This is a genomic window from Pseudoalteromonas sp. NZS100 (genome assembly GCF_015864815.1).
In the GTDB taxonomy this organism is placed as follows: domain Bacteria; phylum Pseudomonadota; class Gammaproteobacteria; order Enterobacterales; family Alteromonadaceae; genus Pseudoalteromonas; species Pseudoalteromonas distincta.
Window position 1 is genome coordinate 1 of sequence record NZ_JADYWM010000027.1, and the last position, 44,979, is coordinate 44,979.

General features: G+C 39.2%; 40 protein-coding genes and 5 tRNA genes. 28 read left to right on the top strand and 17 right to left on the bottom strand.

The window, feature by feature from the left end; all coding sequences use genetic code 11:
* The 8 genes from I6E69_RS18965 to I6E69_RS19000 all read left to right on the top strand — a co-directional run bounded on the left by I6E69_RS18965 (position 1) and on the right by I6E69_RS19000 (position 8,934).
* A tRNA-Arg gene (locus tag I6E69_RS18965) sits at positions 1–77 on the top strand.
* 50 nt (positions 78–127) lie between these two features.
* Positions 128–204, top strand: a tRNA-Arg gene (locus I6E69_RS18970).
* A 115-nt stretch (positions 205–319) separates the two neighbouring features.
* A tRNA-Arg gene (locus I6E69_RS18975) sits at positions 320–396 on the top strand.
* Between the two features lie 516 nt (positions 397–912).
* On the top strand, positions 913–2,088 hold the full coding sequence (locus tag I6E69_RS18980; protein WP_197121937.1) for an exo-beta-N-acetylmuramidase NamZ domain-containing protein: 1,176 nt from the start codon (positions 913–915) through the stop codon (positions 2,086–2,088).
* A gap of 9 nt (positions 2,089–2,097) precedes the next feature.
* On the top strand, positions 2,098–3,756 hold the full coding sequence (gene pbp4b / locus I6E69_RS18985) for a penicillin binding protein PBP4B (RefSeq protein WP_197121939.1): 1,659 nt from the start codon (positions 2,098–2,100) through the stop codon (positions 3,754–3,756).
* A gap of 191 nt (positions 3,757–3,947) precedes the next feature.
* Positions 3,948–5,324 carry a Na+/H+ antiporter NhaC family protein gene (locus tag I6E69_RS18990; RefSeq protein ID WP_002961918.1) on the top strand — a complete coding sequence of 459 codons (1,377 nt, stop codon included), beginning with the start codon at positions 3,948–3,950 and terminating at the stop codon, positions 5,322–5,324.
* A 237-nt stretch (positions 5,325–5,561) separates the two neighbouring features.
* Entirely contained in the window at positions 5,562–7,304 is a 1,743-nt protein-coding gene (locus I6E69_RS18995) for a potassium/proton antiporter (RefSeq protein WP_197121941.1), read from the top strand.
* Between the two features lie 484 nt (positions 7,305–7,788).
* Complete coding sequence (locus I6E69_RS19000) at positions 7,789–8,934, top strand: RelA/SpoT domain-containing protein (RefSeq protein ID WP_149603198.1); 1,146 nt, start codon at positions 7,789–7,791, stop codon at positions 8,932–8,934.
* 80 nt (positions 8,935–9,014) lie between these two features.
* Here I6E69_RS19000 and I6E69_RS19005 read toward each other — a convergent pair whose 3' ends face one another.
* The 3 genes from I6E69_RS19005 to I6E69_RS19015 are packed head-to-tail and all read right to left on the bottom strand — an operon-like array spanning position 9,015 to position 10,876.
* The gene (locus tag I6E69_RS19005) at positions 9,015–9,638 is read right to left on the bottom strand and encodes a hypothetical protein (protein ID WP_197121943.1); all 624 of its coding nucleotides are present in this window, start codon (positions 9,636–9,638) and stop codon (positions 9,015–9,017) included.
* The gene (locus I6E69_RS19010) at positions 9,625–10,233 is read right to left on the bottom strand and encodes a sigma-70 family RNA polymerase sigma factor (protein WP_231619826.1); all 609 of its coding nucleotides are present in this window, start codon (positions 10,231–10,233) and stop codon (positions 9,625–9,627) included. Before I6E69_RS19010 ends, I6E69_RS19005 begins: the two co-directional genes overlap by 14 nt.
* Before the next feature lie 13 nt (positions 10,234–10,246).
* Positions 10,247–10,876: an energy transducer TonB gene (locus tag I6E69_RS19015; protein WP_197121945.1), complete on the bottom strand. Its 630-nt coding sequence runs from the start codon at positions 10,874–10,876 to the stop codon at positions 10,247–10,249.
* Positions 10,877–11,032: 156 nt separating this feature from the next.
* Here I6E69_RS19015 and I6E69_RS19020 point away from each other — a divergent pair, with 156 nt between their 5' ends.
* The 3 genes from I6E69_RS19020 (at position 11,033) to I6E69_RS19030 (ending at position 12,632) form a co-directional block, all read left to right on the top strand.
* Positions 11,033–11,539, top strand: a complete 507-nt coding sequence (locus I6E69_RS19020; protein WP_024606258.1) for a DUF3087 domain-containing protein — start codon at positions 11,033–11,035, stop codon at positions 11,537–11,539.
* Positions 11,540–11,573: 34 nt separating this feature from the next.
* A complete protein-coding gene (locus tag I6E69_RS19025) occupies positions 11,574–12,023 on the top strand; it encodes a low molecular weight protein-tyrosine-phosphatase (RefSeq protein WP_002961928.1) in 450 nt (149 codons plus the stop codon).
* A gap of 99 nt (positions 12,024–12,122) precedes the next feature.
* Complete coding sequence (locus tag I6E69_RS19030) at positions 12,123–12,632, top strand: hypothetical protein (protein ID WP_149603193.1); 510 nt, start codon at positions 12,123–12,125, stop codon at positions 12,630–12,632.
* 67 nt (positions 12,633–12,699) lie between these two features.
* Here the strand turns inward: I6E69_RS19030 and I6E69_RS19035 are convergent, their stop codons facing one another.
* Positions 12,700–13,815 (bottom strand): energy transducer TonB, encoded by a 1,116-nt coding sequence (locus tag I6E69_RS19035; protein WP_197121947.1) that lies wholly within the window; start codon positions 13,813–13,815, stop codon positions 12,700–12,702.
* A 248-nt stretch (positions 13,816–14,063) separates the two neighbouring features.
* On the opposite strand from I6E69_RS19035, the gene ribA reads away from it, so the two are divergent.
* The 6 genes from ribA (at position 14,064) to csrA (ending at position 20,136) form a co-directional block, all read left to right on the top strand.
* On the top strand, positions 14,064–14,687 hold the full coding sequence (ribA, locus tag I6E69_RS19040; protein ID WP_002961931.1) for a GTP cyclohydrolase II: 624 nt from the start codon (positions 14,064–14,066) through the stop codon (positions 14,685–14,687).
* 81 nt (positions 14,688–14,768) lie between these two features.
* Positions 14,769–15,557, top strand: coding sequence for a BPSS1780 family membrane protein (locus I6E69_RS19045; protein ID WP_007378958.1), 789 nt, complete (start codon positions 14,769–14,771; stop codon positions 15,555–15,557).
* On the top strand, positions 15,557–16,009 hold the full coding sequence (locus I6E69_RS19050; protein ID WP_002961933.1) for a regulatory protein RecX: 453 nt from the start codon (positions 15,557–15,559) through the stop codon (positions 16,007–16,009). The genes I6E69_RS19045 and I6E69_RS19050 overlap by 1 nt, the downstream gene beginning before the upstream one ends.
* Before the next feature lie 19 nt (positions 16,010–16,028).
* On the top strand, positions 16,029–18,629 hold the full coding sequence (gene alaS / locus I6E69_RS19055) for an alanine--tRNA ligase (RefSeq protein WP_008138921.1): 2,601 nt from the start codon (positions 16,029–16,031) through the stop codon (positions 18,627–18,629).
* A gap of 6 nt (positions 18,630–18,635) precedes the next feature.
* Positions 18,636–19,853 carry an aspartate kinase gene (locus I6E69_RS19060; RefSeq protein ID WP_039486415.1) on the top strand — a complete coding sequence of 406 codons (1,218 nt, stop codon included), beginning with the start codon at positions 18,636–18,638 and terminating at the stop codon, positions 19,851–19,853.
* A gap of 91 nt (positions 19,854–19,944) precedes the next feature.
* A complete protein-coding gene (csrA, locus tag I6E69_RS19065) occupies positions 19,945–20,136 on the top strand; it encodes a carbon storage regulator CsrA (RefSeq protein WP_004587515.1) in 192 nt (63 codons plus the stop codon).
* Between the two features lie 50 nt (positions 20,137–20,186).
* On the opposite strand, the gene I6E69_RS19070 is transcribed toward csrA, so the two are convergent.
* From I6E69_RS19070 to I6E69_RS19080, 3 genes are all read right to left on the bottom strand, one after another.
* Positions 20,187–20,654 (bottom strand): YcxB family protein, encoded by a 468-nt coding sequence (locus I6E69_RS19070; RefSeq protein ID WP_197121949.1) that lies wholly within the window; start codon positions 20,652–20,654, stop codon positions 20,187–20,189.
* Positions 20,655–20,787: 133 nt separating this feature from the next.
* Positions 20,788–20,979, bottom strand: a complete 192-nt coding sequence (locus I6E69_RS19075; RefSeq protein ID WP_002961938.1) for a hypothetical protein — start codon at positions 20,977–20,979, stop codon at positions 20,788–20,790.
* Between the two features lie 58 nt (positions 20,980–21,037).
* On the bottom strand, positions 21,038–21,211 hold the full coding sequence (locus I6E69_RS19080; RefSeq protein WP_002961939.1) for a DUF1328 domain-containing protein: 174 nt from the start codon (positions 21,209–21,211) through the stop codon (positions 21,038–21,040).
* A 519-nt stretch (positions 21,212–21,730) separates the two neighbouring features.
* Between I6E69_RS19080 and I6E69_RS19085 the strand changes: the two genes are divergently transcribed.
* The 5 genes from I6E69_RS19085 to I6E69_RS19105 all read left to right on the top strand — a co-directional run bounded on the left by I6E69_RS19085 (position 21,731) and on the right by I6E69_RS19105 (position 26,217).
* Positions 21,731–21,976, top strand: coding sequence for an OadG family protein (locus I6E69_RS19085; protein ID WP_197121951.1), 246 nt, complete (start codon positions 21,731–21,733; stop codon positions 21,974–21,976).
* Positions 21,977–21,987: 11 nt separating this feature from the next.
* Positions 21,988–23,769, top strand: a complete 1,782-nt coding sequence (oadA, locus tag I6E69_RS19090; RefSeq protein ID WP_002961941.1) for a sodium-extruding oxaloacetate decarboxylase subunit alpha — start codon at positions 21,988–21,990, stop codon at positions 23,767–23,769.
* Between the two features lie 13 nt (positions 23,770–23,782).
* Positions 23,783–24,913: a sodium ion-translocating decarboxylase subunit beta gene (locus I6E69_RS19095; protein WP_002961942.1), complete on the top strand. Its 1,131-nt coding sequence runs from the start codon at positions 23,783–23,785 to the stop codon at positions 24,911–24,913.
* Positions 24,914–25,055: 142 nt separating this feature from the next.
* Positions 25,056–26,027, top strand: coding sequence for an aldo/keto reductase family oxidoreductase (locus tag I6E69_RS19100; RefSeq protein ID WP_024604017.1), 972 nt, complete (start codon positions 25,056–25,058; stop codon positions 26,025–26,027).
* A 13-nt stretch (positions 26,028–26,040) separates the two neighbouring features.
* Complete coding sequence (locus I6E69_RS19105) at positions 26,041–26,217, top strand: hypothetical protein (protein WP_007583822.1); 177 nt, start codon at positions 26,041–26,043, stop codon at positions 26,215–26,217.
* Between the two features lie 74 nt (positions 26,218–26,291).
* Here I6E69_RS19105 and I6E69_RS19110 read toward each other — a convergent pair whose 3' ends face one another.
* Entirely contained in the window at positions 26,292–27,605 is a 1,314-nt protein-coding gene (locus I6E69_RS19110; protein ID WP_024597684.1) for a peptidoglycan DD-metalloendopeptidase family protein, read from the bottom strand.
* 323 nt (positions 27,606–27,928) lie between these two features.
* Here I6E69_RS19110 and tyrS point away from each other — a divergent pair, with 323 nt between their 5' ends.
* Positions 27,929–29,128: a tyrosine--tRNA ligase gene (tyrS, locus tag I6E69_RS19115; RefSeq protein ID WP_007585427.1), complete on the top strand. Its 1,200-nt coding sequence runs from the start codon at positions 27,929–27,931 to the stop codon at positions 29,126–29,128.
* Positions 29,129–29,191: 63 nt separating this feature from the next.
* Here tyrS and I6E69_RS19120 read toward each other — a convergent pair whose 3' ends face one another.
* The 4 genes from I6E69_RS19120 to folE2 all read right to left on the bottom strand — a co-directional run bounded on the left by I6E69_RS19120 (position 29,192) and on the right by folE2 (position 32,599).
* Positions 29,192–30,136, bottom strand: coding sequence for a regulatory signaling modulator protein AmpE (locus I6E69_RS19120; RefSeq protein WP_182720553.1), 945 nt, complete (start codon positions 30,134–30,136; stop codon positions 29,192–29,194).
* Positions 30,137–30,844, bottom strand: coding sequence for a 5'-methylthioadenosine/S-adenosylhomocysteine nucleosidase (gene mtnN, locus I6E69_RS19125; protein WP_024597687.1), 708 nt, complete (start codon positions 30,842–30,844; stop codon positions 30,137–30,139).
* 122 nt (positions 30,845–30,966) lie between these two features.
* Positions 30,967–31,563: a DUF2726 domain-containing protein gene (locus tag I6E69_RS19130; RefSeq protein WP_002962552.1), complete on the bottom strand. Its 597-nt coding sequence runs from the start codon at positions 31,561–31,563 to the stop codon at positions 30,967–30,969.
* Between the two features lie 115 nt (positions 31,564–31,678).
* Positions 31,679–32,599 (bottom strand): GTP cyclohydrolase FolE2, encoded by a 921-nt coding sequence (folE2, locus tag I6E69_RS19135; RefSeq protein WP_002962551.1) that lies wholly within the window; start codon positions 32,597–32,599, stop codon positions 31,679–31,681.
* A 231-nt stretch (positions 32,600–32,830) separates the two neighbouring features.
* Between folE2 and arcB the strand changes: the two genes are divergently transcribed.
* Positions 32,831–35,149, top strand: coding sequence for an aerobic respiration two-component sensor histidine kinase ArcB (gene arcB / locus I6E69_RS19140; protein ID WP_039486381.1), 2,319 nt, complete (start codon positions 32,831–32,833; stop codon positions 35,147–35,149).
* 16 nt (positions 35,150–35,165) lie between these two features.
* Here the strand turns inward: arcB and arcA are convergent, their stop codons facing one another.
* The 4 genes from arcA to trmB form a co-directional block, all read right to left on the bottom strand.
* On the bottom strand, positions 35,166–35,882 hold the full coding sequence (gene arcA, locus I6E69_RS19145) for a two-component system response regulator ArcA (RefSeq protein ID WP_002962549.1): 717 nt from the start codon (positions 35,880–35,882) through the stop codon (positions 35,166–35,168).
* Between the two features lie 506 nt (positions 35,883–36,388).
* Positions 36,389–37,993: a sensor histidine kinase gene (locus I6E69_RS19150; protein ID WP_039486377.1), complete on the bottom strand. Its 1,605-nt coding sequence runs from the start codon at positions 37,991–37,993 to the stop codon at positions 36,389–36,391.
* A gap of 151 nt (positions 37,994–38,144) precedes the next feature.
* Positions 38,145–39,170 (bottom strand): 16S rRNA (guanine(1207)-N(2))-methyltransferase RsmC, encoded by a 1,026-nt coding sequence (rsmC, locus tag I6E69_RS19155; RefSeq protein WP_024605357.1) that lies wholly within the window; start codon positions 39,168–39,170, stop codon positions 38,145–38,147.
* Positions 39,171–39,232: 62 nt separating this feature from the next.
* Entirely contained in the window at positions 39,233–39,958 is a 726-nt protein-coding gene (trmB, locus tag I6E69_RS19160) for a tRNA (guanosine(46)-N7)-methyltransferase TrmB (RefSeq protein WP_007582957.1), read from the bottom strand.
* A 161-nt stretch (positions 39,959–40,119) separates the two neighbouring features.
* Between trmB and mutY the strand changes: the two genes are divergently transcribed.
* Positions 40,120–41,181: an A/G-specific adenine glycosylase gene (gene mutY, locus I6E69_RS19165; protein WP_197121953.1), complete on the top strand. Its 1,062-nt coding sequence runs from the start codon at positions 40,120–40,122 to the stop codon at positions 41,179–41,181.
* A 35-nt stretch (positions 41,182–41,216) separates the two neighbouring features.
* Positions 41,217–41,489, top strand: a complete 273-nt coding sequence (locus I6E69_RS19170) for an oxidative damage protection protein (protein ID WP_002962543.1) — start codon at positions 41,217–41,219, stop codon at positions 41,487–41,489.
* A 49-nt stretch (positions 41,490–41,538) separates the two neighbouring features.
* On the opposite strand, the gene I6E69_RS19175 is transcribed toward I6E69_RS19170, so the two are convergent.
* Positions 41,539–44,316, bottom strand: coding sequence for a hybrid sensor histidine kinase/response regulator (locus I6E69_RS19175; RefSeq protein ID WP_197121955.1), 2,778 nt, complete (start codon positions 44,314–44,316; stop codon positions 41,539–41,541).
* Positions 44,317–44,647: 331 nt separating this feature from the next.
* Here I6E69_RS19175 and I6E69_RS19180 point away from each other — a divergent pair.
* Together I6E69_RS19180 and I6E69_RS19185 are read left to right on the top strand one after the other, a co-directional pair.
* Positions 44,648–44,723, top strand: a tRNA-Phe gene (locus tag I6E69_RS19180).
* A 71-nt stretch (positions 44,724–44,794) separates the two neighbouring features.
* Positions 44,795–44,870, top strand: a tRNA-Thr gene (locus I6E69_RS19185).
* Positions 44,871–44,979 lie beyond the last annotated feature (109 nt).

Here is a 44,979-nt window from a genome sequence, read left to right on the forward strand (position 1 = left end):
GGGTGCATAGCTCAGCTGGATAGAGTACTCGGCTACGAACCGAGCGGTCGGAGGTTCGAATCCTCCTGCGCCCACCACTTTATAAACTCTACTTAGAGTAAAAACAAGTAATAGTAAAAATGAAAGCGGGTGCATAGCTCAGCTGGATAGAGTACTCGGCTACGAACCGAGCGGTCGGAGGTTCGAATCCTCCTGCGCCCACCACTTTCATGTTTTCATACACTTTTAAGTGTAAGAAAAATAAACCGATGGAAATCGGTTTTTTTATGCCTGAATTAATACGCTCTGCTTAGAGTTTAAATAAGCAATCTATGAAAGTGGGTGCATAGCTCAGCTGGATAGAGTACTCGGCTACGAACCGAGCGGTCGGAGGTTCGAATCCTCCTGCGCCCACCACTTTCATAAACAAGCCGACATTAAGTCGGTTTTTTTGTGCCTAAAATAAAGTGAAATAAAGTGAAGTGTAGGTTTAGGCGAATTGAGAACCAAGCAGTCGGAGGTTCACTCTTACAAGATACGTCCTACGCCCACCACTTTCATAAACAAGCCGACATTAAGTCGGTTTTTTTGTGCCTGAAATAAAGTGAAATTGGTAGATGGCTAACTTGTAGACGCAGAGCTTGCTCGCGTGAGAAGCGCAGCTTCTAATCTATAAAACTCACAGCACATTTACGAGCTTCGCTCGTCGCGTCAGCAAGCTGCACGCCTACAAGTAAAACCAGCCCTAATCTTTAAATCTAAACTCCGAGCTTATTTATCCGTTGTAGACGCTGAGCTTGCTCGCGTGAGAAGCGCCAGCTTCTAATGGCTATATCTAATCACTATATCTAAGTCCACTTAGCCCCTTTCTAAAGCTGCTCTTTAATATTACCTATGTTATTTTAAACGCCTTGTTTAAAAGGATATTGCAGTATGTTTAAAACCCTATTTATTACGTTATTTTTTATTTTTAGCGCTATTTTTATTGCAAGCGTGCAAGCCAACGAAGCTAATAACTCACTTATGGTAGGTGCGCAGCAATATGCTAAATATTTACCACAGTTAAAAAATAAACGCGTAGGGCTCGTGGTTAATCAAACATCAATGGTAGGGCAAACTCACTTAGTAGATGCGCTGCTGACTAAAAATATTAATATAGCTAAAATTTTTGCACCTGAGCATGGCTTTAGGGGCGATCACGATGCGGGCGCCCATGTAAAAAATGCCGTTGATAGTAAAACAGGTATTCCGCTTATTTCTATTTACGGTAAAAATAAAAAACCAAGCCAAGCTGCTTTAGCCGATGTTGATGTGATTATTTTTGATATTCAAGATGTGGGAGTGCGTTTTTATACCTACATAAGTTCAATGCACTACATGATGGAAGCCGCTGCAGAGCAGGGGATAGAATTTTTGGTGCTCGACAGGCCTAATCCAAATATTGCCTACGTTGATGGGCCAATATTAGAGCCAGAATTTAAATCGTTTGTAGGCATGCACCCAATTCCTGTTTTACACGGCATGACCGTTGGCGAACTTGCTAAAATGATCAAGGGCGAGGGCTGGATCAATAAAGCGCCCGATTTAAAATTAACGGTGATCCCTGTTGATCATTACACTCGCAAAAGTACTTACAGCTTGCCTGTAAAACCCAGCCCTAATTTACCTAACGATCAGGCGATTGCACTTTACCCATCACTTTGCTTTTTTGAAGCAACGCCTATTAGCATTGGTAGAGGCACCGACTTTGCATTTCAAGTAATTGGCTATTCGCCAGTAGCATTAGGTGATTTTAATTTTACACCGCGCGCAATTAAAGGCGCTGCTTTAAACCCTAAATTTAAAAACCAAACCGTGCAAGGGCTCGATTTAAGACAAGTAAACACCACAGGCCTAAATTTAACTTACTTAATAAATGCGTACACGGAGCTTAGTAAAAACAACATCTCGTTTTTTGAGCGCGCTGACTTTATGGATAAGCTAGCGGGTACTAATAAATTGCGCTTAGCTATAGAAGCAGGACAATCAGAAGCGCAAATAAAACAAAGCTGGCAGGCGGGGCTTGCGCAATTTAAAGCGCAAAGAGCGCCTTACTTGTTATATAAATAAGGGCTAAGCATGTTTATTGCTGTAAAAAATCACAGGTGTGGTTATATCAAACAAGCTTTTATAGTGGCATTGAGCTTTATTATTGTGGGTTGTAGTACACCGCCTGAGCCTATTAGCTCGATGCTACCACTTACAAAGAGCCAACTTGTAGAGCTGCCTAATGCACAAGTGGTTGTAACGTTTCCTGAGGTAAATCCAAGTAGCCGGTTTTATGTAAATAACCGAGGAACGTTTAAAGCTTACAAAGGGCGCGGGCAATTATTAATACAAAACCATAACGCACAAAGCGCCGATATTTACATTAATAATCAAAAGCTCGACGTTAACCAACTAAGCGCCAACACCTTATACAATTACAGTTTGGAAAAAAATACTCACAACGGTGTTAATACCTTTAAAGTTGAAAATATTCTCCCTGCTGGCGCAAGTTTAACGCTGCGTTTTGCATTTCCTACTTTAAGCGATGAACCAAAAAAGCATATAGATTTTACTGAAGTAGACATATTAATTGAACGCGATGTAAAAGCAGGTTTTCCTGGGGCTGTGTTGGCCGTTGTTAAAAATGGCGAGCTAATAAAATTAACCGCCTATGGCGATGCAAAGCAATACCAGCAAAGTGATTTAATGCTACTACGCCCAGAGCCCATGCAAACTAATACTTTGTTTGATCTTGCCTCAAACACCAAAATATTTGCCACAAATTTTGCACTTATGAAATTAGTAAGCGAAGGGTTATTAAATATTAATAAACCCGTGCAAAGCTACCTAAGCGAATATAAAGGTGAAGGGCGAGCAAAGCGCACAGTAAAAGACTTACTCACACACAGCGCCGGATACCCGCCAGTATTTGACTTTCATCGTAAAGATGGCAGCTACGGTGACGCGTTTTATTCGCAAAACAGTAAAACCACCAAACAGCTATTACTTACCAGCGTGCCTTTTAGTAGTAAATCATCTGGGCAGCATGTTTACTCAGATATTGATTACATGATTTTAGGCGTGCTAATTGAGCGCATAACTGGGCAGCCCCTTGACGAATACCTAGAGCAGCAAGTGTATGCGCCACTAAAATTAACTAACACGTTATTTAATCCACTTAAAAAAGGCTTTAAGCCGCAGCAATTTGCAGCCACTGAGCTTAGCGGCAACACACGAGACGGGCGCATTAAGTTTGATAATGTTCGCACCGGAGTTTTACAAGGCCAAGTGCATGACGAGCGCGCTTACTACTCTCTTGATGGCGTAGCAGGGCATGCAGGATTATTTAGTAATGCTCACGACTTAGCGGTGCTTTGCCAGCTATTACTAAATAATGGTGGCTACGGCGACCAACAATTATTTAGTGCAAGCGCCTTAGCGCAATTTTTAACGCCGCAAAGCAGCGATGAGACCTACGGGCTTGGCTTTAGGCTTGCTGGTAACAACCAAGCAAGGCGCTGGCACTTTGGCCCTTATGCAAGCGCGCAGGCTTATGGGCACACAGGTTGGACGGGGACAGTGACCGTAGTTGACCCCGCTTACGATTTAGCTATTGTTTTACTTACCAATGCTCGCCATAGCGCAATTAAAGGCTCGCAAAAACGTTACGAATTTACAGGTAAACAATTTGAAACCGCGCAGTACGGATCGGTGGTGTCGCTTATTTATGAAGCGCTACTAAATCAATAAGCTATCGTATAGGTTAAAACGTACTAACAGCATTACTCTAAGTGATTTATTTACAGGTGACTTGAGTAAGGCAATCCATTAAGCTAAGCGGTTTACAAATCTAAGCCAGTTTATGCTGCTAGGCTTAACAAATAAGCGATAAAACGCGTACAAAGCGAGAGTGGCTCGCTAATAATTAAGGTTAACTTTTTATGCATTGGTATTCTATTTTACCGCCGCTAATTGCGATTGCTATCGTGTTTTGGCGAAAAGAAGTGATTATGGCGCTACTTGTTGCTGTTGCTTCTTCTGAGTTTTTACTTGCCCTTCAGGGCGAAGGTAATAGCTTGTTTGACACTTTTTTAAATACCATAGAACGTATTATTTCGGTTGCCAGCTCGCCAGGTAATACACGCATATTAATATTTAGTATTTTAATTGGTGCACTGCTTGCCTACATTCGCGAATCTGGCGGCGTTGCAGCAACTGTTAATATGTTAATGAACAAAGGTATTGCAAAAAGTAAGCGCCAAGTGGGCTTTTTAACCATGTTTACCGGCATTGCGGTGTTTATAGAATCTAACTTGAGCGTACTTACCTCAGGGATTTTATCGCGTGGCTTATTCGACAAATTTAAAATGAGCCGAGCGCGTCTAGCGTACATTATTGATAGCACCAGTGCGCCAGTGTGTATTTTAATACTCCTTAATGGCTGGGGTGCGTTTGTACTTGGTTTGTTAGGTAACTACGAGCTAGGTGAGTCGGCTGTATCAGTGTTATGGGGCAGCGTTGGGTATAACTTTTACGCCATAATTACCCTTGCCATTGTTTTTTATACCATCGCGTTTGATAAAGTGCATGGCCCAATGAAAGAAGCCGAAGAAAAACTAGAGCTTCAAACAACTGACTTAAAAGAAGAAGTAAAAGGCTCTAAAGCGCGTTACATGTTAATCCCGCTTATTACGCTTATTACCAGCATGGTTGGCTTTATGTACTACACCGGTAATGGTGTATTAGCAGAGGGCAGCGGCTCTAAATCAGTATTATATGCAACGGTTTTAGCCATTGTTGTCGCTTACTTTTTAATGATTGGCTCACGTAAATTTACGCATCATCAATTAGTTGATACCGGCTTTAAAGGCATGGGCGAATTAATGCCACTGGTCGCCATTGTACTGCTTTCGCTTACACTTGGCGCAAGCTTAAAAGAGTTGGGTACTGGTGTATTTGTAGCATCACTTGTTGGCGACTACTTACCTATTTACTTAATTGTACCAGTGCTGTTTTTAACCGGCGCAGTTATGTCGTTTACTACAGGTACATCGTGGGGTACGTTTGCTATATTAATCCCAATTGGTGTGCCACTTATTCAAGCGCTAGGTTTACCGCCGTCGCTTGTTGTTGGTGCTATTTTGGGCGGTGGTATATTTGGCGATCACTGCTCGCCTATATCCGACACTAGCGCTGTATCGGCTATTGCATCGGGGTGTGACTTACTCACCCACGTTAAAACGCAGCTACCATATGCCTTATTTGGTGGCGGCCTTACGTTTTTAGCGTACTTAATAACAAGCATTATTGTTTTATAAAATACAATCGCTTAAATAGTCAAAAGCCTGCTTATTGCAGGCTTTTTTGTTTTTAAATTAAGACCGAGGCTAGTAATACCAAGCTTAACGACGCTCTAGCTATTAAATAAACAATTTAAATATAGACTTAAGTACCCGTATTTATATTTTTTAGGTTATTGTATAGCATGAGCTTTAAGCTTTTTGGTAGCTATAAATTCTTACTTTTTAACTCATATAAGGCTGTAAACCCACACTATGTTTGTAATTGATAATATCATTCTCGTTAGTGCCATTTTAATTTTACTTGGAGTGATCTCGAGCAAGTTATCTGCACGCGTTGGCTTACCGGTGCTGGTGCTATTTTTACTTGTAGGCATGCTCGCAGGTGAAGACGGTATTGCAGGTATATCATTCGACAACGCAGAGGCCGCGCATGCTCTGGGTACTCTCGCGCTTGCTATTATTCTATTTGATGGTGGCTTACAAACGCCCACCAGTTCAATTAAACAAGTGTGGAAACCCGCATCTGCTTTAGCAACCATCGGGGTGTTATTTACCGCTATAATTACAGGCCTTGTGGCCACTTATATTTTAGACCTGCCCATATTACAAGGTGTATTACTGGGCGCCATTGTTGGCTCTACAGATGCTGCAGCCGTGTTTGCACTTTTACGAAGTGCGGGTATTCACTTAAATAAAAAGCTTAAATCGACCCTTGAAATAGAAAGCGCCTCGAACGATCCAATGGCTATTTTTCTAACGGTTGGGTTGCTCGAAATGCTCGTTAATGACATGCCAGTAGGGCTGGGTTTACTACAGTTATTTGCTCAACAAATGGGTGTTGGCGCTATTTGTGGTCTTTTAATTGGTAAAATATCGGTTTGGTTTATTAATCGAATTAAACTAAATGCATCGGGTTTGTATTTAGTGATGGTAACCGCATTTGGACTGCTTTCATTTGGCCTTTCTGCAACGCTCGGCGGCAGTGGATTTTTAGCTGTATTTATAACGGGTGTTATTTTAGGGAACAGTAAATTTGTATATAAACGCGGTATTTTTCTGTTTCATGACGGCTTAGCATGGCTTGGGCAAATAACCATGTTTGTTGTATTAGGCCTCCTTATTAATCCGTCGTCATTGGTTGATGTATGGTTAGAAGGATTGCTTATTGCACTGGCACTCATTTTTGTTGCTCGCCCATTAGCTGTAGCGCCTATTTTAAAACTGTTTGGCTTTAATAATCGCGAAACCTTGTTTGTATCTTGGGTTGGCCTTAGGGGCTCAGTACCCATTATTTTAGCTATATTCCCATTACTATTTGGCCTTTCAGGGGCTGAACTTATTTTTAATGTTGTTTTTTTCGTGGTGTTAATTTCAGCCACGTTACAGGGTTCAACAATGCCGTGGATGGCTAAAAAACTAAATTTAGTAGAGCCGCCACCTGATTTGGCTGCTGCAACACTCGAAATCACAGCACTAAACGATATTGATATAGAAATTGTAGAATACACCTTAAGTGATGTTTCTCGGGTTTCTGGGCGCAGTTTGTCACATGCTGCACTTCCTGAGAGTGTGGTTGTTGCTATGATCACACGGGGGCCGTCAATCATACCGCCACGGGGTTCAACTAAGTTAAAACCAAACGATCACTTATTTGTTGTTTTAAAACCCGATAACAGACCTTTTGTTGATTTAGTTTTTACAGCAACCGATAAAACAAACCATCAAGATAGCCACTTAGCCCACAACGAACTTAAAGTGAAAGGGGTAACGTTGGTAGGCGATATATTTTACTCTTACCACATGCATATAGACGCCCCAGAGGGTATAAGCTTGGAAGAAGTGATTAATCAAAAGCTTTCAGGAGAAGTCAGTAAAGGCGATATTGTTGTTATTGGTAATGTGCAAATACGCGTTATAACAATGGTGCATACACGCATAGTTACCATTGGCTTAAAGTATTTAAATAATCCAGAAAAGCGACTTTTAAAGCAGTAATCACTAACAGTGATTTGTTTAGCGCTAGGCTCATGTTTATAGCTAAGTAGGTTGGGTTGAGTGACACGAAACCCAACGGCTCTCCAATCCACTTTGCAGCTTTAACGTTAAATATGCATTGTTTTTGTAGGCGCTTAGCTTGCTAGCGCGTCGGGTGTGAGTAAAGAGGGGCTACCGTTACCCTCTCTTTAGCCACTCAGCGCACGCTTAATCCTTCAAAGCATAATTAATGTGAATGTAAATGGCGAAACTAGGCCATCTATGGCCTAGTTTCGCCTTATCGCGCATATTACTCATCAATTAATTATTTTCAGGGCGTGATGATGGGAAAGGGTGTTAAACGTTAGATTGGTTTTTAGTCTGTCAATATACAAAGCCGACTTTAAAAACCTAACATAAGTAAACTTCTGATTAAGAGCATTTTATTTATGTATGGTTTTAGGTAAACTATTATTCAAATCTCATTCACAAATATGGAATTAAAGTGTACTCAGGAAAACAAGTTATTAAAGCTGGAGAAACACTTTTATTATCCAACCTAAGTGATACAGACCCTGATTTATTTTCTCGTAGTATGGATATTTTGTCTTTTTGGCGCTTTTCATTTGAAGATGCATTAGACACAGCCTTTTCAATATTAGTAAGGGAAACCTTACCACATGATAGTGAAGCAATTTTTGCCAAGAGATTAAAACGCCATCCTTCTATAGTTTCAAAACTAAAACGTTTTGATACGATGAAGCTAAAAAATATGCAAGATATCGGTGGTTGTAGAGTAATTTTAAAGGATGAAAAAAAATTACGCAAAGTAGTCCGAAGTTTAAAATTACTTCCCGAGTTTCAAAATAAAAATAGCAAATATAAATATAAGGATTATATCAAAACACCTAAAAAGGATGGTTATCGAGGGTATCATCTAATAGGGCGCTTTATTGATAGTGAAGGGAAAGAGAAGAGTATTGAAATTCAGTTACGAACAAATATTCAGCACTCTTGGGCGACAGCTTTAGAAATTGTCGACTTATTTACTGGACAAGCTTTGAAATCGAGTATTGGTGAAGATAAATGGAAAGATTTTTTCAGTGCTACTAGTGAACAATTTGAAGTTATTGAAAGGATGCCTTTATATTCTGGGTTACCGCCCCAAGAGTTTGTTTCAAAGTTTGCGAAAAAGTTAAGTTCGAGCAATGATATACAACTAATATATAGTCATAAATTATGCTTGTATTATTTAAAGGATTTAGGTGTTATAGAGCGTTTGGGTGCATTTGCAGGTTCTTTAAAGGTAATTGATAACCAACTTTTAGAAATAGATAGTAAGCCTGGTTACATACTTTTGGTAATTGACTTTGATGAAAATAATTTAACCTCTACTTTGTTTTCGGATGATCTGGAAGGTAAGAGAGACGCCGAAAAAAGTTATATTGAAGCGGAAAAATATGCCGCTGCAGAAGATGGGATTGTCGTTGCACTCGTTTCATCGTCAAATGTAGGCGGAATAAGGGATGCTTATCCAAACTATTTCGCTGATTCTACAAACTTTTTAAAGTATTTAGAATTGTTAACTAAAATTGACAATCCTATTAGGCTAAATATGAAACGTAGAATGAAATTTGCTGGCGAAAGATAGCATTCAGAAAAAGTTTGTGAGTTTTACTTTTTTTGGTTGCCTTTAATAATATTTAAAATGCCACTACGGAACTAAAGGCATTAGGATCTACAAACCTTTACCCCAGCGCCCGCATGTTTAAGCGCAATAATTTGCCCTTTGCCGTTATGCGCCATGGCGAGCATATCACCGGTATTTATATTACTTTCAACCGCGTGTTTACCCTTTAAATCACTTAACAGTGAATGCTTAATTTGCACGAGTACTTCATCATTACAGCTGGCTATGTACCAGTCGTTATCTACCTTCACTAGAGTGCCGTATTCTATGTGACGTTGTTGGTGGCGGCGTAAATCGTTAGCTAATTGACTATCAAGCGCGTGTTTTTGCTCGTTTATAGAGCTTGCGTAGCTACCAGCTTGGTTTATTTCGTGTGTTTTTATAAATGAATAGTCGTGAATGTCTATGGTGTTAAATTCGCTGTTAAGTACAGTTTTAGGCGCGTGGTTAATGCCATCGTCATTATCAAACACAATAAAAGCAAATACACCCAGTGCGCAGGCAAGGCTGGTTAGCTGCAGCGTAAAGCCGAACTTTTTAGGCTTTGTGTGCGTGGCCTTTTTAAGTAGCGTTTTTTGCTGGTCGCTTGTAAGTGTAGTGCGCGCTTTTCGCTCTTTGTAATGTTGTGTGAGCTTTTGGTCAAACTGCTCATCAGGCTTGTTCATTGTTTGCTCCTAATAAACGTTTAAGGTTTTGCTTGGCATAGCGCAGCCTTGTTTTAATGGTCTCAAGGCTGCTTTGCGTTATAAGTTCTATGTCGGTAAGCGAAAAGCCTTCTTGTTGTAAGGTTATGGCTTCGCGCTGTACAAAGCTGAGTTGTTTAAGTGCGGCGTCGAATACTTCGTAACTTATGTTTGAGCTGCCTATATGCGAGTCTCCACTAGTTAAGTCACTGCTATTTAAGTCGCTTTCGCTTTTATCATTTTGTGCTGCTAAATGCGTGTTTTCGTCAAGCTCTACAAAGTGTTGTTGCCTGCGGTATTCGTCAATGAGTGTGTTGCGGGCAAGTTTAAACAACCATGCTTTGGGTGTGGTTTGGGCTTGGTAAAGGTGGCGTTTTTCGATTACTTTTAGCCATGTTTGCTGGCTTACGTCGTATGCTAAATGCGTATTAGATTGCGTAACAAGGTAGTGATATAAGTCGTTACTGTAGAGGGCAATAAGCTGCTCTAAGTAACGATTGTCGCCACTTTTTGCGTAACTTGCCATGCAGTCCTTGCTTGGCGTTTCAAATAACCATGACTTAATACTTAGTAGCATAGGCTCATCGCTTTTATTGTTGTAATTTGAAGTCGAGTTGTACAGTTTGACCTGTTTGTAATTGTGCCACACCTTCAATTACTTTGGGGCGATATTTCCAGCGTTTAATTGCTCGTATTGCTTCGCGGTCAAAGGTGCGTTTTGGCTCGGCGTTAATAACTACTGGGTCGATTACTTCACCGGTGGGCGAAATACTAAAGCTTAGTTGTACCCAACCTTCAATGCCATCGCGTGCGGCTGTGGTTGGGTATTTAGGGTTTATGCGCACTATGGGTGTTGCATCCCCTGTTGGGCGATTAATGGTATTGTTAATGTCGCCACCAAAATCGTCAATCGTAACTGGCGTAAAGTCGCTAATTGCCAACACAGGATCGGCTGATGTATCAAGCGGTGGAGCTTTTTGCGGCACTTTAGGCATTGGCGGTGGCGGCTGTATTTTTTGTATATGCCTGACTTTTGAATCCTCAGGTGCCTGAAAAATTTCTACTATAATATCGTCCCCTGGTTTAACCGGTGCGCGTTGCTCGCCACTTATTAAATATTGCATAAACGCAAAAGCTGCAAAGGTCATTGCGGCGCCGCCGATAACGGCGGTCGATGTTTTAATAAATACTGGGTTGTTAGGTACTTCAAGTGTGTGCATAAGCCGCTCCAAATTTTATTGACCACTACAATTAGGGTGTTTTCAAAGCTATAACGGGTGGCAAATCAAAAAGGGGTGAAATAATTTTATAAAAAATGTGGGGTTTAGTTACAATAGCCATTCGCATTCTTTTACTTATTAACTTTTTAGGCTGTTATGCAACTCATTGAAATAAATAAAGCGCGTTACCGTAAACATTTAAACCGTGTTATTGCAGGATGCGGTATTGGTTTGGCTGTAGGCAGCTTGGCTATATCGCAAACGCTGATTGCTTTATTTCCTGATGAAAGTGGTAGCCACTTTCATTGGAACTTAATAGGCGTTGCTATTACAAGCGTTGGGCTTGCGTGGTTACTTAATAAATACCGTACACATAGCTTTATGACTGAAGTTGTTTATGTGTGGGAGCTTAAAAAAGCACTTAATAAAATAACCCGTAAAATGGCTAAGTTAAAAGCCGCTGGTCGTGAAGGTAATGCCGATGCGTTATTAGCGATTCACTATAGCTACGCGGGCTCTCGGTTATTGTGGCAACTAGACGATAACCTAATCACCATGGACGATTTAGCCATTAAACAAGCTGAGCTTGAATCTGTTGCAGCGCAACATAACGTAACGCTAAACGTTGAAGATTACGATGAAAGCATTTTAAAACAGTTTTAAAGCTTAGGTTTTTAAATTAGTTAGAGGATCCTTAATGAAAAAAGTACTCATAGTGTGTTTAGGTAATATTTGCCGCTCGCCAACCGCAGAGGCGGTATTAAAAGCCCGCGCTAAAAAGCTAGGTGTTAACGTTAAAGTTGATTCGGCGGGGACTATTGGTTACCACGAAGGTAAAACGCCTGATAGCCGTTCAATGGCTGCAGGCGAAAAACGCGGTTACAGCTTTAAAGGTATTTATTCACGTAAAGTGCGTACAAGTGACTTTACTGAGTTTGATTTAATTTTAGCGGCCGATACGCAAAACTTAGCTGATTTAAAAGCCCAGTGCCCTGAGCATCTACAGTACAAATTAGCGCTGTTTTTAGAATATGGCGAGCAGGCCCAAAGCGCTATTCCCGATCCCTATTACGGCGGCGATGATGGCTTTGAAAATGTGCTCAATTTAATAGAAGCGGCAAGCGATAAAATACTCGCTAAAATTTAATCCCTATTTTATTACTAAAGCTAAATTTAACGAGCTTTTAGTCGTATTGCATGGCGTTCCTAAAGTGAGTACATTTTATACTTACTCAAAGGGAACTTTATGAAAATAAAAATATTACTACTCACTTTATCTATTGCTTCTTGTTCTACTTTTGCTAACGATGTTAGTTTTTCGATTGGGGGTGGCTATCCTTATTTAGTTATTCCTGAGGTGTCTTTATCGGCTAACGACGACACACAGCGCTGGTATGCAAACTATAAACTAGGCCTTGATGATGGATTTTCTGCAGGTTTTGAACAAGCGGTTAGCGATAATAAAAAACATGCTTTTGGCGTACTTGTGGGCGCTATTGGTGCAAGAGATACAGACCAAGAGTGTGAAAGTTCAACTAATGATGTAGCAACTGACTTTGCTAATACGCTAGGTTGTGTAATTGGCGGTATTTTTGATGAAGAAACAACAAACGGCATAGGGCTTACGTACAGCTACAACTTTAATGAACTGAACAGCGCTGGTTTTAGATTAGAGCTAGATGTGGGCTACGGTAAAGCAAGCGACAGCAATGAAAAAAGAGCCGATGGCGGTATTAGCGTAAGTTATGAATTTTAACTACGTAGGATTTGTATTAGTTGGTATTAAAAAAGGCGCTAAAAGCGCCTTTTTTAATGAGCCGCTTTTAGTGACGGTTAATTTTAAAGTCGAGTTGTACCTGAGAAATAGCGCTAACAGGTTTGCCATTTTCAAACTTTGGCGCGTAACGCCATTGCTCAAGCGCTGCTTTGGCTGATTTTTCAAATGCGCTGCCGCCTTCAGAGCTAAGTACTTTTGGGTTTTTTACAAAGCCAGCTGCGTCTACCTCAAACTCCATAACAACTCTACCATCGGTACTAAATCTGGCTTTGTTAACTGGGTATTTAGGATTAACACGGTAAAGCGGCGTTTGCTCTTGCGATTCTTTCCATGGCACCATTTGAGCGATAGCTAGGCAATGTTTAGTTGCTTCTTCGCTTTTACCTTGCTTTTCGTACAGACCTACAAGCTTTGAATGAGCTGTTAGCTCTGCACTGTGATCAAAGTTTAAGTTACTATCGAATACAGTAACTATACGGTTTAGCCTTTCAATCGCTTGATTGTATCTTTTACGACCCTCTGCGAATGAGGCCATTAAAAAATCGGCTTTTATGCGCTCTAGTGAGTTTTCAGGTAAGTTTTCTTGGTAGTATTCGTCGGCTTCTTCTAGGTAGTTTTTAGCCTCACGATATTTTTTAGAACTAAACTTTTTAGCCAGTAGCGTTGCAGCTTCAAGTTTCATGTCGGCTACAAACTTAGGGTTATTTTGTGTTTTAGCTATACCTATTACTTGTTCTAAAAAGTTAGCTGCTTTGTAAGCTGATGTTGTGTAGTTAGCTTTTCCGAACAGTGCATCAACTGTTTCTATTGATTGTTTGCCGTGATTAGCCGCTAAAATAGTATGTGCTTCATCATAAAGTGCAAAACGTTGTTCGTTTAGCTCATCGCCGTAGCCTTTAATAGCTTTAGCGTAGTTAATAGCTAAGTTAGCCGTATTGTCGTCGCTTTTACCGTAAACGGCTTTACCTGATGTGTAAGCAAGTTTGGCAGTTTGTTGTACGTTTTCGTCTGCTTTAACTGCTGCTAAATAGCTTTGGTATGCTTGGTTAAATACCGCTTGAGGATCGCTTGCTTGGCTGGCGAATGCTTTAGTGCTTAAAGTTGTTGCGCTTAAAGCAGACAAACTTAAACCTATAAATAAAGCGAGTTGCTGACGTTTCATAATAATCCCTATCGTTGTTTAAAATACAAAATACCAAACGTGCCTATAGGTGTCACTGATTAAGGTAAATCAACGTAAATAACATTGGCGGTTATTTGTATTAATTTATTGCTAATAGTCATTGAAAATAACGCCTGTCGTCGCCATATAATTGCCATAAACAGTCTTGTACTACGGTGTATTTATCCTATTTTGTGATACTATCACTTTATTGTCGTGTCGTAGTTATTTAAATATTTGGATTTGTCGTGGCGCAAGTAAGAGCAAGAGTCCAGCTTAAAGTTGGCAGAAATAGTGATATCCCTGCAGAAATAATCTCATTTACTGATTTAAAAGATGGTAAAGAACATATTGCTATGGTGTTTAACAACGCCGATACAGAGCAAGATGTACCGCTAATTCGTATGCATTCAGAATGCTTAACGGGCGATGTATTTTACTCATCTCGTTGTGATTGTGGTGAGCAGCTAAATGAATGTATTGAAATGATGCACGAGCAAGGCGGTATTTTATTGTATTTACGCCAAGAAGGCCGTGGCATTGGTTTATACAACAAAATAGACGCTTACGTATTGCAATCGCAAGGTATGAACACCTACGAAGCTAATAATCATTTAGGCTTTGCTGATGATTTACGTGACTTTTCGGATGCGGTATTAATGCTCAATGCGCTTAATTTAAGTCACGTTAAATTAATGACTAATAATCCTAAAAAGCTTAATGCATTAAAAGATGCCGGTATTAATGTTGACTCGGTTGTGGGCACACATGCGCACATAAAAGCGGGTGTTGCGGGTAATAAATCGTACCTAGAAACAAAAATTAAGCATGGCGCGCATATGTTAGATATTAAGAAAATTAAAAAACCTTAATCATTTAATTACGTTTCGTCTATTAATCCCCCCTTACGCCAAGTTATACTTGGCGTGTTTCGTTTTAAATTAAGAGCAAGTATGTCTACACAATTACGAATTTTTAAAGCCGATGCAGGGCTAAAGTGGTTAAAAGCCGGATGGCTTATTTTTAAAACCCAGCCAGCAACCTTTATTTTTATGCATTTATTTATTGGCATTGTAGGGCTGCTGTCTTTATTTTTACCGCTGCTGCAAGTAGTAGCAGCACTCGCTACGCCATTTTTAACCGCAGGGTTTTACCAAGCGGTGCTTAGTAAGCAACAGGGCGGAAAAATTATGCTAGCCGATATTCTCAAGCCATTTACGGCTAAGGGAAATCGTTTAGGGTTATTACGTTTAGCACTTTATCAAATGGGTGCGGGTATTTTAATGGCGTTACTTGCTAATGGCTTATTTGCCGATGCAGTGGCTGTTATGAGCCAACCAGGACTTGATCCAAACGTAGCACTTGAGCAAATGCTTGAGAGTATTTCGGGCGCGAATGTCATTTTGTTTTTTATGGCAATGCTAATTTATTTAACGGCGTTTGCTTACGCTGTACCGCTTGTTTATTTTAGTAAAGAAACACGTATTTTAACGGCGCTTAAAAAATCGTTAATGGTGTTTTATCATAACATTTTGCCACTTGGCGTTTTTGGCCTTATTTGCGCATTATTTATGGCGCTTTCGATGTTCTTATCGTTCTTACCACTGTTGATTTTAATGCCGATTTGCTACATTAGCTTTTTTGTATCTTATCAAGCCATTTTTATGCCTGTTGTACCACCGAGTGACGACATTAATGTTAAGCCACTTAGCAGTGAAACAAGCGGACGTTTTGACGCTTAATGGATGATAAATTAAAGCAAAAACTAAAAAACTATGTACTTTGGTTACTAGGGCGCCAAGAATATTCGCGTCGTGAGTTAACGCTCAAATTACAGCAAAAAGAAGCGACAGAAGAGTTTATTGAAACGCTGCTTGATTGGTGCGAAAAGCACAATTTTATTAACGAGCAGCGATACTGTGAAGGCTTTGTAAGAAAACACATATTTAAATGCCACGGGCTTAAGCGAATACAAAGCGAAGCTATGGGCAAAGGGATTGATCGTTCGCTACTTGAAATGGTAGTTGAAGAGCTTGAAATAGATTGGTTTGAGCTTGCGCAGGATGCGTACAATAAAAAATATTCGAATACACCGCCAGATCTCGATTACAAAGATAAAGCTAAGCGCGTGCGCTACTTAATGTATCGGGGTTTTAGCTACGATGAAATTAATTTTGCAATGCAAGCACAGTAAATACAGGTGAGACTTTCAAATGCAGCACATGACTACCGCACAAATTAGGCAACAGTTTTTAGACTTTTTTGCCAGCAAGCAACATCAAATAGTACCTTCTAGCTCGCTTATACCGGGTAACGATGCCACGTTGTTATTTAATAATGCCGGCATGGTGCAATTTAAAGATGTATTTTTAGGCGCAGAAAGCCGCCCTTATACACGTGCGACAAGCTCGCAGCGTTGTGTACGTGCTGGCGGTAAGCATAACGATTTAGAAAACGTAGGCTACACTGCTCGCCACCATACATTTTTTGAAATGTTAGGTAACTTCAGCTTTGGTGATTACTTTAAGCAAGATGCGATTAAGTTTGCGTGGGAGTTTTTAACTGAGGTTGTTAAATTACCTCAAGAAAAACTGCTTGTTACTATTTATCACGATGATGAAGAAGCGTTTGAGTACTGGTCAAAAGATATTGGCTTAAGTGAAGATCGTATTATTCGTATTGCGACCTCAGATAACTTTTGGTCTATGGGCGATACCGGTCCATGTGGTCCGTGTTCTGAAATATTTTATGACCATGGTGAGCATATTTGGGGCGGACCTCCGGGCACTCCCGAGGAAGATGGCGACCGTTTCATCGAAATTTGGAACCTTGTATTTATGCAATACAACCGTCAAAGCGACGGTACAATGTTGCCTCTACCTAAGCAATCTGTTGATACGGGAATGGGCCTTGAGCGTATTTCTGCAATTTTGCAGGGTGTGCATTCAAACTACGAAATCGATTTATTCCAAGGCTTAATTGCAGCAGCTGCAAGTGTAACTAACGCGCAAGATATGGACGATAAGTCACTACGCGTAGTGGCGGATCATATTCGTTCGTGTGCGTTTTTAATCTCTGACGGTGTTATGCCATCTAACGAAGGTCGTGGTTATGTACTACGTCGTATTATTCGTCGTGCTGTGCGCCACGGTAATAAGTTAGGCGCGCAAGGTTCGTTTTTCTATAAATTAGTTGCTGCGCTAATTGAGCAAATGGGTCAAGCGTACCCAGAGCTTGCTAAGCAACAAGAAATTATCGAAAAAGTATTACGCATTGAAGAAGAACAGTTTGGTAAAACACTTGAACGTGGCTTAGCTATTTTAGAAGAAAGCTTAAGTGACCTTAAAGGCGATATTATACCGGGCGACTTAGTATTTAAACTTTACGACACGTATGGTTTTCCAGCTGATTTAACGGCCGATGTTGCGCGTGAGCGCCAGATGACGATTGATCATCAAGGCTTTGAAGAATGCATGGCTGTACAACGTAAAACAGCGCAACAAGCGGGTAAGTTTGGTGCTGATTACAACGAGCAATTAAAATCAGAAAAGCTTACTGAGTTTAAAGGCTACGACAGCACGCACCATAGCGCGACAGTGGTAGAAATTTTTGCCGGTGGCGAAGCTGTTCAGTTATTAGAAGATGGTCAACAAGGTATTGTAGTATTAGACCGCACACCGTTTTACGCTGAATCAGGCGGCCAAACGGGCGACACGGGTACTATTACAGTTGCTGGTGGCGAATTTAATGTTACTAATACCACTAAACTTGGTAATGCTTTTGCTCACCACGGTACTGTGCAAGGCCGCATTGGTGTTAACGATAAAGTGGATGCGACTATTGATGATGCACGCCGCGATAGCATTAAGAAAAACCACACAGCTACACATATTTTACACGAAGCACTACGCCAATTATTAGGCGACCATGTAGGCCAAAAAGGCTCACTTGTTCAGCCTGATCGTTTACGTTTTGACTTTTCGCACTTTGAAGCGGTTACTAAAGATGAGCTACGTGAAATTGAGCGTGTAGTTAATGACGAAATTCGTCGTAACTTCGCACTTAATACTGAGCTTATGGCTATTGATGATGCTAAAGCGAAAGGTGCTATGGCGTTGTTTGGCGAAAAGTACGATGACGAAGTACGTGTAGTTACTATTGGCGACTACTCTATTGAGCTTTGTGGTGGTACTCACGTTGAGCGCGCAGGCGATATTGGTTTATTCAAAATAGTATCTGAAAGCGGTATTGCAGCAGGCGTTCGTCGTATTGAAGCGGTAACTGGTGCTGATGCAGTTGCTTATGTTAGTGAGCAAGAGCAACAATTACATGATGTAGCTGCTTTAGTTAAAGGCGACAGCGCATCGGTACTTGAAAAAGTAACGGCGTTACTTGAAAAGTCTAAAGGTCTTGAAAAGCAAATTGCGCAACTTAACGATAAGTTAGCAAGTGCGGCGGGTGCATCTTTACTTGATTCGATTGTTGAAATTAACGGCGTTAAGCTACTTGTAGCAAATGTTGAAGGTACTGAATCTAAAGCACTTCGCGGTATGGTTGATGACCTTAAAAACAAAATTGGCTCAGGTGTTATTGCACTGGGTGTTGCCAGTGGCGACAAAGTAAGCCTAATTGCTGGTGTTACTAAAGACTTAACAGGCAAAGTAAAAGCCGGTGAGTTAGTTAACCACATGGCAGGCCAAGTAGGTGGTAAAGGTGGCGGTCGTCCAGATATGGCACAAGCTGGTGGTAGTGAGCCACAAAACCTTGCTGCTGCACTAGATAGCGTTACAGCTTGGTTAACTGAGCGTACTTAAGCCTAAGTGGCGCTTATTGTTCAAAAATTCGGTGGCACTTCGGTCGGCTCAATAGAGCGAATTGAAGCAGTCGCCGACCTTGTTGTAAAAACCAGACAACAAGGACATCAAGTGGTTGTGGTGCTCTCGGCTATGTCGGGAGAAACCAACCGCTTAATTAATCTCGCCAAACAAATTGATACTCGCCCGAGTAGCCGTGAACTAGATGTACTTATTAGCACCGGAGAGCAGGTTTCTGTATCACTACTTGCTATGGCCATCATAAAACGTGGCCACTCTGCTGTGAGCCTATTAGCCGATCAAGTCAATATTTTAACCGATAACATGTTTGGTAAAGCTCGTATTGCAGAGGTTGCTGCTACGCGTTTGAAGCATGAGCTTGAGCATAATCGTATTGCTATTATTGCTGGGTTTCAGGGGCGTGATGTTGAGGGCAACATTACAACGCTTGGGCGCGGCGGTACCGATACATCGGCTGTGGAAATAGCTGCGGCTATAAAAGCTGACGAATGCCAGATCTATACAGACGTTGACGGCGTATATACTACAGATCCTCGTGTTGAACCTAACGCGCGCAGAATGAGCCAAGTTACCTTTGCCGAAATGCTAGAACTGGCAAGTTTAGGGGCGAAAGTTTTGCATATTCGCTCAGTAGAAGCCGCAGGAAAACATAATGTGCCACTTAGGGTGCTTTCGAGCTTTAATCCCGATGAAGGTACATTAATAAGTTTTGAGGAGAACGATATGCCAAGCAAGGTTGTATCGGGGATTGCGTTTAATCGTGACGAATGTTTAATTAAGGTACAAGGTGTGCCAACGGGCACGCAATATCTTTCAAAAATATTGAAACTTTTTGCCGAAAATGGCATCGAAATAGATATGATTAATCAAGTTAATCATAACTTTGAAAAAATAGACTATGCTTTTACTGTGCACTCGAATGATTATCTGCAAGCACTTGAATTATTGAGTGAAGATCAAGCTCAGCTCAGTGCTCAAAATGTAAGCGGATTGCAAGCAGTTGCTAAAGTTTCTGCTGTTGGCATGGGTATGAAATCACATTCTGGTGTCGCTAGTTTATTTTTTGATGCATTAGCGCAGGAAAATATTAATGTGGTTTTAGTCTCGACTTCAGAGATTAAAATTTCAGTTTTAATAGATGAAAAGTACTTAGAGTTGGCTGTTCGTGCATTACACAAGGCATTTTTAACAGAAAATGGATAGATTGCGAGTTTTTACTTACTTTTCAGTCTAATTTTCATTAGTATGTTTAAGCGGAATCTTATAATTTTTATTGGAACATGGGAGCAAGAGAATGCTAATACTAACTCGTAGAGTAGGTGAAACCCTAATGATTGGTGACGAAGTAACAGTTACTGTTCTAGGTGTTAAAGGAAATCAAGTTCGAATCGGTGTTAATGCACCAAAAGACGTATCAGTGCATCGTGAAGAGATTTACATGCGCATACAAGCTGAAAAGTCGAACCCTAATCCGGGCAATGCTTAATCAACACGTATACGTAGTTGAGTAATTAACTCAACTAGTCAAAAAGCCACTCACTGAGTGGCTTTTTTGTTTATAAAAGCGAGTGTTTCAGGACTAAGCGTTTGTTTTGATATGTACTGCATGCTGCTTTTGTTTTTAATAATAATACCTTGCTGGGTGTCTATTACTTCGCTTATATTTTGCCATTCTAATTGATAGCTTTTGTAATGATTAGCAGATTTAATACCTTCTTCATCAAAGGTAAGTGTTACCTCAGAGCCTGATGCTCTGCTGAGCATTTGTCTGGTTACCCACCATGGTCTGCGATAGTAAAAAGCGACGCACTCGAGTACCGCTAACATGATCATAAACGATCCTAAGTAATGATCGTCTAAAACATAAATGCCAAATAAACCAAGCGCAACTAACAACACAAGTAAAAAGTATTTAGGTTTTGCACGCTTACTATAAGGGAGTGACTCATCAAAACACTCGTAAAAGTAGGGTTTATCTAATGTGTAGGTGGTTGTGAATGCCATTTTGCCTTGCTTTAAATATCGTTTTTTTTATTTTAACAAGCTAACTGCTAAATGAGCAGCTTTATAGTCAGTGATTTTATTACTGGCACAAAAAAACGGCTCGAAAGCCGTTTTTTTAGCGGTACAAGAAGAATTAACAGTTAGTTTCTTCAGCGTTCACGCCTTCTTTAACATTTTCACATGCATCTTCAACAGAGTTTTGCACGTCAGTTACTGCTTCGTCGATACGTTCGCCAGCATCTTCTGCATGGTTGTCTTCACAACCCATCATGAAAAAACCTGCAAATACTGCGATTAGTGCTGCTTTTAAAGTTGTAGAGTTCATAGTGTAATTCCTTGTAAGTATTAATTAAATTTTAGTGTTTGTTAGTTGAATGCTTTATCTACCTGGGTGATTTACCACGTAGTGCACCTGAAACTAATGAAATCACTAAAAGTACTAAAAAGATAAAAAATATAATTTTTGCTATACCAGCTGCGGCACCTGCGATGCCACCAAAACCTAACACTGCAGCGATTAAAGCAATAACTAAAAATGTAATTGTCCAGCGTAACATTGTTTTCTCCTTGGTTATCAAATTTGCTCATAATAACTAATGCCAGTTATATGCCAAAGTTTATTTGGTATAAATATCAATTGGTTATGGTTTTTTGTTGTTACTCTAGTTATTAGTTGGTTAGTAACTTTTACGCTTTGTTATGTAAGTTATTCACACTGTTGCAAATAACTGCTAAATGTTCACTAAATAAACTTATTTTGGTAAGACCAATTAACAATTAGTGTGTGGCTTTGTATTTAATATTAAGAATTAGTGTTTATTTTTACTTGGCTTGATAGTTAATTAACAACTTCCATATAACTATTAGCTATAGTCGTTATTTCTTGTATGTATTGTAGAGCGCGTGATTGCTGAGTTATAGCATGTAAATTAATTGAGTGTTATGTTGTTTATTGTTTAATTGGTTTTACCAATTTACAAGATGTAGACAAAGCGATTAGTTTTGTTATTATCCAGTGAATAAATATTTAATTAAATCGATTTTTTATTTTCGATATGGGTTTCAAGGGGAGAAAAATGGATATAGGTGCTCTACTCACAACGGCTGGTAACTTAATGCTTACTGGCATGGTTGGAGTGTTTGTATTTCTGTCGATATTAATTGGTGCAGTAACGCTTATGTCTAATTTGGTGACGCGCTTTAGCAAACCTGACGTGGCGACACCAGTTAAATCACCATCTTTTAAATCTCAAGGTGTGCCTAATGAGCACATCGCTGCTATTAGTGCTGCCATTGCTCAGTACAAATCAAATAATAAATAAGGGGCACACACATGGCTAAATTAAAATTAACAGAATTGGTATTGCGCGATGCTCACCAATCATTATTAGCAACGCGTATGCGCCTAGACGATATGCTACCGATTGCTAGCAAATTAGACGATGCGGGTTATTGGTCTATTGAATCGTGGGGCGGTGCTACATTTGACTCGTGTATTCGTTATTTAGGCGAAGATCCTTGGGAGCGTATTCGTGCACTTAAAAAAGCGATGCCTAATACTAAGCAGCAAATGCTATTACGCGGTCAAAACTTATTAGGTTACCGCCATTACGCTGATGACGTTGTTGAAAAGTTTGTAGAACGTGCACATAAAAATGGCGTTGATGTATTTCGTATATTTGATGCAATGAACGATGTTCGCAATCTAGAAACAGCTATTAAAGCGGCTGTAAAAGTAGGCGCTCACGCTCAAGGTACTATTTCGTACACAGTTAGCCCTGTTCATACACTTGATATGTGGCTAACTCTTGCAAAGCAGCTTGAAGATATGGGTTGTCATTCAATTTGTATTAAAGATATGGCGGGTTTATTAAAGCCGTACGATGCTGAAAAACTAATTAAAGCACTTAAAGAAACTGTATCTATTCCAATTGCTATGCAGTGCCACGCTACAACAGGTTTAAGTACTGCTACTTACCAAAAAGCAATTGATGCTGGCATTGATATGCTCGATACCGCTATTTCATCAATGAGTATGACTTATGGACATTCTGCAACTGAAACTATTGTATCGATAGTTGAAGGAACTGAGCGCGATACTGAGCTTGATTTAAACCACCTAGAAGAAATTGCTGCTTACTTTAGAGATGTACGTAAAAAATATGCGGCATTTGAAGGTAGCTTAAAAGGGGTTGATGGGCGCATTTTATTAGCTCAAGTACCTGGTGGCATGCTTACAAACATGGAAAACCAACTTAAAGAGCAAGGCGCAGCCGATAAGCTTAATGAGGTTTTACTTGAGATCCCACGTGTACGTGAAGATCTTGGCTTTTTACCTTTAGTAACACCAACGTCGCAAATTGTTGGCACTCAAGCGGTACTTAATGTGCTAACGGGTGAGCGTTATAAAACAATTACTAAAGAAACTGCTGGCGTATTAAAAGGTGAATATGGCTTAACACCAGCACCAATGAATAAAGAGCTACAAGAGCGCGTGCTTGATGGAGCGGAAGTTATTACTTGTCGCCCTGCTGATAACATTGCACCTGAGCTTGCAACGCTTGAAGCTGAGTTATTAAAAGAAGCACAAGAGCAAGGTTTAACACTTGCTGATGATCAAATTGATGACGTATTAACTTATGCATTATTCCCACAAGTTGGTTTGAAGTTTATTAAAAACCGCAACAACCCAGATGCATTTGAGCCAGTACCTTCTGTTGAAGATAAAAGCAGTAAAGCACCTTCTAAATCAGTTTCAAATAGTAACAAAGTGAAGGCTGAGCAGTACAGTGTAAAAGTAGATGGTAAAGTTTATGACGTAGTAGTAGCGCAAGGTGGTGAACTTAAAGAAGTAACATTAAAAGACTCTGAGCACATTCCTCAATCTGCTTCGGTTGCATCAGGTGAAACACTTAACGCGCCTCTAGCCGGTAATATTTTTAAGATTAAGGTAAAAGCTGGGCAAGTTGTTAACGAAGGCGATGTAGTGATTATTATGGAAGCCATGAAAATGGAAACTGAAATACGGGCTACGCATACCGGAACAATTGCTGAAGTGTTAGTTAGTGAAGGCGATGCTGTAACTACCGGCGACGCTATGATTGCATTAGCTTAGGAGTAAATAGAGGATGGAAGGTATTTTAAACCTCTGGAATGCGACAGGCATTGCTAACTTTACAATCCCATCGTTAATAATGATTGCGGTAGGGTGTTTATTACTGTTTTTAGCAATAGCTAAAGGCTTTGAACCACTATTATTGCTACCTATTGGTTTTGGTGCAATTTTAACAAATGTACCAGTGGCAGGTTTGTCAGACCCAGGTGGGCTTTTGTACTACGTTTATTATGTGGGTATTGATACGGGGATTTTTCCGCTGTTGATATTTATGGGAGTAGGGGCGCTGACCGACTTTAGCGCGCTTATTGCAAATCCACGTATGTTGTTATTAGGTGCGGCTGCACAGTTTGGTATTTTTGCTACATTGTTTGGCGCTATATTACTTAACTATGTGCCAGGTTTTGAATTTACTCTACAGGACGCATCGGCTATTGCCATTATAGGTGGTGCCGATGGACCTACTGCAATATTTTTAGCATCTAAACTGGCACCTGATTTACTAGGCGCAATAGCAGTAGCTGCGTATTCATATATGGCACTTGTGCCAATTATTCAGCCGCCAATTATGCGTGCATTAACAACCCCAGAAGAACGTAAAATAAAAATGCCAGAGCTTCGCAAAGTATCTAAAAAGGAAAAGATTATTTTCCCTCTTATGGTGCTTAGTTTAACAGCTATGTTTTTACCGGCTGCTATACCGCTGGTAGGTATGTTTTGTTTAGGTAACTTAATGCGAGAGTCGGGTGTTGTTGATAGATTAAGTAACAGTGCTCAAAACGAAATCATCAATGTTACAACTATATTTTTAGGCTTAGCTGTTGGTTCAAAGCTTGCTGCAGATAAGTTTTTAACTGTTGAGACGATTGGTATTTTAGTGCTTGGCGCACTGGCTTTTGCAATTGGTACGGCATCTGGCGTATTTATGGCAAAAGGACTTAACCGAATATCTAAAACGCCTATAAACCCATTAATTGGGGCAGCAGGTGTATCGGCTGTGCCAATGGCGGCACGAGTAGTTAATAAAGTTGGCCTTGAAAGTAACCCACATAATTTTTTACTTATGCATGCAATGGGACCCAACGTAGCGGGTGTACTTGGTAGTGCAGTTGCTGCGGGTATTTTATTAGCACTTGTTGGCTAAAAATGTAATTTAAAATAGATTAACCATTAAGCGCAGTTTACTGCGCTTTTTTTTGTTCTTAATTTGTTCACCGCTAAATGGTTTCTTGTTCAGCACTTTTTGTTTACAGTAACAGCTCTTCAAAATTTTAAGGATAGTTATCATGCTTCACACGCCTTTAGCAAAGCACTTGCCTCACGTTAGTAAACTTGTATTTGGATGTATGGGTTTGGGCGGCGGTTGGAATAAAGACGCAATCACTGATGCACATGTTAAGCAAGCTCATGAATGTATAGATAACGCCATTGAAGGTGGTATTAATTTTTTTGACCATGCTGATATTTATACTTTTGGTAAAGCAGAACAGGTTTTTGGTAAAGCATTAAGTGAGCGACCAGAGCTTAGAGAGCACATGTATATTCAATCTAAGTGTGGGATTCGTTTTGAAGATGACTTAGGGCCAAAGCGCTATGATTTTTCATCAAAGTGGATTGAGCAGTCAGTTGAAGCATCCTTGAAACGATTAAATACAGATTATTTAGACGTACTTATGCTGCATCGCCCTGATCCACTCATGGAAGTTAACGAAATTGCTCGTATATTTAGTTGCTTAAAAGAAAGCGGTAAAGTGCGCAATTTTGCAGTATCGAATATGCAGCAGCACCAAATGAACTTTTTACAGCATGCACTTGATATGCCGATTGTGGCTAACCAAATTGAGGCTAGTTTACAAAAACATCAGTTTGTTGATGAAGGTGTATATGCCGGTAACAGTGACGGTAAAGATCTTAATTTTACGCCAGGTAGTATTGAGTACTGTCGCCATTTTGAAATCCAAATTCAAAGCTGGGGTAGTTTATGCCAAGGTTTGTACAGCGGTAGTGATTTATCAAACGCATCTCAGGCCGATATCAACACCAGTCTTTTAGTTAATAAGCTGGCTGCACTTTATGAAACCTCTGCTGAGGCAATTGTCCTTGCATGGTTGCTTCGCCATCCCGCATCTATTCAGCCAATTATTGGAACAACTAATGCTAAACGGATTAAAGCCTCTTGTGATGCTGTAAACGTAGAGCTAACTCGTGAGCATTGGTATGCACTTTATGTAAGCGCTAAAGGCCACGAATTACCATAAGTAGGGCGTTAATATGAACATATTCGTTATTTTAATTGGTTTGTTTGTTGCGCTGGCGATACTTATACCCTTGCTTGAAAAGTATCAAAGTAAAATAGGGCTCAACGGCGCAACCAAATACAGTAAATATATTTGGCCATTAGTGATGGTGTCTTTAGTTATTCAGCTCATTTATGTACTAATGTACTAATGGTTTATAGCGTATACAAAAAAGCCTTTGCAGGTTAAACCTGCAAAGGCTTTTTTAATGTTTATTAATAAACTTTATTTAAGTGCTAACTGTAGCTCGCGATTGCGCTCAAGCTGGGCTATAAAGTTATCAGCAATAGGCTTAAACTTGGCAAGTTCTGAGCGAGGTAATGGCTCTGACTTAGGAAGTTTTACAGTTTTAGGATTACGGTGAACGCCATTTACTAAAAATTCATAGTGTAAATGTGCACCAGTAACACGACCTGTAGAACCTACAGTACCAATTTGTTGGCCCTGTTTAACTTTTTGGCCCGTTTTAACTAGCTTCTTATTTAGGTGTAAGTACTTAGTTACATATTGCGTGCCATGGCTAATAAATACGTAGTTACCGTTGTACTTGCTGTAACCGGCTTTAATTACTTTACCGTTACCAGATGCAACAACTGGTGTGCCAGTGCGTGCTGCAAAGTCGATACCACGGTGCGCTCTAACTTGCCCAGTAACAGGGTGTAAACGGCGAGGATTAAAGCTCGAACTAATATACTTAAAGCTTACAGGTGCACGTAAAAATGCTTTTTTCATGCTACGCCCTTCAGGCGTATAAAAATTGCCGTCGGTATGGCGAATAGCTGCAAAGCGCTGACCTTGGTTTACAAATTCAGCTGCAATAATTTTACCTGTACCAATAAACTCGCCATCAACATAGTGAGACTCGTAAATTAAGCCAAATACATCGCCTTTACGAATGTCGTTTGCAAAATCAACATCCCAACCAAATATGTCAGCAAAGTTCATTATTTGGCGTTCGCTTAAACCTGCTGCAATTGCTGAAGTCCAAAAGTTATTAGATATTTCGCCGCCAGCGGTTTTGGTTAGCGTTTCAATTTCTTTGCTATCAATAGCTGTATCGTAGTTACCTTCTTCGTTTAAGGTAACAAATAAAGTATCGGTTTTTGAAATCACATAGCGCAGTTGAGCTAAGGAGCCATCTTCAGCTGTCGCAAAACTAAGTATTTCACCTGGGTGAATTTTAGTCAGTTTGCGAGTCTCTGCATTAGTGTTAATTAGTTTATGAAGCGTTTGAGCCGAAAAACCAGCACGCTTAAAGATAATTGCTAAATTGTCGCCATTTTTAACTTTATGATCGACAAAGTCGTATTCTGGTAACTTTTCTGCTGCTTGCTCTGAATTTAACTCAGTTAATTTTTCGTTGTTATCAACTTTAACTTGTAACTCATAGCGCTTACCAATTTCTAGTGCATTTGCACTATTGTCTTTGGATGCAGTGGCTTTTTCAGAAGGAAGAAAGGCTAAGCCAACAATAGCAGAAACCAAACCTAGAATAAGCAATTTGTGTTTTTTGGGGAGCGTGTGAACCACGTGAACCATAACGTGCCTTTTTCTGCTGTCAAGATAATAAATACATAATATTGCAGGATATACTTAATAATGTACGAATACTAGTGTTTTGTAGATTTAAACTGACCTTAAACTACGCTAAAATCGGGCTTAGAAAGCCTTTTTTAACGCTCTACCTAGCTAAGACTCAATTGATTTAGTTTAGTTGCATGAATCACTTAAAAAGTTGTTTTAATTAGGTAGAAATTTGTTATGTTAGCTACATCTATTTATTCGGTTTAAACCTTTATTAAACCGTGACTACGCAAGTAACTAGTCGCCCCTTCGTCGGCAGAATTTTGGAGTAATACACAGTGGATTTACAAACCGCTCTAGCAGAGATAAAACGCGGTGCAGAAGAAATATTAATTGAAGACGAACTAGTTGAAAAACTAAAGTCGGGCAAGAAGCTAAAAATAAAAGCAGGCTTTGATCCTACAGCGCCTGATTTACACTTAGGACACACTGTACTAATTAATAAAATGAAAACCTTTCAGGATTTAGGTCATGAGGTTATTTTCTTAATTGGTGACTTTACTGGCATGATTGGTGACCCAACGGGGAAAAACGTAACGCGTAAACCACTTACTCGTGAAGACGTACTAGCCAATGCCGAAACATATAAAGAACAAGTATTCAAAATTCTAGATCCTGCTAAGACCACTGTTGCATTTAACTCTACTTGGATGGAAAAGTTAGGCGCTGCAGGCATGATTAAACTTGCTGCAAACCAAACCGTAGCACGTATGCTTGAACGTGATGACTTTAAAAAGCGTTATGGAAGCGGCCAACCAATTGCAATTCATGAGTTTTTATATCCACTGGTACAAGGTTGGGATTCGGTTGCACTAGAGTCAGATGTTGAACTAGGCGGTACTGATCAGCGCTTTAACTTGTTAATGGGCCGTGAGCTACAAAAAGTAGAAGGTCAAAAGCCGCAAACAGTATTAATGATGCCATTACTTGAAGGTACTGACGGCGTTCAAAAAATGTCTAAGTCGCTTGGTAACTACATTGGTATTACTGATGCGCCTAACGATATGTTTGGTAAAATAATGTCAATTAGTGATGTGCTAATGTGGCGTTACTACGACTTATTAAGCGCGCTTTCTATTGAAGAGATTGCAGCTCAAAAAGAACGTGTTGAGCAAGGTACGAATCCGCGCGATATTAAAATTGAACTAGCTAAAGAGCTAATTGCTCGTTTTCATAGTGAAGCTGATGCACAAGGTGCACATGATGATTTTATTCAGCGTTTTCAGAAAAAAGCGTTACCAGATGAAATCCCAGAGCTAACAATCACTATTGCAGAAGATACTATTTTAATTGCTAACTTGCTTAAAGAAGCAAATTTAGTAGTAAGTACATCAGAAGCAATGCGTATGATTAAGCAAGGTGCAGTTAAACTTAACGGTGAAGATAAAATCACTGATACCAAACTTGAAATAGCAAAAGGCACAACGGCTATTTACCAAGTAGGTAAACGTAAGTTTGCAAACATTACTGTAGCTTAAGCACAGTTTAAAAACTAAAAAACCAGCCGCGGCTGGTTTTTTTGTGCTCGTATTTTGAGCCCTTTAAATCAATTTTAATATTTCAATGCTGGCTATTACTAACAACCAAAATACACGGGCCTGATTTAACCTATTAATTATTACAGGTACATCCTCGGGCGTAGGTAGTCTATCAGTACCAATACGCATTTTATTAAAGCGAGTACCTAAATAAACTGCAGGCCCGCCCAGCTGCACGCCAAGCGATGCAGAACATGTGCTTAAGAGCCAGCCTGTATTTGTTTGATAAAAATGCCTGCCATAATGCTTTATATAATGCATGCTTTGTTTGCTTGCTCGACTTGCTGCAATAGTTAAAGCGAGTAAGCGCATCGGAATATATTCAATAATAAACAAGAGTATTTTAAGCGGTTTTAAAAAGTAACTATTTGGGGAGATATCACTACGCCAAGCTTGTTGTATTAAGGTAAGTAACCGATAGGCAAGGGCAGCTATAGGGCCAAATGCTAAAAATATAAATATGACTACGAAATAGTATCGAGCAGTGCGCAGTATTAAGCTCTCAATTAATGCTTTGATAATACCAGCAGATGAAAGCCTATTAACTTCACGGGCAAGCAGTGGCTTTAGTAATTCGCGCGCTGTGGATTTTTGATTTTGTTTAGTTAGCTTTGCAATGCGAAGTGCTTTTTTATCAATGCTCTTACTTTCTAAGCATAAGTATAAAATAAGGCCAGCGAGTAATTCAGGATAAAAAGCAAACTCGAGTAGTAACACTACAATAATGAGAATGACACTTAAAATAAGTGAGCTTGCGAGTATAGCTGCCAAATATTGATAGCTTTTAGGTTCTTTGCTTTTGTATATACGTTTGCCAATAGCACTAAAAACAGCATTTAACGCCGTATTAGGATGATACCAGCTAATAAGGGGAATAAAGCGCTCAGCAAGGAGCGCTAGTATAAAGGCAATAAAGTCCAAGTGATTTTGAACAATATTGCTAAGCATTTACAAAGATACTGCTGTTAGTTTTTCTAAAAGTGCAACAACCATTTTAGATGAGTTGATTGATGCTGTTTCTAGGTATTCTTCAAATGATTGTGGTGACTCTTTACCAGCAATATCAGACATTGAGCGAATTACAACAAATGGTGTGTTTAGCGTAAAACACGTTTGTGCAATTGAAGCGCCTTCCATTTCAACAGCAAGCATTGTAGGAAAATCACTACGTGCTTTATCAATGCGTATAGGGTCACACATAAATGTGTCACCAGTACAAATTAAGCCAACGAGTGTTTTAACATCACTGATTTGTTCGATAGTTTGCTGTGCTGCTTCAACTAATTTAGGGTGTGCTGCAAAGCCTGCCGGCATTTGTGGTACTTGGCCAATTTCGTAACCAAAAGCAGTTACGTCTACATCGTGGTGACGTACTTCTGACGAAATTACTACATCGCCAACACTAAGAGAAGGATCGAATCCACCGGCTGAGCCTGTGTTAATTATGCAATCAGGTTTGAAGTTATCGATCAGTAAGGTAGTTGCAATAGTTGATGCGACTTTACCAATACCAGATTGAACAAGTGTCACCGTGTTACCAGCCAACTCGCCAGTATAAAAAGTGAAACCTGCTTTAGTTAAAATTTGTGGGTTTTGCATAGCTTCACGTAAAATTTTAACTTCTGGCTCCATTGCGCCAATAATACCAACATTCATAAAGTTTAATTCCTGAGTTTGAATCACTTGATTATACGTGAAGTTAGCAATAAAAAACAAAAAAGCGAGCTTGTTTATGAGCTCGCTTTAAATACTTTTTAGGAGAGTATTTAATTCGTTTTTTAAATTTCAGCTAACGCGGTGGTTTGAGCTTTAGCTTGAGAAGGTGAAAGTACCGCTGGCTTGTGTGAGCGATTACGAACAGGGCGCTGAGTTTGTGTTGCTGCAGGCTTACCAAGTTTAAACATAATTGCATCGCGTACTTCAGAAGGGCGGTAGCCCGATTTAACTTTCATACGAATATGTGGAATGCCCGCAGACTCTAGTGCACCGTTTACAAACCAGTCGCGTTGAGCTTTGTGGCCATCTTTGTTGGCATTGTTAACTAGGTCAACAGCAGCAATGATTGTTAGTTTTTCTTTATCGATTAATACAAAGTCGAGTTGCTTATTTTTAGCTTTAGCTAAAGCAGCACGTTTAGACTTTACTGAAAGGCCTTGCTTACAGTCAATAACGTCGATTAATTTAACGCGACTAACAATTTTATATTGATCGCCAACAGCACGCTCGAGAAGATTTAAAAAAGCGCCTTCAACCTGCGTAAAAACAGTTTGCTTGCGAGTAAAAGGATACGGGTTTCCGCCATCGTCATTAAATTTTGACGCAACAACAGAGGCCCCGACAACTAATACTAGGATTAATAATAAAGCGAATTCCATACGGTAACTCCATAACAACAAATTGACACTGCTCAAACAAAGCAATTTACGTGCCTAAAAAGTATGGGTTATAAAATAATTACCGACTGGTTTACAGGCAATAGCTACACAGCGATTAAGCTTTGTAGCCTCCTTTAATACCTTTTACTGCAATAGCAACAGCATCGTGTGCATGCAGTGACTCATAGTGGTTTATTTGCAGCCAATAATCACTGTAATTGTTTGCCTCTAGCAGTGCTTTAATTTTACGCGCTGCATCTTCACAAAACATAAGGTTTTGACCATTCAAACGGGCAAATTCTTGCTCATCTTCACGTTTTACTGCCGCTTGTACTGGTGTTTTAAGCTCAGCTTCAAGAGTGTTAATTAGCGTAACTACGTCAAATTCTTGAATGTTGCTATCAAGCTTTACTTTTACGTTGGCAATAGAGCGCTGCGAGTGAGGAGTCGCTACAATGCCTTGTGTAGTGCCTAGCCATTCGTGCACATCTTTTTGGCTTAACGTTTCTTGGTTAAACTTTTCGTTAAACGCGTTTTGTATAAGCTGGCGCGCAAGTGCAGCAGAGCATGGGCACGTTGAAGAATAAGTAACATCTACGGTTAGCTCGTAGCTAATAACGTTATTTTCAATTGTACTGGTAAGTACAACTGGGTAGCTTTTCCAGCCCGCTTTACCACTTAATAATGACTTACGGCGTAGCGGTAATTCAAATTTAAATTCAATTTGTGCTTTATCGCTCAGCCCTTCGTGGCTAGTTATAAAGGTATCGAGTGCCTGCGCTATAGTTTGCGGATTGACTTGCTGCTCGGTTGAAAGCAGATCAAGTGCCAAAAATAGACGTGACATATGAATGCCTTTGGCATCTTCTTTATGTAAATTTACAAATGCACGAGCTTTGGCGTTTACTGTAACTGGAGATAAGTCTCGGGATTCAAAAATAAATGGCAGTTCTATTTCGCCCATGCCAACCCAGTCTAATTTACCTGTTTGTAAAGCGGGTGCAGTGTCTGCTATATCTGGCATATTGGTTTGCATGTGCGCTACTCGTATTTTGGGGATAATAAAGCGGGGCATTTTACACTAAATAATTTATTGCTGAAATGATGAGTTTAATAGATGAGCTAAATCAAACATGAAAAATTCTGTTTTTATCGCACAACGTGAGTAGTGGTAGGAGAAAAATGCTAAAATCTGGGAAAATGGTATGTTTATACATACGCATTGCCTTCTTTATATTAAGTACACAGCTAAGAGATAAAATTACGTATGACCGATTATTCTTTGAGCCCTTGGGCTCGGGTACTTTCCAGCTCAATAACGCGATTTGGTGAATTTAAAACCGCTGCTATTTGTTACACTTTATTTTTAACTGTATCTCTTATTTTATCGAGCATGTTTTATTATGTGGCGATAGGCGAATTACACCTTGTTGATATTTTAGCCGTGGTATTTTTTACGGCTGTAGTTTCTCCTTTAATAATAAGTGTGTTGCTTAATTCAATTCGACAACTTGATGCCTCATATGCTTATTTAGATAGCGCCACCAAACAAGAAAAGCTTTTAAATCAAACCCTAAAAGATAACATTAACCGTCTAAACATCGAAATTGATGAGCGTAAAATGGCATTTCATGCCAAGCACCGCGCTATTGAAGAGCTACGTCGAGAAATTGCTGAGCGTAAAAAAACACAACAAGAACTTGCTCAACAAAGCATGCTGCAGCGCTCAATAGTTGATTCATCTCCTGATTTATTTTATTACCGCGATAACAATGGCGTGTTTGCTGGTTGTAATAAAATGTTTGAAGAAGTAATGGGCAAATCAAGTAGCGAACTAATTGGCAAAACGGTTGAGCAAATATTCCCTAGTCACTTTTTATCTGAAGTTTTGAAAACCGATAAAGAAGTAGAGCAAAGCCATAAAGCACTAACCATTGATGTGGGCTATGAAGTAAATGGCGAAACGCGTTGGTTTGAGCTGCGTAAATTACCTTTTATAAATGATGAAGGTGATTACATTGGTCTACTGGGCTTTGGTCGTGATATCACAAGTCGTAAGGAGGCCGCTCAAGCGCTCGAAACGGCCTATAAAGACAAAGGTAAGTTTATTGCTACATTAAGCCATGAACTACGTACACCGCTCAATGGTATTGTTGGTTTAACACGAATGCTGCTTGATACTGACTTAAACAAACAGCAGCGTAGTTGGGGTAATACTATATTTTCGAGTGCTGAAACGCTCGGCAATATTTTTAACGATATTATTGATTTAGACAAAATAGATAGAGATCAGCTCGATATAGTGACCAACTCTATTAATGTGTCAGACTTTATAAATGACGTTGTTAACTTTGCGGGCTTAATCGCGGAGCAAAAAGAGCTAGAGTTTGATATTAAGCGCAATGGGGTGCTGGATATTTACGCACAGCTCGACCCAACTCGCTTACGCCAAGTTGTTTGGAACTTAATTAATAACGCCGTTAAGTTTACACAGCAAGGAAAGGTAACACTTGAATGTAGCCGAGAAAACAGAGTTGAAGGCCCATGGTTAGTTATGAAAGTATCGGATACCGGCCAAGGTATTCCGCCAGAGCAGCTTGCTCACATATTTGATATGTATTACAAAGCGCCAGATTTAAAAGGAACTAACGCAATAGGTTCCGGTATTGGTTTGGCTGTAACTAAGGCACTTGTAAGTGCGATGAAAGGGATAATTACAGTAAATAGTACTGAGGGCGAAGGAAGTTGCTTTACAGTTCAAATACCGCTTAGTCTATGTGTAGCACCAACAGAGCAAAGTTATGTTGGTCGTGGCTTGTATATTTTACTAGTAGAAGATGTACCTCTTAACGCCGAAATTGCCACAAATTTATTAGAGCAACGCGGGCATGAGGTGTTGTGGGCTGAAACCGGTGAAGATGCACTCTCGTTTGTCGAAACCGAAGATGACTTAGATTTAGTATTACTTGATATGCAATTGCCTGATATAAATGGTGACGTAGTTGCCAAGCAAATACGCTCAGATAGTCATTTTGATAAACTACCTATTGTGGCACTTACGGCCAATGTTCGTAGTGCTGAAGAAGAGCTTGAAGGCATATCAATACAAGGGGCGCTTGCTAAACCAATTAACACAGTGAAGCTTGATAAAATGCTGGCTGATTTATTTGGAATTAAGCAAAGTGAATGCACAGAGCCACTGTTAAAAGTAAGTGAAGAAGCCCTTAAAGGCATTGATGCACACTTATTAGATATAGAAACAATAGAAGACTTTGTCAATTCGATGGGCTTAGTTGTGTTTAGACGCAGTAGTCAGCTATTCGAAAAGCTAAGTCCACAATATCAGCAAGAGTTACTTACTTCATTAAATACTGGTGATAGAGAAGAGTATGAATCAGTAGCGCATAAACTCAAAGGTGCGGCTGGCTCAGTAGGTCTTAATGATGTGCAGCTCCATGCCAAAATAATGGAACATGGTGCGATTGATGAATCTGATGAGGTGTTAAAGCAGTGGTTAGATATTCTGGCAGATAAAATAAATGAAGGACAAAAAGCCCTTCATTTATTTTTACAGCAATTAGAGTGAAACTAATTAGCTCTAATTAAGCGTCAATTTTACCAATGAAACGGTAACCTTCACCATGGATGGTGCTGATTAACTCAGACGTTGAGTTATCACTTTCAAAATGCTTACGAATGCGACGAATAGTAACGTCAACAGTACGGTCATTTGCGCGAAGCTCACGGCCTGTCATATGCTTAATTAATTGCTCACGGCTAAAAATGCGACCTGGAGAATCAAGCATTAAACGAAGTGCTCTGTACTCACCTTTAGGTAAACGTTTAGCGTCGCCATTTGGAGAAGTAAGACAACGGCTGTTTTCATCAAGTTCCCAACCATTAAACGTAATAACACCATTTGTTTCTAGTGCTGACTCTTCACCACCTAAGGCTGTACGAGTAATAAGGTTGCGAGCTCTGATAGTTAATTCACGCGGGTTGAACGGTTTAGTAACGTAGTCATCCGCGCCAATTTCAAGACCTAAAATACGGTCAACATCGTTGTCACGACCAGTTAGGAATATAAGACCTACTTTACGCTTTTGGCGTAATTCACGGGCTAAAATAAGACCGTTTTTACCAGGAAGGTTGATATCCATAACTACAAGATTAACGTCATCGTTATTTGTAAGCTTGTCATGCATATCATCGCCATCAATGGCTTCAATAACTTTGTACCCTTCAGCTTCAAATAAACTAACTAGGTTCAGTCGAGTTACGTCTTCATCTTCTACGATTAGAATGACTGGCGTTTGCATTATTAATTAACCTTTTGGAATATATTATTTATAAAAAATCGGTGACTAATTTATAACCGATTACTAGAGATTATAGGATTATACCCATTTGTTAACAAGGAAAAAACAAATTGGATAAAAATAAAACAGTAGGGTGTCCAAAGTCTACTAAAAAGGGCAGTGCAAAAACTACTGTTTAATTGATATATATATGGATGTAGCTATTTGAATCATAAAGTCGAAGCCATTTTCCTTTGATAATTGACATATCATTCAATTAAGCAAGGTACTTAAAATAATCAGACTAATTCAAAGCAAAACTATATCACTTTTTAACCTTTTAACCTTTTAACCTTTCATCAATGTATGTGATACAGCAAAGATAAAAAAGTTCATAAATCGCTTGGTAATATTTATTTAAAGCAATTAAATAATGTTACGCACTTATCACATGCCTCATTAATGAGGTCATTAAATGCTAATTCAAGGATAAATTTTAAATATATGCACTTTTTAATGATCTTTATTTAAGGAATAGTAATTATAAAGCGAGCACCGCGTTTTTCTTCAAGATCAAACATCACTCTTCCGCCAAGTGCTTGTGTTACTAGGTTATAAACTAAGTGCATGCCTAAGCCACTTGCGCCTTGCCCGCGCTTTGAAGTTACAAATGGGTCAAAAATTCTATTTTTAATGTTTTTGTCAACGCCCTGACCATTGTCAGAATAAACGATTGTTAATTTTTTCCCGACGAGTTCTACGTCAAAGCGAATTTCATTGTTTTCTTTACCTATAAATCCATGAATTACAGAGTTCATAAGTAACTGCTGAAAAACTTGTTGTAAAGGTTCAGACTTACTATGAATAGCCAAGTCGGTCGGACAGTTAATAGTTACAACAGGCTTTTTGGGCAATAATTCAGATTGAATCGAGGTTAAAACATCACTTATTAATTTGTGCACATTAATATAGGTATTTACACCGTCGTCTTGAATAACCGCTACTTTTTTAAAGTTAGATATAAGGTCAGCTGCACGATTTAAGTTGCGGTAAATTAAATCTAAGTTTTCAATACCTTCATCTATAAAGCGTTTTAGATGGCTTGAGGTTAGTTTTTTGTCATCAAAGCTTTGCTGTATGTCTGCTAGTTTATCTCTAAGTAACGTAGAACCTGTAATACCTAGCCCTATTGGTGTGTTAACTTCATGGGCAACACCTGCAACCATTTGCCCTAAAGATGCCATTTTTTCGTTTTCAACAATTTGTGTTTGGTATTGATGCATCCGCTCAAGAGTTGATAAAAGCTCTTGATTTGCCTCTCTAAGCGCGATTGTTCGTTGGTTTACTTTTTCTTCAAGGCTTAGGTTTAATTGTTTGATTTCTTGCTTATCTTTTTCGTGGCGTTCAAGTTGTTTTTTTGTACGCGTAAGCATGATATTTAAACTATTTGAAAGAGCACTTATTTCTTTTACATCAGTTACTGGTGCGCGTGCATCGTAGTTATGATTTTTAGACACATCCTGCAATAACACGCTTAATTGCTCTATTGGCTTAGCTATACGTCGTTGAACTTTAATAGCAATAAAGTAAACAACCGCCAGAATTAATAATGTTAATAACACGTCTATTAATATTTTTCTCTCAATATAAACCTCTAAACTCTCGAGGCTTCCTCGCATATACACATAACCTACTACTTGTTCGTTATCGTAAATAGGGCGGGTTAGCTCAATATGGTCATTCGTAATTCGTGGTGTTTTTAGCTCTTCTACACTGTCTATTCTCAGTGGCACAGGAGGTGTTTTTTTAGCATTAAAGCTAATAAAGAAAACAGGCTTTTGGGATGCTTTTTCTATTGAGTAAATATGTATGTTTTTTACAAGAGGGATCTTTTCAAATGACTTGAGGCGTTTTTCTTCTGTTTTACGATCATCTTCAATTACCGATTGCCCAGCATCAAAAGCTACAATTTCAGAAAGAATAACAAGCTTATTAACTATTAATTGCTTTTGTTCTTTCACGCTTAAATACGTAGAGATAGAAATAGATAACGATAAGCAAATAGCTGTAATAAGCATGATCAAATTAATGAGTGCTTTTCGAATGCTACTTTGATGAACTTTTTTAGGCATTATTTCATTATCGCCTGAGTTAAATTTAATTATTTAGAGTTTTAGTTTAGCAAAGACGTGGAAAAATGAAGGAAAAAAACTAAATTAATTCTTATATTTATTCGAAAGTTAGCTTGAGCACGTTTGTGCTCAATCATTTTACAAATTTAAATTAGCTGCTATATACAGCAAATTTATTGTTCTTAAATACAGTTTGATAGCTTTCAAACTGAGTTTCTAAAATAGGCGGGTACTTTAAAAAGCTGTTAGCAACAATATTTAGCTTCCCTAATTTAGTTAAATGCTGTTTTGCATTAGCTAAAAATGTTTCTGCTACTGTGTAGTCGGTTGCAATACCGGTATGAAAAGGTGGATTGCTAATAATTAAATCAAACTTGCCATTAATGCTTTTAAGGCCGTCACTTAATATAGCCTCACCATTGATGTTGTTAAGCTTTAGGGTTTGCTGTGTTGCATAAGTTGCCAGCGCACTTACATCACTACACACAAACTCAAGTGCTGGATTATGAAGCCCTAAAAAAGTTGCTATTAAACCTGCGCCACAACCAAAGTCGAGAACTTTGCCTTGCTTAATTGTCGGTGCGTTTTCCAGTAGAACTTTCGTTCCTATATCTAAACTACCGTGATTAAACACCCCAGGAACACTAATAGCTGTAAATTCAGTGTCGGCAACATTAACAACAAACTTTTTATGGTAAGTCGTAATATCAAAGTGAGGGTGCTTAGAAATTTCAGCAAATGAGTAAAGAACGCAGTGCTTAGCTGAATCAATCTTGTTACTAAACTCAGCTTTACCAGCTAATTGCTTTTCAATTGACTTAACACCACTTTTGTTTTCACCTACTACTAATAGTTCGGCATCATCAGTAATAGCAGATCGAATATTATCAAGTGCCATTAATAACTCTGGTTTTGATTTAGGGTAGTAAAGAATAACTAAATCGTAGTCGTTACCAGGTATTGTGTGGCTTACATGAACATCAACATCTTTGGTGTTTTTAGCAAACTCTCCGTTAGCATGGTTGTAGCTAAACGCAGTTACTTTGCTTTGCGGATTAAGTCTTTTAAGCTCTGTTAAAAAGCCATCTTGAACAAAGTTGACCACCAAGATAGATTTTCCCGTTAGTGCCTCGCTATTACGAAGTAACAGTAAACTTGGGTTGGTTAGTACGCTCATAAATGGCTTTGCCTTACAGTATATTTAGTTTTATAAAAGTAAAAGTGAGTAATTAAATTTAATTATTCTGTGCGCTCAAACATTAAATCCCACACGCCATGACCTAGGCGATGTCCGCGCTGCTCAAACTTAGTAAGCGGGCGTAAATCTGGACGAGGAACATAATCATTTGTTTCTGATTGGTTTTTAAAACCAGGAGCTACATTCATCACTTCGAGCATGTGCTCTGCGTAGTTTTCCCAGTCTGTTGCCATATGAAAAACGCCACCCATTTTAAGTTGGGCTCTTAGCTTTTCAACAAACTCAGTTTGTACAATACGGCGTTTGTGGTGACGCTTTTTATGCCAAGGGTCAGGGAAAAATAGTTGTAGTGTTGTTAAGCTTTCATTAGGTATGCAATCTGCAAGTACTTCAACTGCATCGTGTTCAAAAATACGTAAGTTGGTAATGCCTGCTTCATCGGCATCCATTAAACAAGCACCAACGCCTGGGCGGTGTACTTCAATGCCGATAAAGTTTAGGTGAGGGGCATTTGTTGCCATTTCGACAAGCGACTTACCCATACCAAAACCAATTTCTACTACTACATCGTTGTTGTTGCCAAAAACTTCGCTTAAATCAAGCATACCGTTTTTATGCTCTAGGCCCATTGTTGGCCAGCATTTTTCGATTGCAGCGGCTTGGCCTTTGGTTAATCGACCTTCGCGTTTTACAAAACTGCGAATGGTGCGGATGTATTTACCTTCTTGCTTAGCTTGCTCAAGGTTAGTGTTGCTTGATTCACTCATATTATTGGCCTGACAAAAACAATGTGTTTAAAAATGGTTGCATATTATCCCTGACCGAGGCCGCAATCACAAGTATTAGCTGGTTTTACACCCCGTATAGCTTGATCTTTTTGTTAACTGCAATAGACTGAGCCGCCATTGGGCATCAGTAAAAGTTAAAAATGTTGGATTTAAATAAAGAACAGTCACACTGGTTTTCTAATCAAGTTGTTGATTGGTATCACCTTCATGGGCGTAAAACACTCCCGTGGCAGCTAGGTAAAACACCTTATAAAGTGTGGGTGTCTGAAGTGATGCTGCAGCAAACCCAAGTTATTACTGTTATTCCATACTTTAAAAAGTTTATGCAAAGCTTTCCAGATATTATCGCTTTAGCTGATGCGGATGAAGACTTAGTACTGCATCACTGGACCGGTTTAGGGTATTACGCTCGTGCGCGTAACTTACACAAAACAGCTAAAATAGTGCGTGACAAATACCAAGGTGAGTTTCCGAAAACACTCAATGAAGTAATGGATTTACCTGGAATAGGGCGCTCTACTGCAGGAGCTGTTTTATCATTGTCGCTTGGGCAGCATCACCCTATTTTAGATGGGAACGTGAAGCGAGTTTTAGCGCGCTATTTTATGATTGAGGGCTGGTACGGCGTTAAAAAGGTCGAAAACCAGCTTTGGCATTTATCAGAGCAGTTAACGCCTAAAGATAATGTTACTGAGTTTAATCAAGCTATGATGGATTTAGGGTCTAGCGTTTGCTCACGCAGCCGGTTTGATTGCGAGGCTTGCCCATTAAACTCAGGCTGTGGTGCTTTTAATACAGGTAAAGTAAAAGAGTTTCCACATTCAAAACCTAAAAAAGCAGTTCCTAAAAAGAGTTGTCATCAGTTAATTATTCAGTGTGGTGATAAAGTGCTTATGGAAAAACGTCCTAACAGCGGTATTTGGGGCGGATTGTTTGGCTTTTTTGAATTTAATGAGTACGAAGAGCTTCAAATGTTTTTAGCTCAGCAAGGCCTAGAGGCTAGTTTAGTAGAGCTTGAAGCGTTTATTCATGTGTTTTCACATTTTGAGCTGAGGATTAACCCGCATGTGCTCAATGTTAAGAAAACTCCTGATGTGGTAAACGATAAGCAATTAATCTGGTATCCGCTTGATCAATCAATAGAGGTTGGCCTAGCAGCGCCAACTAAAAAGTTGGTTAAACAAATTACAGCAATAGTATAGAATAGCCCCATATTTAGCGTTAGAGAGAATCAATCATGGCACGTACAGTATTTTGTCAAAAGTTACAAAAAGAAGCCGAAGGGCTTGGCTTTCAGTTATACCCTGGTGAAATTGGTGAAAAGATTTTTAATAACATCTCTAAAGAAGCGTGGGCTCAGTGGCAACATAAACAAACAATGCTTATTAACGAAAAGCATTTAAATATGATGGACCCAGAACACCGCACATTTTTAGAAGAGCAAATGGTTGGCTTTTTGTTTGAAAACAAAGATGTAGAAATTGAAGGTTATCGACCGCCTGAAAAGTAATGTTTTAAACATAAGAAAAAGGGCTATTTAGCCCTTTTTTTATGTTTATTTATTCATTTAACTCATCTTCTTGCTCAGATATTTTAATTTGTTCCTTTAAAAATTGAGCAGCTTTAGAGTATTCAATTTCCAGCTTATCTCTTAACTCTATTAATTCATCGGTTGTGAGTTCACCTTCTTTACATTTATCTTCAAATGCACTTGAAAGTTCTGCCACCGTTTGGGCACCAATTGTCTTGGAGATCGATTTTAATTGATGACACCCTTCAATAATCTCATTTAAGTCGTTAACCATAACGCCGGAATTAATACTCTTAATTAAGCCTTGGCTTTGTTCTAAATACATTTTGAAGAAACGGATTTGCTTAGCGTTATCACCGTTTACATATTTAGCAACAGCTTCCATATCAATAGGTAGTGCCATAGTTTGATGGATAACTACATTTGGGTTTTGGCTTTGTTTATCGCTCCAACGTTTTAGAGTTTCTTCTAACGCGTTCAGCTCTATAGGTTTGGTAATGAAGTCGTTAATACCTACCGCTAAACAGCGCTCTTTTTCGCCTTTAAGTGCGTTTGCTGTTACTGCAATAATGTAAGGCTGTGCATCAATCGATTCTAATAGCTCTGCTTCATTACGGATTTTTTCGACCATATCGTAACCCGACATTTTAGGCATGTGTAAGTCGGTTAAAATAAGTGAGTAATCACCTTTTCTCCACATATCTAGGCCTTCTTCACCGTTGTTCGCTATTTCAACGCCAAAGCCCAGTATATGTAGTTGATCGGTGAGGACTTGTTGGTTTAGAAGGTTATCTTCAACAAGTAAAACCAATTTGTTTGAATCACGTGCCTGCTCAACATTTAAATAGTTATTAAGTGTTTTGGTTTTTTTAATTTGCTTAGGTGTATGTAACCCTGCAGCCACCAATATAGAAAGCATAAAGTTAGATTTACATAGAGGAGAAGCATTAATATAAAAAATGTTTTTATGATTTATAGCTGCTTCATCAAGCTTACTTAGTACTACAACTTGTTGGTTATAATCTTCTAATGAATAAAATAAACGTCTTAGCAGCGCATTAGTTTTATCCATATTGTCTATGCCATCAGCTACCCAAATAATATCTTGTGAATGCTGGTGCTCTTCAATTTCTTCTTCTGTGTGTGCATAAATTATTTTAGCGCCCATGAACGATAAATAACGGTACATTGTTTTTTCACGTTCTAGGTGATTACTAACTACAACAATTTTCTTGCCATTTAATGCACCTTTATGTGCGTACTTAATTTTACCCGATGTGCTAAACGGCAGCTCTACTGTAAACTCACTGCCAATTCCCGTATGACTAGTTACATGAATAGTACCTAGCATAAGCTCAGTTAAGCTTTTACAAATAGAAAGACCTAAACCGGTGCCACCATATTCTCGGGTAATTGAGTTTTCGGCTTGAATAAACGGATTAAATATTTCGCGTAATTGTGCCTGCGACATGCCTTTACCGTTATCAGTTACGCAAAAGCGTAAAGTAAAGTGATCAGTCGTATTATGTACAACCTCTGCTGATATTTTTACATGGCCTTGGGTTTTTTCATCAGTGCTAGTGAATTTAATTGCGTTGCTACATAGGTTATAAAGCACCTGACGTACACGCACACTATCACCTGTAAGATTGACCGGAATATCTGGTGCTATTGCTAGCTCTAAATCAAGCTCACGTTTTTTAGCAACTGATGAGAGCACTCGAGCAACTTCTTCAATGGTATCGGTTACCGAAAATGGGATCGGGTCAATATTTAGCTTTCCAGCCTCAATTTTAGAAAAATCTAAGATATCATCCAAAATGCTCAATAACGAAAATGCTGATTCACGAATAATCGTACTTAAACGATGTTGAGCGCCATCAAGCTCGGTCTGGCGCAGTAAATCAATAGTACCTATAACACCATTCATCGGTGTTCTTATTTCGTGGCTCATTGTGGCTAAAAAGGTTGTTTTGGTATCGCTTGCTCGTTCTGCTTTTAATGTGGCTTGCTCAAGCGCTATAGTACGATTTTGCACTTCGGCTTCTAGGCCATTTTGTAATTTATAAAGCTCTTTTTGTGCGGCGTCATTCTCACTCATCGCAGTCTGTACTTTTTGTAGCAGTAAGTTAATGTTTTTTGCCACTACACCTAAACCAATATCAAGCTGCTCATCAACACTACTATTGTAATTAGCATTTTCGGTGATTGCCTGCAGCTCTTGTGTAAGAGTGTCAGTACTTTTTCGTAAGCGACTATTAATGTACATATTAAACATTAAAGTAAATATAAATAATGCAGCTACGCTTGCTATCGCAATAATGTAGGCAATAACTTGAGAGTTTTGAGCGCTTAAAGGAGCGGTTGGTAGGTTTTGCTTAATAATAAGCTCGCCAATAGGTTGATCGTTTAACAGCAGTAAGTGGTGTAGGATGCCTTCTTCTACTAGATGCTTTTCAGTTTTAATTGAAGCGATAGCAGGTTTACTACTGCTATATACCAATTGAGTACCTGATGTTGGATTGAAGCGATATAGAGTATATTCAAAGTCATCATCTAATAACGACGTTAAATCAAGTAACTGCCTTACTTTACCTTGACCATACATAGTTAATGCATCAACCATAGGTAAGTCTAATCTATCGGCAAGCGTCACAATATTAACAGATGATGCAGGTTGGGCTGTCTTAACTTCAGTTTGTGAATAAAATGAGTGGGCAATAATAGCAAGCGCTGTTACTGCAATATTTATGATTAAAAAAAGAGGTAATAAGCCTTTGACTGGCGATGAAAATTTACTCTGCATTGATTGTTTCCAATTGATGTGATTTTACTACGATAAGTCCCTATCGTACGTATCTAAGTTAATCGTAACATTTACAAAAAATAATTCACTACGGTTTTAGTCTGATTTATTTATATTTATAGTTCGATTTGTGGTAAAAATGAACGTTATTAATGAAAAATACACTGAGTTGTCTGAAAACCGTTCAAACAGTTATAAAGAATAAAAAAAAAGTTGACTTGTAAGGGCAAAACTCGTTTAATACGCCGCACGCCCAGATAGCTCAGTCGGTAGAGATGAGTGGGAATTGCATTAAAAATCCTTCAAGATTTTTAATTAGCACTGTTTAAGTGCCTCGATAGCTCAGTTGGTAGAGCAGAGGATTGAAAATCCTCGTGTCCCTGGTTCGATTCCGGGTCGAGGCACCATTTATTAAAGTAGTGGTGTTTAATCAACAGTTTAAACATTATTACGCGTGCCTTAGCACACAGTTTTGTGTGCCGACTTAGCTCAGCTGGTAGAGCAACTGACTTGTAATCAGTAGGTCAACCGTTCGACTCGGTTAGTCGGCACCATTTATATAAAGTTAATTGTAAAGCATCACAATTAACTAGCACAGTTTATGTGCCTCGATAGCTCAGTCGGTAGAGCAGAGGATTGAAAATCCTCGTGTCCGTGGTTCGA

Excerpts from the sequence above, each read along its gene's own strand:
- I6E69_RS19015 (WP_197121945.1), bottom strand. The coding sequence starts at position 10,876 with ATGCACACACTTGAAGTACCTAACAACCCAGTATTTATTAAAACATCG.
- rsmC (WP_024605357.1), bottom strand. The coding sequence starts at position 39,170 with ATGAGCGTACTAACCAACCCAAGTTTACTGTTACTTCGTAATAGCGAG.
- pbp4b (WP_197121939.1), top strand. The coding sequence starts at position 2,098 with ATGTTTATTGCTGTAAAAAATCACAGGTGTGGTTATATCAAACAAGCT.
- I6E69_RS19150 (WP_039486377.1), bottom strand. The coding sequence starts at position 37,993 with ATGCCTAAAAAAGTTCATCAAAGTAGCATTCGAAAAGCACTCATTAAT.
- mutY (WP_197121953.1), top strand. The coding sequence starts at position 40,120 with ATGTTGGATTTAAATAAAGAACAGTCACACTGGTTTTCTAATCAAGTT.
- I6E69_RS18995 (WP_197121941.1), top strand. The coding sequence starts at position 5,562 with ATGTTTGTAATTGATAATATCATTCTCGTTAGTGCCATTTTAATTTTA.
- I6E69_RS19035 (WP_197121947.1), bottom strand. The coding sequence starts at position 13,815 with ATGAAACGTCAGCAACTCGCTTTATTTATAGGTTTAAGTTTGTCTGCT.
- csrA (WP_004587515.1), top strand. The coding sequence starts at position 19,945 with ATGCTAATACTAACTCGTAGAGTAGGTGAAACCCTAATGATTGGTGAC.
- I6E69_RS19095 (WP_002961942.1), top strand. The coding sequence starts at position 23,783 with ATGGAAGGTATTTTAAACCTCTGGAATGCGACAGGCATTGCTAACTTT.
- I6E69_RS19005 (WP_197121943.1), bottom strand. The coding sequence starts at position 9,638 with ATGAACAAGCCTGATGAGCAGTTTGACCAAAAGCTCACACAACATTAC.
- I6E69_RS19070 (WP_197121949.1), bottom strand. The coding sequence starts at position 20,654 with ATGGCATTCACAACCACCTACACATTAGATAAACCCTACTTTTACGAG.
- mtnN (WP_024597687.1), bottom strand. The coding sequence starts at position 30,844 with ATGAATGTTGGTATTATTGGCGCAATGGAGCCAGAAGTTAAAATTTTA.
- I6E69_RS19100 (WP_024604017.1), top strand. The coding sequence starts at position 25,056 with ATGCTTCACACGCCTTTAGCAAAGCACTTGCCTCACGTTAGTAAACTT.
- I6E69_RS18980 (WP_197121937.1), top strand. The coding sequence starts at position 913 with ATGTTTAAAACCCTATTTATTACGTTATTTTTTATTTTTAGCGCTATT.
- I6E69_RS19020 (WP_024606258.1), top strand. The coding sequence starts at position 11,033 with ATGCAACTCATTGAAATAAATAAAGCGCGTTACCGTAAACATTTAAAC.
- trmB (WP_007582957.1), bottom strand. The coding sequence starts at position 39,958 with ATGAGTGAATCAAGCAACACTAACCTTGAGCAAGCTAAGCAAGAAGGT.
- I6E69_RS19025 (WP_002961928.1), top strand. The coding sequence starts at position 11,574 with ATGAAAAAAGTACTCATAGTGTGTTTAGGTAATATTTGCCGCTCGCCA.
- I6E69_RS19110 (WP_024597684.1), bottom strand. The coding sequence starts at position 27,605 with ATGGTTCACGTGGTTCACACGCTCCCCAAAAAACACAAATTGCTTATT.
- I6E69_RS19010 (WP_231619826.1), bottom strand. The coding sequence starts at position 10,233 with ATGCTACTAAGTATTAAGTCATGGTTATTTGAAACGCCAAGCAAGGAC.
- I6E69_RS19045 (WP_007378958.1), top strand. The coding sequence starts at position 14,769 with ATGTCTACACAATTACGAATTTTTAAAGCCGATGCAGGGCTAAAGTGG.
- I6E69_RS19085 (WP_197121951.1), top strand. The coding sequence starts at position 21,731 with ATGGATATAGGTGCTCTACTCACAACGGCTGGTAACTTAATGCTTACT.
- arcB (WP_039486381.1), top strand. The coding sequence starts at position 32,831 with ATGACCGATTATTCTTTGAGCCCTTGGGCTCGGGTACTTTCCAGCTCA.
- I6E69_RS19080 (WP_002961939.1), bottom strand. The coding sequence starts at position 21,211 with ATGTTACGCTGGACAATTACATTTTTAGTTATTGCTTTAATCGCTGCA.
- I6E69_RS19120 (WP_182720553.1), bottom strand. The coding sequence starts at position 30,136 with ATGCTTAGCAATATTGTTCAAAATCACTTGGACTTTATTGCCTTTATA.
- I6E69_RS19175 (WP_197121955.1), bottom strand. The coding sequence starts at position 44,316 with ATGCAGAGTAAATTTTCATCGCCAGTCAAAGGCTTATTACCTCTTTTT.
- I6E69_RS19030 (WP_149603193.1), top strand. The coding sequence starts at position 12,123 with ATGAAAATAAAAATATTACTACTCACTTTATCTATTGCTTCTTGTTCT.
- alaS (WP_008138921.1), top strand. The coding sequence starts at position 16,029 with ATGCAGCACATGACTACCGCACAAATTAGGCAACAGTTTTTAGACTTT.
- I6E69_RS19050 (WP_002961933.1), top strand. The coding sequence starts at position 15,557 with ATGGATGATAAATTAAAGCAAAAACTAAAAAACTATGTACTTTGGTTA.
- I6E69_RS19075 (WP_002961938.1), bottom strand. The coding sequence starts at position 20,979 with ATGAACTCTACAACTTTAAAAGCAGCACTAATCGCAGTATTTGCAGGT.
- oadA (WP_002961941.1), top strand. The coding sequence starts at position 21,988 with ATGGCTAAATTAAAATTAACAGAATTGGTATTGCGCGATGCTCACCAA.
- I6E69_RS19105 (WP_007583822.1), top strand. The coding sequence starts at position 26,041 with ATGAACATATTCGTTATTTTAATTGGTTTGTTTGTTGCGCTGGCGATA.
- arcA (WP_002962549.1), bottom strand. The coding sequence starts at position 35,882 with ATGCAAACGCCAGTCATTCTAATCGTAGAAGATGAAGACGTAACTCGA.
- I6E69_RS19170 (WP_002962543.1), top strand. The coding sequence starts at position 41,217 with ATGGCACGTACAGTATTTTGTCAAAAGTTACAAAAAGAAGCCGAAGGG.
- folE2 (WP_002962551.1), bottom strand. The coding sequence starts at position 32,599 with ATGCAAACCAATATGCCAGATATAGCAGACACTGCACCCGCTTTACAA.
- I6E69_RS19130 (WP_002962552.1), bottom strand. The coding sequence starts at position 31,563 with ATGGAATTCGCTTTATTATTAATCCTAGTATTAGTTGTCGGGGCCTCT.
- I6E69_RS18990 (WP_002961918.1), top strand. The coding sequence starts at position 3,948 with ATGCATTGGTATTCTATTTTACCGCCGCTAATTGCGATTGCTATCGTG.